The organism is Bradyrhizobium sp. 87, from assembly GCF_023073015.1.
Classification (GTDB): domain Bacteria; phylum Pseudomonadota; class Alphaproteobacteria; order Rhizobiales; family Xanthobacteraceae; genus Bradyrhizobium; species Bradyrhizobium canariense_D.
The window spans coordinates 1-57,671 of record NZ_JADPIQ010000121.1; the positions used below are offsets into that span (position 1 = coordinate 1).

51 protein-coding genes (1 of these 51 running past the window's edge) are annotated in these 57,671 nt (G+C 61.2%); 24 read left to right on the forward strand and 27 right to left on the reverse strand.

Features of this window, described 5'->3' with window-relative positions:
• Positions 1 to 99 precede the first annotated feature (99 nt).
• From IVB50_RS30040 to IVB50_RS30060, 5 genes are all read right to left on the reverse strand, one after another.
• A complete protein-coding gene (locus tag IVB50_RS30040) occupies positions 100 to 315 on the reverse strand; it encodes a hypothetical protein (RefSeq protein WP_018457601.1) in 216 nt (71 codons plus the stop codon).
• Between the two features lie 189 nt (positions 316 to 504).
• Positions 505 to 1,734: a CaiB/BaiF CoA-transferase family protein gene (locus IVB50_RS30045; protein ID WP_018457602.1), complete on the reverse strand. Its 1,230-nt coding sequence runs from the start codon at positions 1,732 to 1,734 to the stop codon at positions 505 to 507.
• A gap of 169 nt (positions 1,735 to 1,903) precedes the next feature.
• Positions 1,904 to 3,109: an MFS transporter gene (locus tag IVB50_RS30050; protein WP_018457603.1), complete on the reverse strand. Its 1,206-nt coding sequence runs from the start codon at positions 3,107 to 3,109 to the stop codon at positions 1,904 to 1,906.
• A gap of 135 nt (positions 3,110 to 3,244) precedes the next feature.
• Positions 3,245 to 4,072 (reverse strand): 3-keto-5-aminohexanoate cleavage protein, encoded by an 828-nt coding sequence (locus IVB50_RS30055; RefSeq protein WP_018457604.1) that lies wholly within the window; start codon positions 4,070 to 4,072, stop codon positions 3,245 to 3,247.
• Between the two features lie 123 nt (positions 4,073 to 4,195).
• Complete coding sequence (locus IVB50_RS30060; RefSeq protein ID WP_018457605.1) at positions 4,196 to 5,587, reverse strand: MFS transporter; 1,392 nt, start codon at positions 5,585 to 5,587, stop codon at positions 4,196 to 4,198.
• 348 nt (positions 5,588 to 5,935) lie between these two features.
• On the opposite strand from IVB50_RS30060, the gene IVB50_RS30065 reads away from it, so the two are divergent.
• Both IVB50_RS30065 and IVB50_RS30070 read left to right on the forward strand, forming a co-directional pair.
• Complete coding sequence (locus tag IVB50_RS30065) at positions 5,936 to 6,193, forward strand: type II toxin-antitoxin system prevent-host-death family antitoxin (protein ID WP_018457607.1); 258 nt, start codon at positions 5,936 to 5,938, stop codon at positions 6,191 to 6,193.
• On the forward strand, positions 6,190 to 6,573 hold the full coding sequence (locus IVB50_RS30070; RefSeq protein WP_018457608.1) for a type II toxin-antitoxin system VapC family toxin: 384 nt from the start codon (positions 6,190 to 6,192) through the stop codon (positions 6,571 to 6,573). The genes IVB50_RS30065 and IVB50_RS30070 overlap by 4 nt, the downstream gene beginning before the upstream one ends.
• Positions 6,574 to 6,627: 54 nt before the next feature.
• Here the strand turns inward: IVB50_RS30070 and IVB50_RS30075 are convergent, their stop codons facing one another.
• Genes IVB50_RS30075 through IVB50_RS30090 form a run of 4 tightly spaced genes read right to left on the reverse strand, consistent with a single transcriptional unit; the run spans position 6,628 to position 8,846 of the window.
• Positions 6,628 to 6,798: a hypothetical protein gene (locus IVB50_RS30075; protein WP_166520788.1), complete on the reverse strand. Its 171-nt coding sequence runs from the start codon at positions 6,796 to 6,798 to the stop codon at positions 6,628 to 6,630.
• A gap of 38 nt (positions 6,799 to 6,836) precedes the next feature.
• Positions 6,837 to 7,040, reverse strand: coding sequence for a hypothetical protein (locus IVB50_RS30080; RefSeq protein ID WP_007611681.1), 204 nt, complete (start codon positions 7,038 to 7,040; stop codon positions 6,837 to 6,839).
• Positions 7,041 to 7,062: 22 nt separating this feature from the next.
• Positions 7,063 to 8,397, reverse strand: coding sequence for a sorbosone dehydrogenase family protein (locus IVB50_RS30085; RefSeq protein WP_085351260.1), 1,335 nt, complete (start codon positions 8,395 to 8,397; stop codon positions 7,063 to 7,065).
• Positions 8,394 to 8,846, reverse strand: a complete 453-nt coding sequence (locus tag IVB50_RS30090) for a DUF2231 domain-containing protein (RefSeq protein ID WP_018457611.1) — start codon at positions 8,844 to 8,846, stop codon at positions 8,394 to 8,396. The genes IVB50_RS30085 and IVB50_RS30090 overlap by 4 nt, the downstream gene beginning before the upstream one ends.
• Positions 8,847 to 9,039: 193 nt before the next feature.
• Here IVB50_RS30090 and IVB50_RS30095 point away from each other — a divergent pair, with 193 nt between their 5' ends.
• On the forward strand, positions 9,040 to 9,903 hold the full coding sequence (locus IVB50_RS30095) for a formate/nitrite transporter family protein (RefSeq protein WP_018457612.1): 864 nt from the start codon (positions 9,040 to 9,042) through the stop codon (positions 9,901 to 9,903).
• Positions 9,904 to 9,998: 95 nt separating this feature from the next.
• Positions 9,999 to 10,205, forward strand: coding sequence for a hypothetical protein (locus IVB50_RS30100; protein WP_018457613.1), 207 nt, complete (start codon positions 9,999 to 10,001; stop codon positions 10,203 to 10,205).
• Positions 10,206 to 10,506: 301 nt separating this feature from the next.
• Here IVB50_RS30100 and IVB50_RS30105 read toward each other — a convergent pair whose 3' ends face one another.
• A complete protein-coding gene (locus tag IVB50_RS30105; protein WP_018457614.1) occupies positions 10,507 to 11,466 on the reverse strand; it encodes an OmpA family protein in 960 nt (319 codons plus the stop codon).
• Between the two features lie 644 nt (positions 11,467 to 12,110).
• The gene (locus IVB50_RS30110) at positions 12,111 to 12,671 is read right to left on the reverse strand and encodes a hypothetical protein (protein ID WP_026233406.1); all 561 of its coding nucleotides are present in this window, start codon (positions 12,669 to 12,671) and stop codon (positions 12,111 to 12,113) included.
• 706 nt (positions 12,672 to 13,377) lie between these two features.
• On the opposite strand from IVB50_RS30110, the gene IVB50_RS30115 reads away from it, so the two are divergent.
• Entirely contained in the window at positions 13,378 to 15,222 is a 1,845-nt protein-coding gene (locus IVB50_RS30115; protein WP_026233407.1) for a caspase family protein, read from the forward strand.
• 157 nt (positions 15,223 to 15,379) lie between these two features.
• Positions 15,380 to 16,366, forward strand: coding sequence for a hypothetical protein (locus tag IVB50_RS30120; protein WP_026233408.1), 987 nt, complete (start codon positions 15,380 to 15,382; stop codon positions 16,364 to 16,366).
• Positions 16,367 to 16,384: 18 nt separating this feature from the next.
• Here IVB50_RS30120 and IVB50_RS30125 read toward each other — a convergent pair whose 3' ends face one another.
• From IVB50_RS30125 to IVB50_RS30135, 3 genes are read right to left on the reverse strand one after another with little or no spacing between them, the layout of a single operon-like run.
• On the reverse strand, positions 16,385 to 17,032 hold the full coding sequence (locus IVB50_RS30125) for a DUF4384 domain-containing protein (RefSeq protein WP_026233409.1): 648 nt from the start codon (positions 17,030 to 17,032) through the stop codon (positions 16,385 to 16,387).
• Between the two features lie 18 nt (positions 17,033 to 17,050).
• Positions 17,051 to 18,829 carry a caspase family protein gene (locus IVB50_RS30130; protein WP_039800154.1) on the reverse strand — a complete coding sequence of 593 codons (1,779 nt, stop codon included), beginning with the start codon at positions 18,827 to 18,829 and terminating at the stop codon, positions 17,051 to 17,053.
• Between the two features lie 57 nt (positions 18,830 to 18,886).
• Complete coding sequence (locus IVB50_RS30135; protein ID WP_240543156.1) at positions 18,887 to 20,497, reverse strand: hypothetical protein; 1,611 nt, start codon at positions 20,495 to 20,497, stop codon at positions 18,887 to 18,889.
• Between IVB50_RS30135 and IVB50_RS30140 the strand changes: the two genes are divergently transcribed.
• Positions 20,496 to 21,056 (forward strand): hypothetical protein, encoded by a 561-nt coding sequence (locus IVB50_RS30140; RefSeq protein WP_231191009.1) that lies wholly within the window; start codon positions 20,496 to 20,498, stop codon positions 21,054 to 21,056. The genes IVB50_RS30135 and IVB50_RS30140 overlap by 2 nt on opposite strands.
• Positions 21,057 to 21,154: 98 nt before the next feature.
• Entirely contained in the window at positions 21,155 to 22,138 is a 984-nt protein-coding gene (locus IVB50_RS30145) for a DUF4424 domain-containing protein (RefSeq protein WP_018457622.1), read from the forward strand.
• Positions 22,139 to 22,147: 9 nt separating this feature from the next.
• Here the strand turns inward: IVB50_RS30145 and IVB50_RS30150 are convergent, their stop codons facing one another.
• The 9 genes from IVB50_RS30150 to tssI all read right to left on the reverse strand — a co-directional run bounded on the left by IVB50_RS30150 (position 22,148) and on the right by tssI (position 35,738).
• Positions 22,148 to 23,956 (reverse strand): serine/threonine-protein kinase, encoded by a 1,809-nt coding sequence (locus IVB50_RS30150; protein WP_018457623.1) that lies wholly within the window; start codon positions 23,954 to 23,956, stop codon positions 22,148 to 22,150.
• Positions 23,953 to 24,729, reverse strand: a complete 777-nt coding sequence (locus tag IVB50_RS30155; RefSeq protein WP_018457624.1) for a protein phosphatase 2C domain-containing protein — start codon at positions 24,727 to 24,729, stop codon at positions 23,953 to 23,955. Before IVB50_RS30155 ends, IVB50_RS30150 begins: the two co-directional genes overlap by 4 nt.
• 6 nt (positions 24,730 to 24,735) lie before the next feature.
• The gene (tagF, locus tag IVB50_RS30160; RefSeq protein ID WP_018457625.1) at positions 24,736 to 25,437 is read right to left on the reverse strand and encodes a type VI secretion system-associated protein TagF; all 702 of its coding nucleotides are present in this window, start codon (positions 25,435 to 25,437) and stop codon (positions 24,736 to 24,738) included.
• On the reverse strand, positions 25,434 to 28,964 hold the full coding sequence (tssM, locus tag IVB50_RS30165) for a type VI secretion system membrane subunit TssM (protein ID WP_018457626.1): 3,531 nt from the start codon (positions 28,962 to 28,964) through the stop codon (positions 25,434 to 25,436). Before tssM ends, tagF begins: the two co-directional genes overlap by 4 nt.
• A 44-nt stretch (positions 28,965 to 29,008) precedes the next feature.
• Complete coding sequence (tssL, locus tag IVB50_RS30170) at positions 29,009 to 30,241, reverse strand: type VI secretion system protein TssL, long form (protein WP_256374429.1); 1,233 nt, start codon at positions 30,239 to 30,241, stop codon at positions 29,009 to 29,011.
• Between the two features lie 290 nt (positions 30,242 to 30,531).
• Entirely contained in the window at positions 30,532 to 31,869 is a 1,338-nt protein-coding gene (tssK, locus tag IVB50_RS30175) for a type VI secretion system baseplate subunit TssK (RefSeq protein WP_018457628.1), read from the reverse strand.
• Positions 31,870 to 31,917: 48 nt separating this feature from the next.
• Positions 31,918 to 33,288 carry a type VI secretion system-associated FHA domain protein TagH gene (tagH, locus tag IVB50_RS30180; protein ID WP_018457629.1) on the reverse strand — a complete coding sequence of 457 codons (1,371 nt, stop codon included), beginning with the start codon at positions 33,286 to 33,288 and terminating at the stop codon, positions 31,918 to 31,920.
• A 12-nt stretch (positions 33,289 to 33,300) separates the two neighbouring features.
• Positions 33,301 to 33,864, reverse strand: coding sequence for a hypothetical protein (locus tag IVB50_RS30185; RefSeq protein ID WP_026233412.1), 564 nt, complete (start codon positions 33,862 to 33,864; stop codon positions 33,301 to 33,303).
• Between the two features lie 5 nt (positions 33,865 to 33,869).
• Positions 33,870 to 35,738: a type VI secretion system tip protein TssI/VgrG gene (tssI, locus tag IVB50_RS30190; protein WP_018457631.1), complete on the reverse strand. Its 1,869-nt coding sequence runs from the start codon at positions 35,736 to 35,738 to the stop codon at positions 33,870 to 33,872.
• A gap of 321 nt (positions 35,739 to 36,059) precedes the next feature.
• On the opposite strand from tssI, the gene IVB50_RS30195 reads away from it, so the two are divergent.
• The 9 genes from IVB50_RS30195 (at position 36,060) to IVB50_RS30235 (ending at position 48,162) form a co-directional block, all read left to right on the forward strand.
• A complete protein-coding gene (locus tag IVB50_RS30195) occupies positions 36,060 to 37,400 on the forward strand; it encodes a type VI secretion system ImpA family N-terminal domain-containing protein (RefSeq protein WP_247298971.1) in 1,341 nt (446 codons plus the stop codon).
• Positions 37,401 to 37,524: 124 nt separating this feature from the next.
• Positions 37,525 to 38,052, forward strand: coding sequence for a type VI secretion system contractile sheath small subunit (gene tssB / locus IVB50_RS30200; protein ID WP_026233414.1), 528 nt, complete (start codon positions 37,525 to 37,527; stop codon positions 38,050 to 38,052).
• 16 nt (positions 38,053 to 38,068) lie between these two features.
• On the forward strand, positions 38,069 to 39,571 hold the full coding sequence (tssC, locus tag IVB50_RS30205) for a type VI secretion system contractile sheath large subunit (protein WP_018457634.1): 1,503 nt from the start codon (positions 38,069 to 38,071) through the stop codon (positions 39,569 to 39,571).
• Between the two features lie 49 nt (positions 39,572 to 39,620).
• On the forward strand, positions 39,621 to 40,106 hold the full coding sequence (locus IVB50_RS30210; protein WP_018457635.1) for a type VI secretion system tube protein Hcp: 486 nt from the start codon (positions 39,621 to 39,623) through the stop codon (positions 40,104 to 40,106).
• 181 nt (positions 40,107 to 40,287) lie between these two features.
• On the forward strand, positions 40,288 to 40,836 hold the full coding sequence (gene tssE / locus IVB50_RS30215) for a type VI secretion system baseplate subunit TssE (RefSeq protein WP_026233415.1): 549 nt from the start codon (positions 40,288 to 40,290) through the stop codon (positions 40,834 to 40,836).
• A 1-nt stretch (position 40,837) separates the two neighbouring features.
• A complete protein-coding gene (gene tssF, locus IVB50_RS30220) occupies positions 40,838 to 42,805 on the forward strand; it encodes a type VI secretion system baseplate subunit TssF (RefSeq protein WP_018457637.1) in 1,968 nt (655 codons plus the stop codon).
• Positions 42,769 to 43,833 (forward strand): type VI secretion system baseplate subunit TssG, encoded by a 1,065-nt coding sequence (gene tssG, locus IVB50_RS30225; protein ID WP_018457638.1) that lies wholly within the window; start codon positions 42,769 to 42,771, stop codon positions 43,831 to 43,833. The genes tssF and tssG overlap by 37 nt, the downstream gene beginning before the upstream one ends.
• A gap of 97 nt (positions 43,834 to 43,930) precedes the next feature.
• On the forward strand, positions 43,931 to 46,570 hold the full coding sequence (gene tssH, locus IVB50_RS30230; protein WP_247298973.1) for a type VI secretion system ATPase TssH: 2,640 nt from the start codon (positions 43,931 to 43,933) through the stop codon (positions 46,568 to 46,570).
• A 5-nt stretch (positions 46,571 to 46,575) separates the two neighbouring features.
• Positions 46,576 to 48,162 carry a class I SAM-dependent methyltransferase gene (locus tag IVB50_RS30235; RefSeq protein ID WP_039800156.1) on the forward strand — a complete coding sequence of 529 codons (1,587 nt, stop codon included), beginning with the start codon at positions 46,576 to 46,578 and terminating at the stop codon, positions 48,160 to 48,162.
• Between the two features lie 89 nt (positions 48,163 to 48,251).
• On the opposite strand, the gene IVB50_RS30240 is transcribed toward IVB50_RS30235, so the two are convergent.
• The gene (locus tag IVB50_RS30240; protein WP_231190730.1) at positions 48,252 to 48,860 is read right to left on the reverse strand and encodes a hypothetical protein; all 609 of its coding nucleotides are present in this window, start codon (positions 48,858 to 48,860) and stop codon (positions 48,252 to 48,254) included.
• A 234-nt stretch (positions 48,861 to 49,094) separates the two neighbouring features.
• Here IVB50_RS30240 and IVB50_RS30245 point away from each other — a divergent pair, with 234 nt between their 5' ends.
• The 7 genes from IVB50_RS30245 (at position 49,095) to IVB50_RS30275 (ending at position 54,936) form a co-directional block, all read left to right on the forward strand.
• Positions 49,095 to 49,973 (forward strand): hypothetical protein, encoded by an 879-nt coding sequence (locus IVB50_RS30245; RefSeq protein ID WP_018457642.1) that lies wholly within the window; start codon positions 49,095 to 49,097, stop codon positions 49,971 to 49,973.
• Positions 49,974 to 50,170: 197 nt separating this feature from the next.
• The gene (locus IVB50_RS30250; protein WP_198293380.1) at positions 50,171 to 51,169 is read left to right on the forward strand and encodes a hypothetical protein; all 999 of its coding nucleotides are present in this window, start codon (positions 50,171 to 50,173) and stop codon (positions 51,167 to 51,169) included.
• 278 nt (positions 51,170 to 51,447) lie between these two features.
• A complete protein-coding gene (locus tag IVB50_RS30255) occupies positions 51,448 to 51,645 on the forward strand; it encodes a hypothetical protein (RefSeq protein ID WP_157643029.1) in 198 nt (65 codons plus the stop codon).
• A gap of 170 nt (positions 51,646 to 51,815) precedes the next feature.
• The gene (locus tag IVB50_RS30260; RefSeq protein WP_018457644.1) at positions 51,816 to 52,607 is read left to right on the forward strand and encodes an MASE4 domain-containing protein; all 792 of its coding nucleotides are present in this window, start codon (positions 51,816 to 51,818) and stop codon (positions 52,605 to 52,607) included.
• On the forward strand, positions 52,607 to 53,026 hold the full coding sequence (locus tag IVB50_RS30265) for a histidine kinase dimerization/phospho-acceptor domain-containing protein (protein ID WP_018457645.1): 420 nt from the start codon (positions 52,607 to 52,609) through the stop codon (positions 53,024 to 53,026). The genes IVB50_RS30260 and IVB50_RS30265 overlap by 1 nt, the downstream gene beginning before the upstream one ends.
• A 75-nt stretch (positions 53,027 to 53,101) precedes the next feature.
• Positions 53,102 to 54,385 carry an IS256 family transposase gene (locus IVB50_RS30270; RefSeq protein ID WP_247298975.1) on the forward strand — a complete coding sequence of 428 codons (1,284 nt, stop codon included), beginning with the start codon at positions 53,102 to 53,104 and terminating at the stop codon, positions 54,383 to 54,385.
• Between the two features lie 53 nt (positions 54,386 to 54,438).
• Positions 54,439 to 54,936 (forward strand): ATP-binding protein, encoded by a 498-nt coding sequence (locus tag IVB50_RS30275; RefSeq protein WP_247298977.1) that lies wholly within the window; start codon positions 54,439 to 54,441, stop codon positions 54,934 to 54,936.
• A 41-nt stretch (positions 54,937 to 54,977) separates the two neighbouring features.
• Here the strand turns inward: IVB50_RS30275 and IVB50_RS30280 are convergent, their stop codons facing one another.
• The 3 genes in view from IVB50_RS30280 to IVB50_RS30290 are tightly spaced (each overlapping or abutting the next) and all read right to left on the reverse strand, a layout consistent with a single transcriptional unit that may run on beyond the window.
• Positions 54,978 to 55,445 carry a hypothetical protein gene (locus tag IVB50_RS30280; protein ID WP_026233513.1) on the reverse strand — a complete coding sequence of 156 codons (468 nt, stop codon included), beginning with the start codon at positions 55,443 to 55,445 and terminating at the stop codon, positions 54,978 to 54,980.
• Complete coding sequence (locus tag IVB50_RS30285) at positions 55,429 to 56,346, reverse strand: DUF2950 domain-containing protein (RefSeq protein ID WP_247298980.1); 918 nt, start codon at positions 56,344 to 56,346, stop codon at positions 55,429 to 55,431. The genes IVB50_RS30280 and IVB50_RS30285 overlap by 17 nt, the downstream gene beginning before the upstream one ends.
• Positions 56,343 to 57,671, reverse strand: partial view of a DUF3300 domain-containing protein gene (locus IVB50_RS30290; RefSeq protein WP_026233511.1) — the 3' portion only. Its footprint extends 321 nt past the window's final position; the window shows 1,329 of its 1,650 coding nt (coding positions 322–1,650); the start codon falls outside the window, past its right edge; the stop codon is at positions 56,343 to 56,345. Before IVB50_RS30290 ends, IVB50_RS30285 begins: the two co-directional genes overlap by 4 nt.

Consider the following 57,671-nt stretch of genomic DNA (forward strand, 5'->3'; position numbering starts at 1 on the left):
GATTCAACCCGCACACATCATCGCATGGTCCTTCTGGCGCAGAGCTCACCAGGCTGCCGCTCAACGCGCCCACTTCAAATCAAAAAAGCAACTGTAATGCTAGGCGTGCTGCGGCATCTCCTCGGCCTCTTCCTTGGCGAGCAGCAGCAGCATCTCGATGCCCATGTCGCCTTCCTGCGGCGAGCGGATGAACTTTATTTCGTCGGCGCTTTGCCGCAACGCGGCAATGATCGCGACGGCCTGGTTGGCCGTTGCCGCCTCGGTCGCCAGAATTGCCTTCTGGTTCTTGGCCTGAAACCCGATCGTGTAGGACATGCGTTCCCTCCCGGACTGAGTGGACCGATCGAATCTGAGTCGCGCGCGGAGCGGAAGCCTGTGTGAGTACGGACCGGAATTATCTGGGGATTGCCCGCAAGGTTCGCGCAAGGCCGCAGGAGCGTCATGTTGACGTCCCTTTTTATCCAATGGCGATCAGGCCAAACCGCGCGCGCCGCTTCGCCGAAGCTAGATAATCCCCTGCTGCTTCAGCGTCTCGATCTTGCCGGCATCGTAGCCGAGCTTGCCGGCGAGCACCTCCTGGGTGTGCTCACCGAGCAGCGGCGGGGCGCGGTAATCCTTGATCGGGGTTTCCGAGAGCGTCAGCGCGTTGCGGATCAGCGAGAGATCGGGCTGGAAGGGATGATCGACCTTCACCCGCATGCCGCGCGACTGGACGTGCGGATCGGAAAACACCTGCTCGAAATTGTTGATCGGGCCGGAGGGCACGCCGGCCTCCTCCAGTCTGTCCAGCCAATAGGCCACCGGCTGCTTCAGGAACAGGCCGGCGAAGATCGCCATGATCTCCTTGCCATGCACGACGCGGTCGTTGTTCCTGACGAAACGCTTGTCGCTCGCGAGTTCGGGCGCGCCGAGCACGGCGCAGGTGCGCTGGAACTGGCCGTCATTGCCGACCACCAGCATCAGCTCGCCGTCGGTGCAGCGGAACACGCCGGCCGGCATGCCGCCATTGCCCCAGGTGCCGCGGCGCGGCGGCGTCTTGCCGTTGACGAGGTAGATCTGCAGCCAGTGCGACAACGACGCGATGACGGTGTCGAACAGGCAGACGTCGATATGCTGCCCCACGCCATCATTGGCGTCGCGATGATAGAGCGCCGAGAGAATCCCGATCGAGGTGTTCATGCCGGTCATGTAGTCGACGATCGACGGGCCGACCTTCATCGGGCCCTCGCCGGGCTCGCCGTCGATATGGCCGGTGACGCTCATCAGGCCGCCCATCGCCTGCAGGATGGCGTCGTAGCCGGCGCGCGGCGCATAGGGGCCGGTCTGGCCGAAGCCGGTCACCGAGCAGTAGATAATGCCGGGATTGATCGCCTTGATGGTCTCGTAGTCGAGGCCGTAGCGCTTGAGATCGCCGACCTTGTAGTTCTCCATGAAGACGTCGACATCCTTGGCGAGCTCGCGGATAATCGCCTGCCCCTCGGGCTTGGCGATGTTGACCGTGACCGACTTCTTGTTGCGGTTGGCGCAGAGGTAGAATGAATTGTTGTTGTTGGCTTTGCCGTCGGGGTCGGTCAGATAAGGCGGGCCGAAGGCGCGCGCGTCGTCACCGGTGCCCGGCCGCTCGATCTTGATCACCTCCGCGCCCAAATCGCCCAGCATCTGGGCCGACAGGGGCCCGGCAAGCACGCGGGTGAGGTCAAGGATCTTGATGCCTGAGAGCGGCAGGGCCGACATGTCGAATTCCTCCGGGAACTGGATCTTGGCGCGGCGGCGAGATCGCGGGACGCGCTCCCTGCGGATACACTATTTTGGCGGTCCGAGCACTGCACTGTGGGCATACGGCCATCCCCCAGCCCGCCCGGCGCAGGTCACCGCGCGGTGAATTTCCGCATGGCGAATATTCTCAGGTTGCAGCCGCTGCAGCCACCTGCGGCCGGCGGCGGCCGAGCAGGACCAGGATCAGCACCGTGGCGCAGGAGCAGACGAAGGTGAGACCGAGCGCGCCGCGGCTGCCGAACTGGGTGAGCAGGCCGACAAGGAGCGGCGGCGAGACCGCGGAGGCGAGATTGAGCGGCAACGCGATCATCGACATCGCCTTGGCGAACTCGGTCTGATCGTAGAACACGAGCGGGATCGTTGCCCGCGCCACCGCCATCGCGCCGCTGCCGGCGCCGTAGAGCAGGATGAAGGCCGCAACCGCCCAGGTCGCGCCCTCGCTCGTCATCAGCAGCAGCATGGCGATCGGCAGCGCCGTGCCGGCGACGAGCCCGGTCGTGATTCCATCCCACCGCCCTCCGCCGAGAAAATCGAGTCCGCGGGCGCTGACCTGGATCACGCCCAGCATCGAGCCAAACGCAAGCGCCTGCGCCGGGGGAAGCCCCTCCGCCCGGAGCAACTCGATCATGATGGCGCCGATGCCAAAATTGACGAAGGCATTCAGCGTGATCGCGGCAACGACGAGGCTGAAGGTGCTCCTGGGAATCGCAGGCGGCGGCGAAGATTTCACCGGCTCGCCGCCACGATCACCGACGATTTTCCGGCGCGGTGCAAAGAATGCATAGAGCGGAAGGTTGATGACGACCATCATGGCTGCATAGACGAGGCACGTCCCGCGCCAGCCGAGCAAACCGCTGAGGAACGACGTCGTCGGCCAGAAGATGCTGCTCGACAGGCCCGTCACCAGCATCAGCGCGCCGATGGCATTCTTGGCCTGCCGCCCGGCGACCTCGTTCAGCATGATATAGGCGCCGGTCGAAAGCGTGGCGCTGCCGGCGATGCCAAGGACGATCCAGGCCGCGAAATACAGCATCGGCTCGCGCGCGAGGGACAGCAGGATGAAGCCCGGCACGGTGAGGACCGTGCCTGAGATCATGACCTTTCGTGCGCCGTGCCGCGCAAACGATTTGGCGAGCCAGGGCGCGCATAGCCCCATCGACACATAGAGGATGGACGTCCCGGCGAACACCGCCGGCAGGCTCATGCCGAGATCGGCCGCGAGATCGCGTCCGACGATGGCGGGAAGACCTATCGTACCCCACCCGACAAGCTGGGAGACCGCAAGCACCAGCAGGACCCCGATGAGCCTGCTGTCAGATTTCAAGAACCGCATTCCAATCGTCGCCTGCCCGGCAGGCGCCGATCACGCCTGTGACACCTGTCTTACCCCCGGACTTAGCGCAGGGAAACGCCGGCCGTCGAATGGCAGCAGGCGGCCGGGAGCATGTCAGGTGGCGGCAGGAGCGCCCTACCCCGCGAGCCCGAGCAGGGATCGCGCCTCGGCCGCAGTCGCCACGCGCCGGCCGTGACGCGCGACAGCCTCACCGGCGATGGCCACGAGTTCGGCGTTGCTGGCCGCGAGGCGCGCCTTGTCGATCCTGATATTGTCCTCGAGGCCGGTGCGGACCGCATCGGCGCCCCGCGCGAGCGCCCAGCCCATGACCTCGGCCTGGTGGCGTCCGATCCCCGCTGCCGTCCATGTCGCCTTCGGGATCAGCCGCCTGAGCTCTCCCAGCAAGATGTCGAGGACATGCTCGTCCGCGGGCATGGCGTTCTTGACGCCCATGACGAACTGCACGTGCGGACGCTGGTCGATCAGCCCCGCCTCGATCAGGCGGCGGGCGCCATGCAGATGCGACAAATCGAAGATCTCGATTTCCGGCTGGATGCCATTCGCCTTCATCCCGGTGGCGAGGGTCTCGACCAGCGCGGCGCTGTTCTCGTAGACGATGGTCGGAAAGTTCACAGAACCGGTGGAGAGCGAGGCCATGTCCGGCTTCAGGTAGAGCGACGATCCGCGCGCCGAGGGATCGCGGCCCCGCCCTCCGGTCGAGAACTGAACGATCATGTCAGGACAGTGCTTCTTGATCCCCGCCTGCACCAGGGCGAAACGCTCGGGATCGGAGGACGGCGTCTCGTCATCGTTGCGAACATGGATATGGGCGAGCGTGGCACCGGCTTCAAAGGCCTGGTGCGTCGACTCGATCTGCTCGGACGGCAGAATCGGGACCGCGGGATTGTCCTTCTTGCGCGGAACGGAGCCGGTGATTGCGACGGCAATGACGACGGGGTTCATCTTGCAACCTCATATTGATTGCGCTCGCGCGCACCAAATTCGAATCGGCGGCCTGACTATGCAGTGAGGCCCTGCCGCCGCGAACATCATCGATCGCGGCGGCAGTTGCCTCTACCATACCCGTCAGGTCCGAACCGTGGCAGCCCCGCTCACCGCATCGCCGGCGCGCTGACGGTCATAATCTGCCCGCAGCATTGGAACGGCATTGGGATTGCCGAGATCGTCGATCCTGATCCGATAGGTTTCCCGCGCGGTCAGGGCGGCCAGCGCGGCGATGACCGTGATAGCGAAGGCAATCGCCCCCACCGTCAACGGAATGTTGGTCGAGCCGGGAGGCGCGACGGTCGCAAACAGGGCGGGCAGCAATGCGGTGATGGTGGTTCCGATGTTCTGCGATATCGCCATCGCCGAGACGCGGGTGCGGGTCGGAAACAGCTCCGGGTAAAAGCTCGGGAAGATCGCGTTGTAGCCCTGATAGACTACGCCCCACATCAAGAGCGACACCAATATTGCCAGCGGCACATTCCTGATGCTGATGGCATAGAGATAGCAAAAGGCGAGCAAGCCGGAGAGAAGCGCGCCGACGATGATCGGGGGCTTGCGGCCGACCTTGTCGGAGAGATTGCCGACGAAGGGAATGACGAACACGGCCAGCATGTTTCCGAGCACGGGGATCCAGAGATAGACGTCCTTGGCAAAACCGATCCCGTAGGCCGGCTGCACCGCATAGGCCGCGCCGAAGATGGTCGCAACGACAGGAATGACATTCATCAGCGCCATGCAGATGACCCTGAGCATGTCGCGCCAACTCAGCTTGATGGCCTGGACGATGGGCGCGCGCGGCGTTTCTCCCCGCTCGCCCTCGCGGGCAAAAGCAGGGGTCTCGTCGACTTCGCGACGAATGATGTAGCCCGCGACGATGACGAAGAAGCTGAGCAGGAAGGGAATCCGCCAGCCCCAGCTGTTGAAGGCCTCGGTCGGCATATAGGCCGCCAACGGCAGGAAGATTGCTGCGGCGAGGATCTGTCCGGCCTGCACCCCCTGAAGGGCGAAGCTGGCATAGAAGCCCCGCCGGCCGAACGGCGCGTGCTCCAGGATCATCGAGCTTGCGCCTGAGATTTCGCCGGCAACGGCAAATCCCTGCACGAGGCGCAGAATGACGAGCAGAATTGGCGCCAGGATGCCAACCTGCTGGTAGGTCGGCAGGATACCCACGGCCATCGTCGAGATGCCCATCAGGAACATGCAGATGATGAGAACCGTCTTGCGGCCATGGGTGTCGCCCCAGTGCCCGAGGACGAACGCGCCAATCGGCCGGGCCACATATCCGACGCCATAGGTCGCCAACGAGGCGACGATCGCGACGGTGGGATTCTCCGACGGGAAGAAGATTTGCGGGAAAATCAGTGACGCGGCGGTCGCGTAGATGAAGAAGTCATAATATTCGAGAGCCGACCCGATCCAGCCGCTGGCAGCGGCTTTCCTGGACTGACTCATCTGATGGATCGCGGTCATCTCAAGATTCCTCCCTTGGGTTTTGCTGACGTCCCGTTGACGGGCTTCGCTCAAAATTGGGCAGCACTCTCCGGCCGCTCTGCGGAGTTTCGCGAGCGCTTGTCATTGCCGATGGGTGTCTGCTTGGTGGCGACGATAAGCTTTCGCCGGGCTAACACAATTACCCAGTTATTCGACAAACCTAACATGATGTTATTTTGTACGGAGAGCCCACGTTCCGGCGAACACCGCCGGCAGGCTCATGCCGAGATCAACCGCGAGATCGCGTCCGGCGATGGTGGGGTGGGAGGTGGTTGACATTGGACCATTGCATGGTCCATTTTATGGAAACTGAGGAAGGACAATGAGATGCGGGTCTCCGTTACCGACGCAAAAGGACAATTGACCGATCTTGTCCGCCGCGCAGAGGCCGGCGACGAGGTGATCCTGACGCGACATGGGCATCCCGCGGTACGGCTCGTCCCGGTCAAGCTTTCGCCGGACCGCGCCACCCGCCGGACCGCGCTTGAGGCGGCGCGAAGGACCGGCGGGGCCAAAGCTATTCCCGGACCGAGCGCCGCGCGCAGTCAGGACTTTCTTTTCGGCGATGACGGACTGCCGGAATGATCGCAGTCGATACCTCCGCACTGATGGCGATCGTGCTCGACGAACCGCAAGCCGATGCTTGCATCACCGCGCTGGACACCGCCGACGACATCCTGATCTCGGCGGCCTCCGTTGCAGAAAGCCTGATCGTCGCGGCACGGCGGGGCGTCGACGAAGAGATGAACAAGCTGATTAACGATCTCGGTTTGAACGTGATCTCGGTGACCCAAGCTTCGGCCGAACGCGTGGCGCAAATCTACTCGCGTTGGGGCAAAGGCATTCGTCCTGCCGGTCTCAACTTTGGTGACTGCTTCGCCTACGATGTCGCCAAGGAGCATGGCTGCGCACTTCTTTATGTCGGCGACGACTTTGCCAAGACGGATATCGTTGCGGCGGCGTAAGTCGACGGCCGGGCGCCGACTTACCGGCCGAACAGAAAAGCCGCGGGGCAGCCGTCAGGCCGTGTGACCGGGATCGACGTGCTTCGGCGTTTTCTTGTCGCGTTGGGGTGTCATCTTGGCCGGATCCGGCGCACCCGGCACGCCGCGCGGCCCGAGCTGGTCTCGCTGAATGTCGTCTTCAGAGCGGGAGGGTTCAATGCCGTTCGGTTCACGGGGCTTGGTCATCGCAGCCTCCTGAAGTGTGTTCTGCTCGGAGTGTCCCATCAAATTCCCAGCGCGTTCTCGCCGGCTTCGCGGCCGGGCACGCTGACATGGACTTCGTGTCCCTCGCGAAGCGCCAGCGAGGCGGCAGCCACCGCCGATTCGAAGGCCGCTTCCTTGGTGGAGTATCTGTTCTTGACGTCGCCGTCATGCAGCACGCCCCATTCGTCCTGCACCGGCACGATCGTGTATTGAGCAAGGCCCATGGTGTAACTCCTCGAGATCTATCTATCGCTGCGTGAGCTGCGGGTGCGCCGCCGTCACCCGCCACACCGTGTTGCCGCTGTCATCGGCGACCAGCAGCGCGCCGGTCTTGTCGATGGCGACGCCGACGGGCCGCCCGCGCGCCTGGTTGTCGCTGTTGAGGAAGCCGGTGACGACGTCCTGCGGCGGGCCGCTCGGCCTGCCATCCGTGAACGGCACGAACACCACCCTGTAGCCGTTCAAGACCTGCCTGTTCCAACTGCCGTGCTCGCCGACGAAGGCGCCGCCGCGATAGGCCGCCGGCAAACTCGCGCTCGTGTTGAAGGCCATGCCGAGCGGCGCGACATGCGAGCTCAGCGCATAGTCAGGCACGATCGCCTTGGCGACGAGATCAGGACGCTCCGGCTTGACGCGAGGATCGACGTGCTGGCCGTAATAGCTGTAGGGCCAGCCATAGAAGCCGCCGTCCCTCACCGACGTCATGTAGTCCGGCACGAGATCGGGACCGAGTTCGTCGCGCTCGTTCACCACCGTCCACAGCGTCCCGGTCTGCGGCTCGAAGCTGAGGCCGTTCGGATTGCGCAAGCCGCTCGCGAAGATGCGCCAGCGGCCGCTGGCACGGTCGATCTCGAGGATCGCGGCGCGATTGTGCTCGGCCTCCATGCCGTTCTCGGTGATGTTGCTGTTGGAGCCGACGCCGGCATAAAGCTTTGAACCGTCGGGGCTCGCGACCAGGCTCTTGGTCCAGTGATGATCGATCGGTCCGCCCGGCAGCGGCGTCAGCACCGTGCCCGGCGCGGTGATCTTCGTATCACCCTCCGTGTAGGGATATCTGACGATCGCATCGGTGTTGGCGACATAGAGATCGTTGCCGACCAGCGCGACGCCGAACGGCGAGTTGAGATGGTCGAGGAAGACGCTCTGCACGTCCGGCACGCCGTCGCCGTTGCTGTCGCGCAGCAGCGTGATGCGGTTGCTCGCGCCGGTGTCGCCGCCTGATGTCGCCCAGGACTCGATGTATCCCATCACGATTTCCTTGGGCCGCTTGATCGGAGCGCCCTTCGGCGCCTTGGATTCCACCACCAGCACGTCGCCGTTGGGCAGCACGTAGAGGAATCGGGGGTGCTGCAAGCCGGTCGCGAAGGCCTTGGCCTGCAAGCCCTGCGCGACGGCCGGGGTCTCGTCCTTTTTCCAGCCGACGATACGGGCGATGTGCATCGGCGGCAGCAGGTATTGCTGGATGTCGGGCAGCGTCGGGTTGGCGCCGGTTTGCGCCTTCGGATCGCCACTGCCGTCATTGCAGCCGGCGAGACACAGCAGCGAGGCACACAACAGCACCCGAACGATTGCGGAGTTCATCGCGCAACTCCTACACCGTGGCGATACACCATGGCCCAGCCGAGCCAGCCGGTGACCGGCAGGATCAATACGGTGATGGCTGAAAGAATGAGCCCGGTCGGCCACACCGAGGTCCAGGCATCGCGCGTATGGATCAACGCATTGACGATCGCCAGGACCAACGCCACCGCGTTGCCGATCAGATGCGGCCAGGCCGGCGGTTGCGCCCGCACCAGACGGTTGCCGAGAAAATCGGTCAGGCCCGCGATCGCCGCCAGTACGCCGAAGATGACGCCGACGACCAGAAGCCAGGCGGAAAAATCCGCCCACATGATCTCGGCACTGACGACATAGGTAATATCGGTCAACAGCGCTCCGATGAAACAAGCGATCGGTATCGGCACCAGCATCGGATGAATCGGATGGCCCGCGATCTGCGCGGTCGAGCGCACACGCAAATTGTCTTGCACGGTTGGCCTCTCGTCAGATCGCCACCCCGCCCCGGTAGAAAACACCCGCTTTCCACGAAGGTTCCTGATGGTCGACCACGGCGCCGCTGTGCCTCAACAATGCTGCGGCGTGCGAGCACTTACCAGGAACCCCTTGCCGCTCCGAGCCTTGATCCCGGCATTGAGATGAACCTGCCCTTCAGGAGACCGCGGAGTGGACCAGCCTGGCGACGGCGCCTCCTTCAATCCAGCCTCAAAGCTCGACGGCGTCTCGCGGCGCCAGACGAAACAGATCGAATCCCAGAGCCGGCCTAGCGCAGCGCTGATCCATGAGACAATCCGCGCCGAGGGTGAGCAGGAACTGGAACGGCGATGGTGGGCCATCGTGCTGTCCGGCCTCGCCGCCGGCCTTTCGATGGGATTGTCCCTGATTGTCCAGGGCGAGTTTCACGCGCTGATTTCCGATGAGGCCACCCGACGGCTGGTGGCTCCGCTCGGCTACACGGTCGGTTTCCTGGTCGTGGTGCTGGGACGGCAGCAGCTCTTCACCGAGAACACCCTGACGCCGATGCTGCCGCTGTTGCACAACAGGGATCTCGGCACGCTTGGGAGCGTGATCAAGCTTTGGGGCCTGGTCCTCGCCTCCAACATCGCAGGAACCTGGGCCGTTGGATCCGTGCTCGCGCACACCAGCATCTTCGAACCCCGCATCGTGGGCGCCTTCGTCGATCTCAGCCGCCACACCATCGAGGGTACGTTCGCGACGACCCTTGTCCGGGCGATCTTTGCCGGCTGGCTGATCGCCTTGATGGCGTGGCTACTGCCTGCCGTGAAGGGATCGCGCCCGCACCTCGTCGTCGTGATGACCTATGTGGTCGCGCTCGGCCAGTTCGCGCACATCATCGCGGGCTCGGTCGAGTGCGCCTTCCTGGTGCAGAGCGGCCTGGCGTCGCTCTCGCAATATGCCTCGGACTTCTTCGTACCGACACTCCTCGGCAATATTCTGGGCGGAACGACCCTCGTGGCCCTGCTGAACTACGGACAGGTCGCCCCCGAAATCGACGACCACAGGGAGTAAAGAGCCTGCACAAAAGCTGCCGCCTCGACAGGAACGATGGGCCCGAGCCGAGCTTGCCTCGGCAAATCAACGCGCGCCGACGAGCAGGATCAATCATGAGCACCGATACCAAGAGCCCATTCGACAAGGACCCGGCCGAAGGATCACGCGACATCATCGATCGTGAATTGCAGCGTGCCGAAGATACCGCCAACAACAAGGTCGATCATCTCCCCGGCGTGAAGGTCAGCGGGCAGCCCCAGGGCGGCGCAGTCGATCGTGCCCGGAAGCAGCGGGAGGAGAAGGACAGCAAACAGGAATAGAGCCGCTCTGCCGACCCGAAACGCACCCGGTTATCGCAAGGCCGCCCGCTCCAAGCTCCAGCCGTCACCGGGACCGACTTGACGGTCAAAGTCGGTCAATCAAGATGCATCAATTGTTGGGATGGAGCGGGTGAAGGGAATCGAACCCTCGTATTCAGCTTGGAAGTCTCGAAATACTGTAGTGTCTTCAAAGGCTATTCTGACATTTTCGGCGTTTTTTGACCCATTGAGATCACTACGGCGGGTCAACCCGGAGCTCCCCTCGCCGACGCCGGCTAAAGGTTATGATGAGCCGATTCACTCAAGGCCCGCCAAACGGCTTCGGTCGCTCTAGCGGGACGAAAGCGCTCAAATGGGCTGGGTAGGTCGACGCGCCGCCGCCGATGGTCGTGCCCGTGCTGATGCTCAAGTAGACGTCCTTCACTCCTCTGGGCGTTTCGAGCAAGATCCAGTTCTTGCTTAAGTCCCCTATCCCGATAGTCGTAAAGCGCATTGACTTGCCGAACTGCGAACAGGAGATGGGCTTTTCGGTCGTAAACGAATTCCAGGGGCCATGCAGAGTACCCGATCTGCCGCCGGTCTTCGGAAGGGTCAAGCCGAAGCCTAGGCCGACCGCCGCATAGACGTAGGTGCACTTCAAATTGTTTTCCGTGTCCCATATGGAGAACAACGCGCTGGCAAACGCAATCCCGGCTCCGGCCCTGCCCTTGACGATGCGCTTGATGGCCGCTCTCGCTGCAAACGAGATCGAACCGTCGACCTCAAGCAGCATGGCTATCTTGAAATTTCGACTGACCTTTGGCTTCGGCGGAACGGGTCGCGGCAAGTCTGGCTTTATGATCGGTTCGAAATAGACCTTAGGCAGAACCCAAAGGACCACTGATCTATCGTTGTCTTCGTCCAGCCTGTGATTTGCCGTCTGCGTATTGCCGATGGCGTGCGTCTGCATTTGCTCCGGGCGGATGCCCATCTCTGACAGAGACCGCGCGACCGTAATGACGCGGTTGGCTGATGTCGTCATATTCCAATCAGCCGTACCGATCCGGCTCGCGGATCCCGTCATCCAGATCTGACCAGCGTCGTGCTCCACCAGGGGAACCACCTTGTTCTTCAGAAATTCGAAGTGCTCTGTCTTCAAGCCCCGAAACTGGTAGCCGGCAAAGTCATCGAAATCGAAATTCCAAAGCCGCGCGTGCAAAACCCCCACTCCCGAAAAATCCAGATCGACGTCAACCTTGCCCGGACCGGTTTTGTGGAACATTCTCTTCGACCTGCAATCGACAAATAGGAACTCGTCGGTGATCGTCCGGACGGCCGCAGGACCACCTTGTTTTAGTGCAGGCAGGAAAAGAGAAGTTCAAATCGACAGCTGCAACGAAGGTTGTGACCTTGCTCCCATTTCGATCTGGCACCGAAGGAGTATGCGCTTGTGCAATACGCGACATCACTGTCGCGATCGGAGCAGCTACGATATAAGAGAGTCGCGATAGGACGGGCCCTGGAATTCGTACAGCACGACGACTTTGCGCGATCGCCCTAGACTTGGAGGGCCGCTACCCAACCACGTTAAATCGGCAGTGCATCTGGATAGTACGTTTGCCGGCTTGTTCTGCGTCTGCCTGATCGCCCATCAAAAATAGAGCGAAACGGTAAGCGTCGTCTAGCGCAGCTGCAATATCCCGGAAGCACTTGACATGGTCGTTGGTGATCTCATCGTTGGGGTCATTTGCATATTAATTGCGGATGGCTTTTCCCAAAGCGGGAGAAGTGGTTACCAGCGTGATCGCAATCATGGACTCTTGCGCCGAACGCCTGGATTGGAGCGACGAGGATCTCGCGAATAGGAACGAAGGCGCGCAACGTGCAGAACGACGGAGCTGACAAATTCTGCGGCCGGCCACGGACTTATCCACCAAATCGCTTGACCAGCTTTGAACCCTTGGCTGCATCAATCTGCTGGCCCGTCAGGTCAGAACCGACGCTCAATCCTATCGTCATGAGGTTCTTGACACGCCGCGCCGCCTGCTTCTCATTGGAATAGTCGATCTCGACGTGATCGAGGCTCATTAGATGGCCGAGCTCGTGAGCCCAGGCGCGTCCATTGGCGTGGTCATTGCCATACCATTGGACGAAGCTTGCCGGCTCCGGTTGGCTATTGGGGTATGAGCTTCCACCGGCGGCTAGATTTTCAATCGAATTGACGAGGTAGATGTGGACGGCATTGTCCGGATCGTGCCGAGAGGCAAGAACACCCAGCAATCGCTGGTCATTGCTGCGCGCGCTCTTTGCCATGTCGAGCGGCTTCTCCATCAAGCAATCGCTGATCACGAACGCGATCTTGGCCTTTGACCAGATCGTATTGACCACGTCGAGCGCCTTCTTGGCTGTCTCGCTGCTCCATTGCCCGGGCTCAACGCTCCCCCTATCGGCAAATGGCGTGATGTAAATCCTCAACGGAATGGGCATCAACTTCTCCAAAGTTCGGAATTGCGATTGTATCTCCGTACGCTATCGTTCGAAATAGAGCGGCTTATATTCAGGGCTTTCTGATTACGTCGGCTGGCGACTTGCGCACTGACGACTTCCGGCAGCGGCCACCGACGCGACCGACTGGTAGACCAAGGCCCGCCTTCGCGACTCGGAGACTGGTTCCCTCATTGCGAAGGAGCAGTTTCCGGGGCGAGCGTCCGGCAGGAACCTGAAGATCGAGCACCGGGGAACATGGAAAGCCGAACTGACGGGCTCCTGACCTCCGCGCAAGCTGTAATCGAGAGATTGACCCGCAAGCCGGCGTCCTGGACTTCACGTCCCCTCGATCTGCCGACCGCGGAATCTTCGTTTGAACTAAGCCAGAGGCTCTGCTGCACTGCCGCGAACACGCCTTAAGTGCAATAATCCTATAATTTCAAAAGCTTAATTCGCCAGCGCGAGACATCGATACTGGCGGGTGCCCATCATCCACATGAAACGGCACACAGCGCCGGCCCGCGATTTCTTCCGTGCCGTTTGAACGCGAGCGCAGTGCCAGACAACACATAGGAATGGATCGGGCTCGAAACTGGTACTGTACGGAGATAGGCCAGCGGCCAGTGGCGTGTGAATTCAGTAATCATGCCTTACGCGGCCATCTTCGCGACGTTATCATTCGATGAGCATAGGTTGGGTGTTCGCCATGAGGTTATACAGGCACCTTCGAGTTTTGCTTCTACTTGCCGCTTCGCTGTTACTGGCAGCCCAGCCAGCCTGGGCGACAAAGCGCGTGGCTTTGGTGGTTGGCAATGCCAACTATCAGAATGCCCCTCTGCTCCCAAACCCGGCCAACGACGCTGCCGCCATCACTGAAACCTTGAAGGGCGCAGGTTTCGATGTGGTTGACTCAAGGCTCAACCTCGCCGCGACCGATATGCGGCGGGCCCTGAGAGAATTCGCCGATCAGGCGCGCAATGCGGACATAGCCCTGGTGTACTATGCTGGCCACGGCATCGAGATCGACGGGACAAACTATCTGATCCCGACCGACGCCAGACTCGAACGTGACACTGATATTTATGACGAAGCATTCTCACTCGACCGCGTCCTGCTGGCAATCGAGCCTGCGAGACAGTTGCGCGTGGTGATCGTCGACGCGTGCCGCAACAATCCGTTTGCCGATTCGATGAAGCGTACAGTTGCCTCTCGATCAATCAGCCGCGGGCTGGCCAGGGTCGAACCCGCCGTCTCCAACACGCTGATCGCGTTTGCCGCGAAAGCCGGACTAACCGCCCTCGATGGCAACAGCAAGAATAGTCCGTATGCGACGGCTCTCGTAAAGTACATCGCAAAGCCGGGGCTCGACTTGCGTAGGGCCTTCGGCTTCGTCCGCGATGATGTCTTGCAAGCCACCGGCAACCGACAGGAGCCCTATGTCTACGGCTCGCTGGGCGGCGAAGACGTTGCACTTGTTCCCGCTGCCAAGGCTGATGAGCCGGTGCAAGCAGCCAACCCTCAGGCAGAAATTCGTCGTGATTACGAATTGGCCTTGCAACTACGCAACAAGCCCGCTCTGGACGCGTTCCTGAACCAGCATCCGGACGGATACTACGCGAATCTTGCCAAGCTGCAGCTTAATCAGCTCGATGCTGAGGACGCACGCGTCGCGGCAACAGCGAAGGCGCAGCAGGCGGAACAGCAGAAAACTCGGCTGATGTCGCAGGGCGCCCAGCGTGCCGACCAAGAGAAGGCGGCCGCGGATCTGAAGGCTGCGGAAGACGCCCGAATTGCCGCCGAGAAGGCGAAGCAGGCCGCGCAGGAGCAGGCCACCGAGGCAGAACGGAAACGAATTGCGTCCGAATCTACAATCGTTGCGGCTCTCTCCGGGAATAAGCCGGCTGTTGGGAGTGCCTTCGCGGACAATCCTACAGTCGCTGCGCTGGCTGACGACAATACGCCGCCAAAGCTTGCCGCACTCAGCGCCGAGCCGCGCCAGACCGATATCGCAAAAGCCGATATCACCAAATCCGTACAAAGCGAATTGAACCGCGTCGGCTGCTTCACCGGTAGCGTAGATGGCCGATGGAATGCGGCCTCCCAGCGCTCCTTGGCTCTCTTCAACCAGCACGCCGGAACCAAATTTGACGCCAAGCTCGCAAGTCTCGACGCACTTGACGCAATCAAGCTCAAGCCGTCCCGGGTCTGTCCCCTGATCTGTGATCATGGCTACAAGGCTGACGGCGACCACTGCAGCAGAATCTCCTGTGCAAGGGGCTCGTTCCTCAACGACGACAATGAATGCGAGAAACAGCGCGCCAGGCCCGTCAATGCCGCCAAGAGCAATGACAGTCAGCGGCAGGATCGGCCATTGCGTCAGCGGGCGCAGGCGAGCGCAGGCGGCTATGGCGCTGCGGTGGGCCATGCGACGGCCAGTCCTCAGATCATATGCAACGCCAGCAGCTGCCGTCCGGTCCAGCGCGGCTGCCATCTCGAATATCGCGGCGGTGGCGGGCCAGGCAACGAGGCCAATGTCGAGGTATGCCATTAGCCTCACCGCTCCTACACAACTGCGCGCTGGCACGGCGCCGAGTTGTCACGGCGCGTCGGAGCCATCAGGCCCGGTGGATTTAGGATCGCAAGCATGGCAAGTGGCCGAGCTAACGTCAGAGTCCCAAGCCTGATGTGGCCGAATCGGAGCGACCTGCGTGGTTGCGTGTGAGCTTGAGCAAAAGGACGCCAACGCCTTTCCTGGGGTGACGCTCTTCACGAAGCGGCAGGCGCCCGGCATGAAACCAACGGCGGTTTATCTTCCGCCAAAGCACCCAACAGCCGCCACCAAGTTCGATGTCGTGATCTGGCTTCACGGCTTCTACGTCAAAAACCATGAATTCCTTTTCCACAACGATCCAGCGCGGCTGCGCGAACAGGTCCGGGATTCCGGCAAGGACGTGGTGCTCATCGCGCCCTTCCTGGGCTACGAATATGCTGTGGGCAACACCTTTGCCGGAAACTACAGCGTGTCCGACCTGGCCACCGCGAACTGGGGTGAACGCTATCTCGAGGAGATCCTTGGAGCTCTGGCCAGGTTCCTGGGTATCTCCTCGACGTCCATTCCTCAGCTCCAGATCGGCAAGCTCATCATCGCATGCCACTCCGGCGGTGGTAACGGCATGCGCAATCTCGTCGGGAGCCTCGGAAAGTATCAGGGGAAGCTGACGGCTTGTTGGGGATTTGATTGCCTTTACGGTGCCAATGCGCGGCCCGACGATGCGACCTTTTGGTACCAGTGGCTATCTGGGCAGAGCGGCCACGCCCTCGAGATCGTGTATGGTCCGTCAACTCTCCCGCAATCGGTGAAGCTGGACCTGATCGGGCGCGGGCTGGCGACGGCCGATGGCAATCAAACCCAGCCTCAGCGCCCTGCCCTCAAGAATCTCAACGTAAGCTTGGGTCATTACGACCTGTTCCCGGCATTTGGACAGATGGTCAGGGTCAACGATCTTGACGCGGCTTTCGTGGATCGCTTCATGATACCGCAGGTCGCGGACCAACCGCGGCATAAGCCTGCGCCGCTGGACGGGGAATTCCTCCAGCACGCGATTTCCAACATTCGCAGTGCTTTTCCCTTTCCAAAGGACATTCATTACATGATCGCCCGCGGTGGCTTCTTCAGCCGACTGAGCAAGCTATAGCCCCAAGCCTCACAGGACTCACTTGATGGAATAGGATTTGACGTCGAACGACCAATTGTTCGTCACAAGCTTTCCGCTGCTGTTGTCCGGCACGCGCAGCTCACTGGTCCAGGCCGATAGATAGCTCAACGCGTCCGCCTGACCTTCCAGCTTGCGAGGCATGTCCGGCAAATCGAGCAATTGCACGCGCAGCTCGCTCAGGATGGCGATCATCACTGCGGACCCCGTCGGCGGTGCGACGACATATTCAAAACCACGCTGCCGCGCCGCCGGAGCAGGGACGACAAATTCGACACCCGGCTTGACGAGATTAATGTCGCGTTCGTTCGACTGCGCCAATAGCTCGGGGGTCGGAAAGATCTGGGACATCCGCCCTTCCGAGTCGACGTCAACCAGAATGAGATATCCAGGCCTCCTGGCGGTGACGCCGAACGAGACCTTGGCGCCGACGTTGACGGTCTGACTCGGCAGGATCTGAAGGGACACACTCGCGGTATTGGTCTGCCTGCGCACCGCTTGTGCGGGCCAAAGCCAAGGTACGTACGTCGTGCCGATATGCAACGCCCCCGTCGGCAACGGTGCTGCGGACGCAGGTCCGCTGCCCGCCTGTAGCAGCAGGAATGCGAACCATGCTCGCTTGCGGCGGATCGACTGCGATGACGGCATGGCGTGCTCCCCTAAGAGTCAGGGAGCACTGAAGAAGCCGATCGAGGCGATTCGCGCGTCCGCGGGCAAGTAACGCTCGAGACTCTTGATCACCTGCCCCGAGGCGCGACGCCGGTTGAACTGTACTAGGGCTGTCTCAAGCTCGACCATGCGTTGCTGCGAAGTCACCGCAACGATCTGTTCCGCACCGAACGGCTCGCCGACCCTGAGCGGTAGGCGCAAACTCGCCGATCTGGCCAACGCCGCATCAGCACCCACCGGATACAACAATTGGATGGTGCCGTCGCCGGACACATTGAACAGCAGCACCGCCCTTGATGCCACATCAGATAGGTCAACTTCGATGGTCTGGCCAGCACGTTGTTGGCGATCGTCTGGCCAAATACGCATCACCTGCGGCGACCGTGTCGCAATGCGCTTGAGTTCACGAATTGCCGCAGTCCTATCAATCACCGTCGGCAGGCTGGCAACGTCCATCCCGTAGGCGACCACATCACCCCAAGCGATCACGTCGTGCGACACAGGATCCCATATCAGGTCGGGATTGTCCGTCGGTTGAACAGCCTGCACGGAAACATCTTTTGGCTTCACGCTTACAAAATAGCTAGTCTTGCCGTCCAGCGCCGCCAGCCGGATTGGTGCAACGAGGCGTAGAGGCCCCGGCGCGCCGGCGATCGGAAGTTCCTTGGCCGCCCCCGCAAGGGTCGGAATGGTTGGAGCCTTGGCCGTGACAGCCGACGGTGCGGGCGCCTGTCCATCGACGGGCACCCCGGCTCCGGCCTGACCCGAGGCCGCTCTCGCGGCCGGCCCCTGAATCAGCACGACACCGCGCGTCAATCCGAAGGCGACGTCGGTATCCGGCGTCTGAGCTGGCGATGATACAGTCACGATATTCTGGCGCTGGTCCGAGAGCTGATAGACCACCTGCCGAACGTTGCTGAAAAGCTCCTTAAGCGTCACCTTCCCATCGTGATTGATGTCCGCGCTACCTTCCACCGCACGCGCGACCGCATAGCTGAGAGCCCCGCGTAGGCCATCGATGCCAGGGATGCGGACTTCCGGCGCTTTGGTGTAGCGGTCCACCGCGGCCAGAAACGCCGTGTGGTCAAGGTCAAGTTCAGACTTCGGATCGTTGCTGTCCGAGACCGGCTTCAGTTCGTCGACCAGCAACGTGTAGCGCGGGACCTGCCGGAAGCTCATCTCAGCGGCACGCGGATCGATGTCGCGCACCATACCGCCACCGTGGCAGGTGTCAGCCACGAAGATCACCCTCGCTCCGCGCAGCTCGAACTGCCGTATGAAATGGTTGAACTCGCTGCCCAGAACCCGCTCAACGGACCCGGTTGGCGTGGTTTCAAAGCCTGGCAGCAGGAACACGTTCTCCATCCCGTCCGGCTCCGCGCCCTTGACGCGCTCCGGCTCCTGGGTGCCATGGCCGGCGATCGACAGAAAGATGAGGTCGTTGTTCTTGGTCCGCTCCACCAGTGCACTGATCTCGCGCAGGACGCCTGCCCTGTCGGCCTGCGCGTTAGTCAGTTCGACGACGTCGCCAACCCCCATGGATTTAAGGCTGGTCACGATGTCCGTAGCGTCAGCGACCGCACCCTTCAATTTGCGCACGTGCTGGTAGTCGTCGATCCCGATCACGAGCGCACGCACCGCCGCCCCATCTGGATTGCTGAGCGACAAATCTCCTGCCGCATGCGCCCGCGGGATTGTCAGTCCGATCAACGCGGCGAGCCCGATGGTGGCGCACAGCCGCCCGATCCCGCAGTCAAGTCCTCTGGGCATCCGCATCGTGATCCACCTCGACATCATGCCTACCCATTTTGTAGCTCTGGCGACACACTGGGTTCAGCGCCTTTTGCCTGCCGTTTTGCGGCCCGCCGGCGGTTGTTCAGTCTGCTCCTGATAGGCGCCCGCTGAAACCGTCGTCTGATCATCCGCGAACGCTCGAAAGCGGACCGGAACATAGCCGCGCGCGAGCAAGCTCGCCAATGGATAGACGTTGCGACAGACGCGGCCGTTGCAGCCACCGGTCGAGGATTCCATCACCTCGGCCTTGCGATCAGGCGTGAACCGCAGGAACAGCATCACATGCGAGCCTGGCTTGTTCAGCGCATCGCCGGGCCTCAGGTCCCAAGGATTTGCCACGGGCGCAGCGATCGCGGGGATAGCTGCAGTCGTATAGTGGACGGAGAGCCCCCACGCGGCGCTGACGAATGCCGAACAGTCGACGCCCGCCACATCGGGCCGTGGCGCATTGCGGGTGCACACATTGCCAGCCAGCGTTCCGCTCTCGATCCGCTGCCGGAAGTTCGCGAGCGAACCGTGGCAGCCCCAGCAATACGGTACGCCGCGCACCTCCTGGTTCACTTTTCCCTGCAGATACCACGGCCGACGAACACGGCTGAAGCCGCTGCATTGGCTGTCGGGATCGTTGCCGTAGTTCGCCTGCGTCAGCTTCCACTGGATACCCTCGAACGCAAACGCGGTCTCGATCGCCTGCTGGCGATTGGACGGCCTCACGGCGGCCGAAGCGTCAAATTTGACGCCGGATTGTGGTGCCGGCGCCGTCGTCGTTCGCGACGGCCGCACGTCGATAATCGAGGCATTGGTCAGAGGTCGGAACCCGACGCCAATCACTTCGATACCGTCCGGCTTGGTTCGCAGGAAATAGACATCGCCACTGCCCGACACCGTGACGAACCGTCTGGTCAGCGGCGTATTTTCCAGAGGAAGCTCATAGATTCCCTCGAGACGCCCGTTCGCGGCATAGCGTGCGACGAACGTGGAGGCGTTCTTTCCTGATGGCGGAACGTCCTCGGCCAGCACGTAGAAGCGGTCGCTGTTGTCGATCTCGAGAAACTCCACCGTGCCGAGCTGGTTGCGCACGCGCAGGCCGAGTTGGCCGATGGTTTCGTTGGTGACCATGGTCTGGATCTCGACCCGGACGCTGGCATTGCCCTTGTCCGGAATGATGTCGGCGATCACCGAGCCCTTGCTTCGAGAAGCCACGTATTGCCGGTCAGGCTGCCGGGTCGTCCTGATGATGGCCGCGCGGGTGTTCTGATCGAGCAGGTCCGCCGCGCTGCCGGGTGCCTGCGATCCCATCTGGGCGAAAGCGGAGACGGCAACCTGGTCGTCTGCTCCACGGCTCGAGACCTCCTCAAGCTGGATCACGTCACCGCCGAGTCCGCGCGTGGATTGCCCCGGCGCCGCCTTCAGCGTCCGTACGCCACCGTCCCAAACCATTATGTCGTCGTCATGGACGACGAGATCGGTCGGCTGGACGTCTTTCGGCATCTTGAGGACGTCGGGATCGGAGTTTGGCTGTTTCGGGTCAAACTGGATGATGCGACCGTTGATCTGATCGAGCAAAAACAGGTTGCCCTGCCCGTCGGCGCTGAGTGCTTGCGGTCCCGCGAGTTCCACGTCCTCGCTGGCCGGGACTATGCCGACCATGGAAGCAGCCGAACCGCCGGTAAAGCTGCGTACGACAGTATCGTCGGCGTGCGCCTTGGTTCCGAAAATGCCCGCGCTAACGATGAAGACCCAGATCCAATGTTTTGGACGAAGCATATTCGCCTCAATGTACCCCGAACCGATCGCCGCGTCGGACCGACTAATCCGAGATGCCGTTGATGCCGCGCGTCAATTAGTGGTGAGCAATCTCAATCGCGTTCAATTCTATCACTGGACGGTGATAGTCCGAAATTTCTTCAGCTTGCCGAGGAAAACCATGGCCCGGAATAGATTTGAGCAAGTGAACGAAGTCCAGCCCGACGCGGTCACGCTGCTCCTGAAACGCGACAGTGACGGTGCCTCCGGAGCGATCGTGCTGCCTGCCGCCGCGAGCCAAGGGCGGCTGACCACCGACCAGGTCAGCGCGCAATTGCCGGCTCAGGATGCTTTTCGCGGCGCGATCCGGCTGGCTAACGACGTCAAGCTCGCGCTCGTGGTGTGCGATCCAGACGGGGTCTGGAAGCCCGAATGGGGCGATCTTTATCAACCGATCGATTGACCCGCATCGGATGGAGCCGGCAAATGCTGCGACGCCGCATACAGACTAGCTTGCCGAACGGACCCTCCGCCCGACTGTCGTTCCTTATACCGGCCCTGATGGTCGCGCTGCTCGTTGCGACAGGCTGGCCGGCACGCGCCAACGACTCGGCTGCGGAATTGTCGATCGGTGGGCTCCAGTTCGTACGCACCAATGACGTGGCCATGGAGAGCGAGAACCTTCGTATCACGCTCGACAGAATCAGCGTTCGCTACCAATTCGCGAACCTCACCGCCAAGCCGGTCACGCTTAATGTTGCCTTTCCGCTGCCCGACATCGACCTGTCGGAGGCTGAGAATGTTGCATTGCCGTCAAGTGATCCGATCAACTTCGTCGAATTCGAGACCAAGGTCGATGGCAACCCGGCGCCGCTGACCGTCGATCAGCGCGCCATGGTTGGCAACAGGGATGTCAGTGCCCTGCTCCGCGAACTCAAGTTGCCGCTGCTGCCGATTGGTGGCCGCGAGATCCGGGTGACCGACCTGCCCGCGGCGACCCGGACCCGGCTTGTGGACGACGGACTTCTGATGCCTGCCGGAATGAGCGACAACGGTCGCCAGCAATATGCGCCGGGGTGGACCGTCAAGACCTCGGCTGTGCGCCAGCAGTTGTTTCCGCCCGTGCGCAGCGTCACGGTCGAACACCAGTACCGGCCGAGCGTCGGCTCCAGTCCTGACACCATTCTGCGCTCGAGCCTGCGCCGCAGCAGCGCACTCGGTCAGGAAGTTGCGCGTTACCGGAAAGAATACTGCATCCAGGATACGTTCCTTGCCGAGCTCGACAAGCGCACGGGCAATAACCAGACCAACGGCGCAAATCTCCAGGAGCGGCGCATATCGTACGTGCTCAAGACCGGCGCGAATTGGGCTGGGCCGATCCGGTCATTCAAGCTGACTATCGACCCAGGCGGCAGCGACCGCTTGGTGAGCTTCTGTCCTGGGCGGCTAAAGGCATCGTCCGCTACTGGAAACACGCTTGAATATACGGCAAGCGACTTCAAGCCGGATGCCGACCTGAAAATCCTGGTGATCGGAACATTCTGAGCGTGCCGGTCAATTGGTGAGCAGCACGTAGCGCACGGCCGCGATGACAGTCATCTTATTGCGCTGAGCCTCGCTTAGCGCCTGCAGGAAGAACGTGTCGGCGGCGATCGGTCGCGGCTGGCGCAACGAGTCGAGAACCTGCGGGACCGCCACGACCAATAGCAGTTGCGGACCGCTCGCGCGCGCTGTCGGGAGCGTAAACGAAAGTGAGTCGATGCCCGGCTTCAGAAGATAAGACAGGCTCTGAACATCGCCGCGATCAGATACCATCAGGAGCTCCACCACGCGGTTGGCAAAGTTCTCGATGGTCCCATTGAGGGTTTCACCGCCCTTCAGCTCTGTCGCTGACAAGGTGATGCGTGGCATTCGCGCCTGATCGCTCCCGACCTGACTCAAGAACTTGACGGCTGGGCATTGCGCCTGGGTCACTTGCCTGACGCCGATCGAAGCCTCGAAACCCTGCTCACGCCGAAACGCTTTGTCGAACGTGTCGAATGGGACGGTCGAGGCACCGAACCCTTCGATGACAGCGGCATTTGGGCTCACGGCAATCGGCAACACGAAGAAGCAGTCACCGCCGGAATATTGGGCCACGTATTTGCGGATGCGCTCGGCGCGCCCTGGCCCATCGAGTGCCGGAGACTGCGTCGCCGTCGGCTGCGCGGGCAACTTCTCCGGCTCTTGGCGTCCGGGCTGTGGTCCAGCGGGCTCGACCTTCGGCGGCGCCATTGCTCCGGCGAGTTTCGGGGGTGGCGACAAGACCGCGGTGCCTGGCGCTGACCAAACCAGCTTGTAGAAGGCATATCCACCACCGCCGACCAGCAGCAACAATGCCGCGGCGCCCGCCCCCAGCCAGAGGCGGCGCGGACTCCGCGCGATCTCCGGCATCCTGTCCTGCGGCGCCGGCGACGCGCTTTCCGGCCGCCGCAGCGGATCGAAGCCATATAACGGCGCGGCCGGCGTCTGGGCGGAACCGGTTGGCGTCCAGCTGGCGACCTCCCCCATAGTGGGGCGCAATGCCGGATCAGGCTGCAGCATCCGCTCCAGCAAAGGTCGGATGCGCATATCCACACCACCGAGATCGGGCACACGCCGGCGCTTCTCCACCAGTTGAAATTGGCTGCCGCCCATGTCGAGTTTCTGTCCGGTCAGCGCATGGAACAGCACAAGACCGAGGCTGTAGACATCGGATTTCGCAGTCACGTCATTGCCGTACAACCCTACTTGCTCCGGCGATGCGTAGTTGTCCTTGCCGGCGAAGCCCGAGCCGATGATGGTTTTGTCGCCCATTTGGGTCGACCGAGCGATGCCGAAGTCGATGATCTTGGCCCGACTGACGTCGTCGAGCGGAATGATGATGTTGTCCGGAGACACGTCGCGATGGATGATGCCGTGCTCATGTGCGGCCTCCAGTCCCAATGCGACACGCTGCCTCAGCCTGATCAGCGCCTCGAAGGTCAACGGCCCATCATCGAGCATGTTCGAGAGCGAGCGGCCATTCACGAACTCCATCGCGAGATAAGGTCGCTGCAGCACCGGCTCGACGGTAAACAGGAAGTAGCGAACGATCGCGTCGTGCGGAAGATTGTGGAGTGCCGCCGCCTCTCGACGGAACAGCGCGAGCGCGGCCTCGTTATCAACCACGTCGGGCAGTAGCATTTTCACCGCAATAGGCGATCCAGTCTGGATCTCACGGCATTTGTAGACCTCACCCATGCCGCCCGCGCCGATCACCGCTTCGACCTCGTAAATGCCATTGAGACGGGTGCCGGGCGGCACGCCGTGATAGGACGATCGGAACGGATCGCTCGGACTCATGGTTGCGGCTCCCGATTGAGCGGAGATCTTGTCGTCCCCTGAGATCGTGCCGTCAGTAGTCGCACGATCACAATCGTCAAATTGTCAAGCCCGCCACGATCAAGAGCCAGCGCGAGCATGTCATCGCAAGCCGCCTGGGCGCGTCGCGTAGCCGCGTGCTGCAGGATCTCGTCGTCCTGCACGTGCCTGGTCAGGCCATCGCTGCAGATCACGAAGATATCTTCTGGCTCGGCCGGGCCTGTCACCACCTCGAATTCCGGATCATCGGCGACACCGACGGCACGCGTAATGGCATTGCTCGGCCAATCATTCACGTCTTCGCGCGACAGCGCACCTTTTGCGATCAGCTCCTCCAGTTCGCTGTGATCATGCGAGACCTGGCGAATTGCGCCGCGACTAATAAGGTAGACCCGGCTGTCACCCGCCCATATGCAGGCATAGTAGTTATCGCGAACGAGCAGAACCGCCGCTGTGGTCCCGACGGTGGCACCCTGTCGTTCATGACTAAGCGCCAGTATCTGCTGGTTTGCGCTGAAAAGCCGCTCCTCGCATTCCGCCAGCAGGTCTGCGGCTGATTCTGGTGTGGCGATAGCGTCGAGCGACTGCACTACGATGCGACTGGCGAGATCACCGGCCTCGTGCCCCCCCATGCCGTCGGCGACCGCCCACAGACCAACGTCGGTTCGTACCAAACATGAATCCTCGTTCCGCTCCCGCACGCGTCCGGCATGGGTGACGCTGCCAACATCGAACAAGGACGGAATATGCACCATCGCGCGTCATCCATTCCCGGATGCCGCGGGTCCGAGATCACCGGTCAGCAGCGTGACGTAGTGAAACGGATCTGGCAATCCGCGACAACTCAGCGCCATTGGCGGGAAGCCTTCTCCTCCGGCGGTCCACCAGAAGCTAGCCGCGGCGTAGACCTGTGGGTTGGCAGCGCAAAGTGCTGCAAACGACGCCGCGAAGGCTTCGACCGCCGAAGCCCTCCCCATTGCCGCAGTACCAAGCGACGTGACCGGCGGATCGCCGGTGATGGTCTCCTGCAGTCGTGGCACCGAAAGCCGATCCAATGCATCGGAGATCTGCTCGAAGGTTGCGGCCCGATCCAGGGTCGAAAGCAGGAACGCCTCCACTTGCCCGAACCATTCGTCCTGCGGATCAATGCTCGGCGGCGGCAGCGAGACGGCCTCGCCGGTCACCGCATGCAGGGTCAAGGGATAGTATCGCCCCACCCCATCGAGCGAGGGCATGATCGCACCCGCCACTGTCGTGCCGCAGATCGCGGCGCCGAGCCAAAACCGCCAGACCGGCGCGGTCAGAAAGGCCTGTTGCCATCCTGGGCCAAGCTGGTGGCGACTTGCTGACAGCGCAGCCTGTACCCACGGCTCCCAGGCTTCCAGGAAGCTGCGCGGGGTCGCGATCGCGATGAAATCGCGCTTCGCACCGATTTTGCCGAATATCCCGCAACGCATGGTCATATCCCGGTCGGGCAACGAAACTCGCGCAGCACTGACAGGTTCAGCGGGTTGCGCAACGATCCGGTCGAAATTTGATAGTTGAGCTCGCGCCCGGCGACGATGAAACTCGCGCTGGCGGTTTCCGCTTTCACCACTAACGAGCCCGCCTCCAACATCCGAAACAACGACCAGGGACCAATGCGCTCAAGCACGGATGGCGGGCCGGTATCGTTACTGACTGAAATTGCCGTTCGCGGCGCTGGGCCCGGCCATAGGATAGTAGTCGGCGAGTTGGTCTGCGGCGGTGGCGGTGGCGTAGGTTGCGGCCCGCCGAACAAGGACGGAGGGGCCGATCCGGGAATGGTTGGGCTCGCAATTGTGGTGCCACCGATCTCGGTCTTAACTGTCACGCCTGGTCCCGGTGCCCCAGGGGGTCGGATCGCGAATGAAACGGCGGGCACACCGCCGCCCGTCTGGAAGAACGCATCCCGGATATAAGCCGCGTTCTGGAATTGTTTGAGCGTCTCGGGCGAGAACGACCGACCAACGGGGCTCTCCTTTCGCCAAGCCCAGTCCGACCGCGACGTGTCGGCATAAGGTGCCAGGTACTGGGTGAAGAACCTGTCCATAACGCCATTCGGACTGAACAATTTGGCAAAATCCGCGAGCGGAACTTCCTGGCCGCTGCCGCGGATAAACGGGTAGCGGTTAGTCACGGTCTGTTGGCAGACCGGCGTGACCTGATCGCGCAACGTTTGCAGGATTTGTCCGGCGGTTGAAGCCGCGATGCTACCTTCGAACTCCGCGGCTGCTGCTCGCAACATATCGGAGAATGGCGGCGGCATGCGCGAGGCGTTGTTGCGGAGCGCTGCGACCTGGTTCTGGAGCGCAGCTGTGGCCTGTGCGGTCAGTTGGGGATTCTCGATGATCAGTGTCAGGTTCTGCGCGATGTCGTTCAGGTTCGCGACGGTCGAGTCGATTGGCCGGCGGGTGCTCTCGCCTTCGAGCGCTGCGTGGTAAGGCTTGAACTGTGCTTCGATCATCGTGCCAGGCGGTCCATCCTGAGCATTCGTGAAGAGTGCTGGCGCCGATGCGGCAGCTGGCGCCGAAGCGCTCTTCGCCCGTTCCTTGGTCAGCACCGTCTCGTCGCGCACCGACTCCAGAATTTGCCGCATCGGCGAGGTCGGCGCCGAAAGCGCCCGAAGCACCTCATATTTCGGTTTGTCGGCGAGCAGCTTCTTCAGGCGCAGGCTCCCGAGCGCCGTTCGCCAGGTCGTCACGAAATCGTTTGAATAGATGCTGAGCAGATCGCCGGCCAGATTGTCGTACTGCTGGTTGATGGCCGACTGCTGGCCGGCATCCCCCAAAACCCATCGCTCCCGCTTCATCCGCTCAGACAATCCGGACAGCCGGGCGACGAACTTCTGATGGAAGCCGTTATACGTGAAGAACTCAGGTACCCGCACGGCGTCCAAAGGCTGCCCGGTCGTGGTTTCGAACACGACACCCATGTCGGGTCCGCCATGGCGGCTGGCGATCCAGTCGCCGGCGATCGACGCGCGAGCCTCCGATTTCAGAAACTCGTACGCTCGTTGCGACACGCTCAGGCGCGCCAAGGAGTTCTGGGCCTGCTTGATCAACCGGCCGTCGAGTTCGACCAAGGGCGGCTGTTCGGTCTCGAGGTCGAACATTGCCACGAGGTTCTCGTCGAGCAGACGCCGCCCTTCTGCGTTGGTGGCGCCAGGATAGAGATTATCCGCCCAGTCACGTTGCATCCAGGAGCGGATCAACTCGCGATCCGGCGACTGCAGGCCACCGATCATCAGATAGACCTTGAGCGCCTCATAGACGAAGGCAGGCTCGTTTATGCGCGCATTGAGCTGCTCTTCCAGGCGATACAGCAGGCGCGGTCGGAACATGCGTTCAAGCGCGGTGTGATAGGCCGCTTTCGAGGGCGACAGCAGCCGGGCGCGCTGACTGAGCCCGTAGCGAGCCGACAGAGGCACCGGTTCGCCGCGCGATCCGTAGCCCGCCGGGGCGTTGCGAAGCCGGTAGAGTAGCGGCAGCACCTTGTCGAGATCATGATCGGCAATCAATGCCTGCTTGATAAGTGCCGCGCCGGCGGTTGCATACTCGCTATCCGCCTGCAGGCTTTGCTCGATCAAATCGGCGTTCCGCTTGTAGCTCACCAGCCAAGCTGCGATCAGCCCGATCGAGACCAGACCGATCAATGACAGGGCTGCGGTCTTCAGGACCAGCGCGCGGCGCACCGCGGCACGGTCAGTCGAGACCCAGTCGGCCTCGCCGATGATGACCTTGGAAATCAGATCGGCAAGGAAGAAGCTCTTGCCCGTGCCCGAATAGGATCCGGAACCGACTTCCTCAGCGCCGAACGTGCGCGCCAGCGACCCGATCAATTGATCGATCGGCGTGCCCTGCTGCGTACCCGAAGTAAAGTAGAATCCGCGCAGGTTCGCGTTCACGTGATAGCGCGTCGGCTCGAAGATCAGGTTGAGGAAATCGTGGATCTGAGGCTTGAGCCGCGCCATCTGTGCCGGAAAACCGAACAATTGCACGCGGTGCTGGGGCGTCGGCTCGTCCTGCAGACGGTCGAGCGTCTCTTCGCTCAGGCGCTCCAGCAGACGGTCGAACTCGAACGGGATCTGCCCAACCAGATTCTGGGTCTTGTCGGCGGTCTGGAACGTGGCACCCCAGACTTGACGGCGGCCGGCCTCCCCGAGATAGGCGAAATACTCGGTGAAGCCGGCAACGAGATCCGCTTTGGTAAATAGCGCGTAGACTGGGAAGCTGACCTTGAGTCTCTGATGCAGCTCGAGCAGGCGCATCCTGATGGCATCGGCATGAAGTGCGAGCTCCTGCTTCGGCAGCGTCAGGATGTCTTCGATACTGATGGCGACAATAACGCCGTTGATCGGTTGGCGCGACCGGCTTTTCTTCAGGATGTCCAGGAACGCCAGCCAGCTGTCCTTGTCGGCCTTGCTGTTGGAGTCCTGGGTGGTGTAGCGGCCGGCGGTATCGATCAGCACCGCCTCCTCTGTAAACCACCAATCGCAGTAGCGGGTACCGCCGACCCCTGCGATCGCCGCGGGCGTTGCCCCGCGCGCGAGCGGAAATTTGAGCCCGGAATTGACAAGCGCCGTCGTCTTGCCGGCGCCGGGCGGACCGATGATGACGTACCAGGGGAGATCGTAGAGATAGCCCGACTTGTTGCCGCTGGCGGTCTTCAGCGTCGCGAGCGCATCCTTCATGCGCTCCTTGAGCACTGGTTCATCGCTGACGGGCTGGTCTGCACCAGCGATACCATCGGCAATCTCCTTGGCACCCTTGCGCCGCTTGAACAGATTGAGGCCAACGATGCCTGCCACGGCCGTGGTGAGCAGCAGAATAGCGATCTGCCGGACGATATGGTTCTCCAGCGGCCGCCAATCGCCGAATGCGATGAAGGGACCGGCGAAATAGATCACCGCTCCCAGCGAGCTGAGCCCGACCCCGTAGAGAACGATGCGAAGAATGTCCTTGGCAAGCATCTAACCGTACCCGTCGCAAAACCACCTGATCCGGCGGTGTGTGCCTATTCGCTGCGTTCGATAAAGATCTCGACGCGCCGGTTCTTGGCACGTCCCTCGGGCGTTGTGTTGCTGGCAATCGGCGCATCTGCTCCTTTGCCCTCGACGTCGACGCGCGAACCATCGTTCAAGCCAGGTTTCAGTGCCGCGGCAACCGCCTTGGCGCGCTCGACCGACAACTCGAAATTGGTCGGGAAGCGGACTGTGCGGATCGGCGAACTGTCAGTATGGCCGACGACCCGGATCCGTCCCGGCTCCTTGTCGAGGGTTGCTGCGACGCGGAGAGCGATCGGCTTAAAGCCGTCGAGGATGGTCGCTTGGCCCGACGCAAACAAGGCCAGGTCGCAGACCCTGATCACGATGAAGCTGGGGGTCTGGTCCGCCGTCATGGCGCAGGCGGTGTTCTCCTTCGCGAGCGCATTGCGGATGCGTTGCAACTGGGTAATGCGATCCGGCGGCGGCGGAGGCGGCGGCGGTGGGGGTGGTGCAACGACCTGACGCTTGAGTTCGATCGGACCGGCCGGATGGAGCGCGAGCGCCACCTCAGCAGCATTCTCTGCCCGTCCAGCGAGGAGCGTCCGCAGAACGAAATAGGACCCGGTCAGCAGCGCGGCGACCACGGCTGCCACGAGCCAGACCGGAACACGCAGACGCTGCCGGCGCCCCGCCAGCGCCTGCCCGCGCCAGTTGGGCGACAGGTCGCTCATCGTTTTCGGTCTGACCCGGCGCAGCAATTCATAGAGGTTGCGCTGGATCAGTTGCAGGTTCGCAAGTCCGCCCCCTGACGTCCGGTGGATGCCCTGAAAACCAAGCGCAAGGCAGGCGTGCTGAAGTTCGAGGACCGGATAGTTGACCAGTGGATCAACCTTCAAATGGTCGAGGATCTCAAAGAATCGGACGCCGCCGACACGCTCGCCGAAGAACCGGCTCAGCATCGAATATTGCGTCCAGACGTGACGCTCTTCGGTTGGGATGTGCTGCACGATATCGTCAGCAGTGGCACACAGGATGTATTTTGCTGTGTTGGCCTGGTGCTCGGAAATGCCCGCTGAACGGATGTCCTTCTCAAAGAATTTGATCGCGTCTGCGACCTGCTCCATCAGGCTGGCGAATGACGCTCGCATGAGCGCCACACGCAACCGACCGAGCAGTTGCAGCAACGGGCCCGCAGCGCGCATCACCGGATTGGCATTTGGCGCGACCAGATCGTCAACGCGCAACGGCGGCCCTGGCGGCATCAAGGGTTGCGGCACCTGGCCTTGCGCGGGTGTCGAGATCCATTCCTCGGCTGGATGGCTGGCCGGCGCGGAGGCGTAGTTCGAGCCCTGTGGAACGGGCGAAAAGGATGGTGGTGGGGCCGGCGTGCCGGGAGAGGGTACGGGTGATGGCGAATAGGCTGGGCGTGCTGCGGGCCCGCCGCCCGGCGGAGGTTGAGAGATCGGCGCCGGCGGCAACTTTCCGCCGGGGTTGGGACGGATGATCGTCCGTTCGCCCCGCCCGAAAGGATTGACCGGCTTGTCCTTGTCGCTCATGGCCTGTCTTCCAGGATAGCCCAAAGATACAGCTCAAGCTCGGGCCAGTCGCCGGAAAAATGCATTCCGATCGACGCAGCCGTACTGAACTCGGGCCACAGCGGTGACTTGCGGTCGAGATAGAAATAGACGTGATCCGTGATGGCCCGGATATGCGGCGGCGGCGTCGGCAAATGCGCCAACGTGAGGCCCGGCAGGTTTGCGTGCACGATCTCGTTCATCTTTGTGTTCGGCCCGACCTTGAACAGGTGCGGGAAATCGTTCTGGATCTCCACAAGCGGCCGCCGTGCGGCAACTTCCAGCACCAGGGTCGCATTTCGGAATAGCGCTCGATCGCGGATCGGCGATACGAACGCATTCTGTGCGCGCTCGATGATCTCCAGGCGGATCGCCCGCCGACCCAGCCGCGCGCTCAAGAAGTCCTGGATGTCGCTCACCAAGGGTGTGAAGACGTTCTCGAGATCGTCGTGATTGTACGCCGGATAGTTGCGCGCCCGCCGTTCCGCCGTGGAAAACGTCGCAAGTTCACCCGCGAACCTCAGCAATTCCTCGTACAGGCGCTCCGGGTGAACGCTGCCGGAGCGCTGGAAATGAGTCAGCACGGGAATGGTACGGTTCAGCACTTGCAGGACCAGATAGTCGACGCTCTGCAACCCACCACCGGATGATGGATCGACGGCGTAACGCGCCAACTCGTCGAGTTTAGTCTCAACCCAGCCGATGATGCGGTTGAGCCAGCCATCGATGATCGGATGCGCGGCGCAGACCAGCATCGGCGGCACGAACTTGTCGTCGAACAGGATGTTCTTGTCGCGCACCTCCAGAATGCGCGCGATGCCCAGGCCCATGTATCCGGGCTTGCTCGTCTTGCGCAGTTCGAAAGACAGGCGCGGATAAGCGATGTCGATCTCTTCCTCGATGCGGAGCGCCGAGGTCGAGTCGATGAAGGTTTCCGAAGTGCGAACATAACGACTGGCGCTGTCAGTGCGGTCCTCGTCGACCTCGCGGGTGTTTGGCGCCGCGACCGGCATCATCAGCCAGACGATCTGGCCTGCAGCCGTCTCCGGCACTTCGATCGATTCGGGTATTGGGCTGTCCGCAGGGATATCGAACGGCGTACCGTCCGGCATGAGGCCGGACGCACTGCGCACCGCGAATTTGCTCTGTTCGGTAAGATCCCTATCGATCTCTAGCTCGGCAAAGCCCCAAGGGTATGGTGTCGTGTAGCGAACGCGCTTTTCCAGCAAGTGTTCGATGTAGCGGTCGTTCTGCTGCAGATGATGCGGCCGCAGAAACAAACCTTCCGACCAGAAGACCTTGCTGTACCAAGACATTCCTATATCCACTTAGAAATTGTAGGCAACCTCGTGGTCGCCGAGAGTTTACTTTGAGCCGGGCTTATCACCGCGGTCGTAATAGTTCGAGAAAAGCAACATAAAGGTTTCGATCGGGGCGTTGTTGTCGCGGCCAAGATGCGCTTTCCAGCGCGTCAAGAACTCGTCCCAGAGTTTGCCCTTGTTCGTGCCGAGCCAGGAGCTTGCGCCACGCTGAAGCTCGAGCTCGCGCGCCATCAGCGTCGGATCTATGCCCGCAATCAGCTCATGGACAGCGTGCTGCATCGCCATATAGGTTCTCAACTGATGTGACTTGAGATCACTGAAGCCCTGTGCAAAGGCGCGCTGTGCATCGAGATAGCTGCGTGTCGGCGGCCCAAAGAGAATGCGCATCGCTTCCTCCGAGGTCGGCGAGAATTTCAGCGGATTATTTTCGAGGGCTTGGACGGTGGTCTGGCTGGTGCTACGGGTCAGCTGCTTGGCTTGGGTTCGCGCTTGCAGCAGCGCCATCAGATTGTCCACGGTCATACGCAAGATGATGCCAAGCTGTTCGGCGAGTTCGGCATCGGACTTGCTGGCGAAGAAATTCTCCGGCAATCCCGCAGCGCGCGCCACCAGTCGCGCGAACTCGGTACCACCGACTGGCTTGGCCGCGACAGGTCGCTCGTCTGCTGCTTGCGCCGTCTCGACCTGCGGGTGCGATGGCGATGTTGGCGGCTGGGCAGCGACTGGTTCATCATCGATCCAAACCGACGGCCGGCGTGGAGTCGGGATGGCTTGCGGGCGCTCGACTTGCGGTTTCGGCGCGGTGACCGGACCGGCTGCCCAGTTCATGTCATCGTCCTGCACGGACGGTTGGGACGTAGACGTCGGCGATGACCATCGAAATGGGTCTACACCCGGCGCCGGCACGCTCGCTGCCCAATCAAGGAACCCCGGATTGACGGGCCGCGCCGCCTCGCGTGGCTTCTTCAACAGTTGCGGATCGATCGGCGGCGGAACGTCACGATCGGCCGTCCAAAGCTCTCCGTAATCCGCATGCTGCTGGACCGAGGGTTCGTGCAGTTGCGCCGCTTGATTTGGGATACGCCCGCCAGCCTCATCCTCCAGCGAAACTCCGATGATGTAGTGGCCGATCGTGAGCCGATCGCCGTCGCGCAAGCGGTGCGGCCCCCGCATGCGCTGGTCGGCACCATTGAGAAAGGTGCCGTTGGTCGAGACGTCGTGCAGCCAATAGCCACCGTCGCGAAAGTGCACCTCGCAATGCTTTCCGGAAATAGTCCGCGCCGGATCCGGCAGCGTCCAGTCGAGGTGTCGGTCCCGGCCAATATCGACCGAACGCCTGCCGGTGACCGTAAACGTCACAGGTCCGCCGTCCGGAAGATTCGGTTCGTTCTCGATATTAAAGCGAAGCACCATCACATCGTCTCGTTAGCGCGGAGGGCGCGGTTCGCCGCGTGCCAATTGAATACCATCCTCCAGGCACGACGTCATTATCTGGTCCCGGAAGTCACGGGGGAGCCGGCAGAGGCCAATCAGCAGTGCTGTACGCACCGCCCGTGCGGCCTGATCTGGCTTGGCTTCCACGGGCGCAAATTCCGGGGGAACCACGCTTCCGCCGGACCAGCCGGCCGCCAGCGCCAGCCACGTTGCCGGCTGCTCAGGATCGTTGGCATTGCCGACAGCCAGCGCCTTGTTCCGGGACTGCTCGTCCGGTTGCCGGACCCAGGTCTCCACAATATTGAGCGACCTGCTATCGCTGGCATCGAAATGATCGAACATCCGCCGCAGAGAGCGACATCCCCAGCCAATTGCCACACGCCTTGGAAGTAGGTATGCACAATAAGACACGGCCGGGTGCCAATTGCACGCGTCGGCGGCCTCCTGAAGGAAATCCAGCGAAGGCTTGTCAGCGTCGGCTCTGCCGACATCATAGCGCGCCAACGGATAGGCCTGAAACAGATCCTGTACCGTTCCGAATCGAACCTGCCCCATGATCGTCAGCCGACAAGAGTTGGAGTGCCGTGAGCGACCAGCGGACCGCCGGCAGCAAGCGCCATGCCGGCCTGCGCTGTCATGGCGATCGTCGGCGCGTTGATGACGATGCCCGCCGGGGTCAGGATAATCTGGCTGGGACCAACCTGCAGGGTGATATTGGCGCTGGCCGTGAGCGTGATGCTGATGCCCGCATTGACAGACTGGTCCATGGCCAGCGTGATGTGTTGACCGCCCAATTCGATATCGAGTTTGTCATTGCCTTTCTTGAGCGTGGTCTTGCGGGTATCGCCGCCGAATGCAGCTTCGCCGATGGTCCGTGTCTCGGTGTCCCGGACCGTCACGTCATGGTCCTTCTCGGCATGCACCGTGATCTTCTCGGACCCCTTCTTGTCCTCGAAGCTCCACTCGTTGAAGCCGCCGCCACCTTTGGTGGAGTCCGACTTCAAGCCGCCAATCGTCTTTTTCGACGGCAGATCGTAAGGCAGCTTGTATTCGTCGTTGTACACGGTGCCAATCACCAGGGGCCGGTCCGGATCCCCTTCCAGGAACTCGACAACGACTTCCTGTCCGACACGCGGAATGATCTGACCGCCCCAGCGCTTGCCGGACCAAACCTGGGCGACGCGCAGCCGGCACGACCGCTTCTTCTTGCGATCCCAGAAAAAGCGGACATAGATTTCGCCGAGCGACTCGACGTCGATTTCCTCGCTCGAATTGTCGTCTTTGGTCACTACCTTGGCAGTCTGGATGCCATTGATCCTTGGCTTCGGCGTCGTCATTGGCGCTCGAAACGGCCGATCGCTCGGCAGAAACTCGTAGCTGCCGAAATAGACGTGTTGCCCGGCGTCGCTCGGACCTCCGGTGCGATAAGATTCGATCGAGAACGAGTGCGTGGCTCGCACCACGAGATATTCCACGTTCTGCGAATCCTTGGAGTGCTTTTCAAGCTTCGTTAACCCACCGGGAAACAGGTTGACGGCGTCGCCGTTGCCGCGGCGCCTTCGGTCCATTGCCTGCTCGGCCTGGAGCTGGATCTTCGCGTAGCGCTCGCCGTCGGATTTTTCCTTGAACTTCCCTGGATAGTCGTAAAACTCCATCTCCGACCGGGTGTAGTGCTCGGAGCCCTTGGCGTCGCTGATCATCTGCGCGTTGGGCTTTTGATAGTTGTAGTCGTTAAGCTCGATCTTGCCGGTTCGAAACCGGCGCTCCGAGACCCATTCGTAGATATGCTGCTCGCCTCGACGATCGGCCCCCGTTAACGGGATATAGGGAATCGTAGCAAGACCGTTGATCGGGCTATGCGACGATTTGGAATCCGCCAACACCAGCGTATGTTTGCCGCCCTCGTGTTTGAAGAAGTAGTAGATGCCGTGCTGTTCCATCAGCCGGCACACGAAATTCATGTCAGTCTCGCGGTACTGAACGCAATATTCGAGCTTCGGACAGGACCCCTCTTCGGTCAGTTTGGATTCATAATCGGTGAAGCCGCGTTCGTTGAACACCTCCTTGATGATGTCGGGCGCTTTCTTGTCCTGAAAGATCCGGCAATCGGTGGTCCGCGACAACAGCCAAAACCAGGGCCTCAGCACGATCCGGTAGCTGAAATAGTCGTTCCTTACCCCGAGCCACTGGGCCTCCGTCAGAATGCCACTGAACTCGCGCTCCTTTTCATGCAGCTTTATGGTCAGCGTGCATTGCTGACCGATGGCTCGGTCGAAGTCGAGGTCGGCATCCTCACTGAGACACTCTATGCGATACTCGAACAGTTCGCTGAGACCTTCCGAGCCCTCGAATCCGGCAAAAACCAGAACGTCCTTGCCAAGAGGCGTCTTGAGTTCGCAGAGGCGGGTATCCTGAGTAAGCTGGCCCATGTGGGCTTAAACTCCCTCCTTCGATCGAATGACCCGCTGCAAAGAGCTGATCAGACGTATGCAAGATCCGCGGAAATCCTGCCCCGCCAATTGGCAGTGCCGGCAAGTCCGCCCCGGGGCTGGCCTCCTGACGTTTCACGACAGCCGTCCAAAGAACCACCCCGGCCATCAAGTAGTCGGCTCCAAGAGCTTGCCGGTTCACGGGAAAATGGCATGATCTTCGGGAATGAACCAAGATCAGCAGGCATCTGACCCATAGGTATAGAATCGGATCATGCGCCCCGCGCGATCCCTTAGTCGTCACGGCTCGGCAGCGGGGCCGTGACCGAGCAGATGGACGATCCTCGCATGCTTGATGTCGCCTCCCTGACGCTGCCCATTACCGCTGACGATCCCTGCGGACCGGATCTCGACGCCATCGGAGACGTCCAATATCTGAACTTCTTCGCAGGTGCGGAATCCCTGCTGCCAATGTCGTTCTTCGAGGTCGTCAATGCCAATGGGGAGCGTGGACGCTTCGATCCAAAGGCAGTCGATTTTGCCGGCCAATTTGCCGCTGCACAGCCCCTCCTGGCGCGTACCCGCGATCTGCGCCTAAACCTGCTGCTCGCGAAGTTTTCAATCCTCAACCGCGATCTCGACGGCTTTCTTAACTGCCTGAGGGCGACCAACTTGCTGCTGCGCGAGCAGTGGGAAGCAGTACATCCGAGGGGCGAGAACGGCGACTACGCGCTTCGGGCCGTCACGGTCGAAGCAATCGACGTGTTTCCGACCGTGATCAACCCGCTCCAGTTCCTCCCCCTGATCGAGAACCGCAGACACGGCAACCTCAACTACCGTGCCTATCAAATCGCGCAAGGCGAAATTCCCGCCGGCGATGCCGACGCCGACGGGCTCGATCTCGCGACCATCGAGCGCATCGTCAGCGAGACGGATCTCGATACTCTCAAGGCAATCAGCGCGCGGTGCTCCGCGGTCGCTGCTGAAATCGCAGGTATCAAGGCGACCTGGCGTGAGAAGATGAATTCGGGGCAACCTATCAGCCTCGACAGGCTCTCCGGCTTGGTTGACGGCATGGCTGCCTGGCTTGCGGGTCTTGTCGCGTTGCGTGATCCGGTGGCGATTGCCGCAACTGCGGAAGATGCCGGTCCCGTCGATACGCAGGTGCAGTTGGACGCAACCACGATGTTTGCTTCATCTGCACAGGCGTCCGCAGCGCTCGGCGCAGCGGCCGCCTATTTTGCCCGAATGGAACCATCCAACCCGGCGCTGTTGCTGGTACGTCAAGCGCAGGAGATGGTCGGCAAATCATTTATTGAAGTGATGCGGATGCTGGTGCCGTCCCACGTGGAGAGCGCTGCCATCAACATCGGACGGGACAAAGTCTTCGACCTGCCGATCGAACGGATGGCGGAGCTCGCGACCCCGCTCTCATCAACGACGGATGAGAGCGCCCAAGATATTGTTATTTCGGTGGAAAATAGAGCGCAGGCCTTGGGTCTGCTGACGAAGGTGGCGTCGTTTTTCCGAACCGCGGAGCCGTCCAGCCCGATCCCCTTTTTGGTCGATCGCGCGCGCGACCTCGCACAGCGGGATTTCCTCAGCCTTCTGAATGATGTCCTTCCTGAGGGCGCTCTCAAGACAATCGACAAATCGTATTGAACCACCTTTCTCTCGAAGGCACTAACTGGACATAAGAATGTTTTGCCGACCGCAAGTTGAGACGCCTTAGTCAATCTGCGTCGTGCAATTTGGCTTCTGATGCGATTTCGCAGGGAGGGGAACCATGGCTACTGACAGCGGTCAAAAATTCATTCGACGAAACCGCGCACCACGCGTGCACATAACATACGAGGATCCTTACGACGCCGAGCGGCTGATCGAGCTGCCGTTCGTCATGGGCGTCCTCTCCGACCTCTCCGGCAATAACCCCGGCATCGAGAAGTCGAAGGTCGAGGAGCGTAAGTTCCTCGAGTTCGATATGGACAATTTCGACAACCGCATGGCCGCAATCCAGCCCGGCGTGACGGCGCGCGTCGCCAATCGCCTCAGCGATGGTTCCGACGAAAAGATCTCGGTCAACTTGCGCTTCAACAAGATGGCAGACTTCACTCCGGTGGCAGTCGCCCGCCAGGTGCCGGCCACCGCCAAGCTGCTCGAGGCACGCGAACAACTCGCCAACCTGCTGCGCTACATGGACGGCAAGGTGGCCGCCGAGGACCAGCTGAAAAAACTTCTCGCCGATCCTCAACTGATGGCAGCGCTGCGGGAACGCGCGACAAGCCAGTCGAGCGAACCTGGCACCGAGAGCTAAGGAAGGAATGGGGACCATGGCAAAAGAAGCTGTTCACACAGAGAGCCCTACCCAAGTCAAAACCGTCGAAGCTGATGAGTTTGCCAGCCTGCTAAAGCAAAGCTTCAAACCGCGCACTGAACGTGCAGCGACCGAAGTCGAAAACGCCGTATCCACGCTCGTTCAAGAGGCGTTGAAGGACACAAGCGTCATAAAGTCGGACGTCCTCGACACCATCGAGGAGATGATCGCGCGGATCGACCAGAAGCTGACCGCGCAAATGAACGAGATTCTTCATACACCTGAGTTCCAGGCAATCGAAAGTGCGTGGCGCGGTCTCCACTACCTCGTCTTCAATTCCGAGACCGACGCCAACCTGAAAATCCGGGTGATGAACGTCTCAAAGAACGAGCTGTATCGAAATCTGCGGCTTTATCCCGATGCACGCTGGGACCAGAGCCCCCTTTTCAAGCAGATCTATGAGTATGAATTCGGCCAGCTGGGTGGCGAGCCTTTCGGCTGCCTGATCGGCGACTATTATTTCAGTCACCTCCCCACCGATGTGCAACTGCTCCGCGATCTCAGCAAGATCGCAGGCGCCGCACACGCCCCCTTCTTCAGCGGCGCCGAGCCGACGCTGATGGGAATGGACTCTTGGACCGAGCTGTCCAACCCTCGGGACATCGGCAAGGTGTTCGACACGCCGGAATATGCCGCATGGAAGGGACTGCGCGATCAGGACGACTCGCGCTATCTCGGCCTGTGCATGCCGCGCGCGCTCGGCCGCCTCCCCTACGGCGCGAAATCGGAGCCCGTGGAAGAGTTCGCCTTCGAAGAGGAGACGGACGGACACACCGGCGACAAATACGGCTGGATCAACGCCGCCTACGCAATGGCCGTCAACATCAACCGCGCCTTCAAGGAGTTTGGCTGGTGCACGCGCATCCGCGGTGTGCAGTCCGGCGGTGAAGTTATCAACCTGCCGACGCACACGTTCCCGACCGATGACGGCGGCGTCGACCTGAAATGCCCGACCGAGATCGCCATCAGCGATCGCCGTGAGCACGAACTTGCGAAGGCGGGCCTCATCCCGCTGATCCATCGCAAGAACACCGACAAGGCGGCGTTCATCGGCGCTCAGTCGCTCTACAAGCCGAAGAAGTATTTCGGCGAGAAAGGCGTGGATGCCACCGCCTCTGATAACCTGTCGTCACGACTGCCCTACATGTTCGCTGTGTCTCGCTTTGCGCACTATCTGAAGTGCATGGTTCGCGACAAGATCGGATCCATGAAGGAGAAGGATGAGCTGACGGTCTGGCTGCAGACCTGGATCAACGAGTACGTTGATGCCAATCCAGCCCTGTCGTCAGAAGCTCAGAAGGCGCGCAAGCCGCTGGCCGCTGCGAAGGTAGAGGTCATAGCAAACGAGGAGAACCCGGGATATTACAACGCGCGCTTCTTTCTTCGTCCACACTTTCAGTTGGAGGCGATGGACGTCGGCCTCAGTCTGGTTTCGCGCCTTCCCGGCCCCGGCTCCTGACGCCGCAGCATCGCAACCGTAACATGCAGAAATTTGAAAGGACTATGCTATGGCTGTCGACATTTTCCTGAAACTCGATCCGATTAAGGGCGAGTCGCTGGACGACAAGCACAAGGACGAAATCGATATTTTGAGCTGGTCTTTCGGCGAGAGCCAGTCAGGCACTTTCCACAGCGGTTCGGGCGGCGGTGCCGGTAAGGTCAGCATCCAGGACCTGCACTTCACGCACTTCGTCGACAAGGCCACGCCGGAGCTTTTCAAAGTCTGTGCGAACGGCAAGCACATCGATACGGCGATCCTCACGGTGCGCAAGGCGGGTGAAAATCCGCTGGAGTATCTCAAGATCGAGATGAAGCACATTCTGGTCACGAGTGTATCGACGGGCGGATCGCACGGCGAAGATCGCCTCACTGAAAACGTGAGTCTGAATTTCGCCAAGGTCAAGATGACGTACAAGACCCAGACGGAAAAAGGCGGCGCTGGAGCGGCGCCGGTGTTTGGCTGGGACGTTCCCGCCAACAAGGAATGGGCCTGATCGTCGGCTTCTGCTTGGCGTTGGTTGCGATTAGCTGAGCCGGCGCCGCACGGTGCGATTGCGTTGACGTCTCGGCGGGAGCGGTTACGAGCACGACCGCCTGCCGAGGCGACAACCATCCTGGAGACCAGCTGATGCTCCGCGAAAGGGCATAGCGGGCCCGGCATCTTGGGGAAGGTAAATGACCATTACTCCAAAGAGGGATCGTCTCTCTCCCCCGCTAATGCTGGCCTTTCGCTTGGCTCATGAAGCTCGCGATGCGCGCAAGAAGCTCAATTTGCGCGATGAATTCGGTGAACGGGTCATTGCCGGACGGCGTAGCGCCGGCCGCTTTCCCATCTCGGAAACGCTGTTGCGGCGGGAAATCTCTCATGACCTTGAAGCCCTTCTCAATACCATTGCTCTGGAATCGACTTTGGATCTGAGCGACCGGGATTGCGTCCGGAGATCGATCTTGAACTACGGCTTCCCCGATATCGCCCACCGCTCGATCGACGAGGTTACGGACGACGAACTCACCGACGCGTTGCGCGAGACGCTAGCGACCTACGAACCCAGACTCGACCGCAAGACGATTCGGGTTCGTCGCGACGGCTCGGTCGGCCCTGAGCAGCTGAAGCTGCGCTTCATCGTTCACGCCGACCTCAAAGCTGAGCCGCTCAACGTCCCCGTGGAATTTGTCGCCGACGTCGATCTCGACAGCGGCGACATCCAGATCAATCGACTTTAGCATGAATCGCGAATTCCTCGATTTCTACAATCGTGAACTGTCATTGCTGTACGAGCAGGCGGGAGATTTCGCCGAAGAATATCCAGGTATCGCAGAGCGCCTCGGCGGCCTGATCCGAGACCGCTCGGACCCGATGATCACGGGACTGCTGGAAGGCGCTGCCTTTCTTGCCGCCCGCGTTCAACTCAAGCTCAAGCACGAGTTCCCGGAATTCACTGCAAACCTGCTCGAGCAACTGGTACCGAACTATCTTGCGCCGACACCTTCGGCCATGCTGGTGACCGCACGGCCACCCTATGCCGACCCGGCGCTGCGTGACGGCAGGAAGATCGCGCGCGGCGCCTATTTCGACGCGACCTATCGTGAGAGAGAGCGAAGTCTTTCCTGCCGGTTTCGACTTTGCCGCGACATCGTGCTCTGGCCATTTGACGTCACAAGCGCCGAGTATTTCTCGACGGCGGGCGCTCTGCAGGCGCTTGGTATCCCGATCGACAGTGACGTCATCGCGGGGCTGAGGCTATCGTTGACCCATCGTAGTGCGGCCCGGCTCGAGGACGAGCCGCCGGACGCGGAGGCTCGGACCAAGCCGGAAACGTGGTTCGCAGGCTGCCGCGTGAGCGAGCTTCCGATCTACCTGTCCGGTGCGGAATCCGACGCCATCGCGCTTTACGAGCAGTTGATCTCGAATTGCAGGGGGGTCTACTTCCGGCATCTCGACGACTTTGGCGATCCGGTGGTGACTCGTGCCCCCCATGACAGCGTGCAGCAAATTGGTTTCGACGAGAATGAGTCTCTATTTCCTAACGATAACCGGATCTTTCGTGGCTCGGAATTGCTGCGTGAATATTTCATGTTTCCACGCAAGTTCCTCGGCATTACCCTCACCGGACTTCGCGGCGTGATGTCACGGCTGCGCAGCAAATCGATCGATATTGTCTTCGCATTCGATGAACACAGTTCACGATTGGCCGCCTCGGTGCGCCCCGAGACGTTCAGGCTCTATACCGCGCCGGCGATCAATCTGTTCGAGAAGACGAGTGATCGTATTCCGGTCAAGTCGAATACGCACGAGTACCATGTGGTGCCAGATCGCAGCCGCTATCTGGAATACGAACCGCACCAGGTGCTCGAAGTCTACGCACACCTGCCGGCAGAGAAGGATAAGCGCCCCGTGCGCCCGCTATATTCGGCCGCCGTCGACCGGAGCGGCGGGTCGGCCGACAGGCTTTATTTCACTGTGCGCCGCTTGCCGCGGCGCCGCACAGTGGAAGAAAAGACATACGGCGCCTCCTCAGACTACACCGGGACGGACATGTTCCTGTCACTGCTCGAGCCCGGTGAATTGAGCGGCAAAGGCTCTGTCGCCGAACTGAGCGTTCGGGCTCTCTGCTCCAATCGCCATCTCACGGAGCACTTGCCGGTCGGCCAGGGCGGCGCCGATTTTCGTTTGCTGGACGACACATCTCTTGATCTGATGTGCGTCGCTGGTCCGACGCCGCCGCGCGAGCCGGTGGTGGCCCAATTGCGCAGCCGCAGCGAAATCGTCAACAGCGGCGTTGTCAGCTGGCGGCTCATCAACATGCTCAGCCTCAACTATCTTGGGCTCGTCGAGCGCGGTGGCGGCAAGAACGCCGGAGCGCTGCGCGAGATGCTGTCCTTGTTCGCCGACCAATTCGACGACGCCACGGAACGCAAGATCCGCGGCGTGCGCAGCATAGAAAGCCGCCCCATCGTGCGACGCGTGCGTGAGCGCACCGGCAGCGGCGCAGCACGTGGCTTGGAGATTATCGTCACACTCGACGAGAAGGCATTTGAGGGCAGCGGCGTGTTCTTGCTCGGGGCGATCCTGGAACGCTTCTTTGCCGACTATTCCGGCTTCAACACCTTCACCCAGACGGTCATCTCGACGCCGGAGCGCGGCGAGATCATGCGATGGCCGCCGCGCATGGGCACGCGGAGACCGCTATGACCCTGATCGACCAGATGAAGGCCGAGCCCTGGCGTTTCGATTTCTTCCATACGTTACGCCAGTTCGAGCGCGCCAACCCGGATCGACCGCGGATCGGTGACAGTGCCGCGCGCCGCGACGAATATGTCGACCTCGGCCAAGTGCCTTATCTGGAGTTTCCCGCCTCGAATCTCGCGGCCGTGGACGACCAGAGTGGCCGGCTCAGGATACTCGTCAAATTTCTCGGCCTCCTGGGCCCGCAGGGCGCCCTGCCCATTGCCACCACCGACGAAAGCCTCAGCTGGTGGCTGATGCGGGATGACGCTTTCCCGCGCTTTCTCGATCTGTTTAACGGGCGCTTCCTGCAACTCTTCTTTCGTGCCTGGGCCGACGCGCGCCCGATCGCGCAGCACGACCGCCCGGCAGACGATCGCTTCATTGCCTATGTCGGCTCCTTCGCCGGCTTGGGCACCGATGTTTTCGCCGATCGCGATACCGTTCCGGACATGGCGAAGCTCAGCTTCGCTGGACTGGTCGCGCCAAGGGCGAAGTGTGCATCACGGTTGACGCGATTCCTGCAAGGACTGTTCGAGGTCAAAGTCGAGATCGACGAATTCGTCGGCACTTGGCTCTCGTTCGACCCAAGTCACTGCAGCCGGCTCGGCGGAACGCATGCGAGGCTCGGTCAGGACGCCCTTCTGGGCTCGCGCGTGTTCAGCGTCGAGGACAAGATCAGAGTTCGGGTCTTTGTCAGAACATTTGCTCAGTACGAACAATTCCTGCCGACCGAAACACCCAACCTGTCGGAGCCACTGGCCGACGCCGTTTTCTTCTATGTCGGCGACGAATTGGAATGGGAGGTAGAGCTCGCCATTCCTGCCGGAGAGGTTGTACCGGTCAGGCTCGGACAAAGTGGTCGACTTGGATGGACTTCTTGGGTCTCGCCGAACTGGGCCTCCACAGAAGAATATCGCCGCGATGCACGCTTTCAGCTCGGGGAGCGATTGAGATCCCGCCGGAGCGCCGCAGCCAATGCCACGGCGATTTGAACCTATCCATAGTGCTGATCGCCTAATGCTATGGAATTTGAAGCCAATTCCGCATGATGACAAGCATCCGCGGAGGAGTTGAGCAGGAGGAGCCGCCGTGACCGACATCAGCATTGAAGCTGTAACGGGCAAGCTGAACCGGGCCGGCTATGATGCCTTCATACAGGCCCTCCGCCACGCAAAGAGCGCCGGCAATCGCAACGTCGAGCTTGCGCACTGGCTGTTTCATATTCTGCAGCAGGAGGGCAACGATCTCAGCCTCTCGGTCGATCACTACAAGCTCGACCGCGCGCGCTTATTGTCGGACCTGGCCGGCGTGATCAGCGGCTTTGCTAAGAACGAGACCGACATGCCGGGCGTCGCGAATTCGGTCATCGATCTGCTCGATCGCGGCTGGCACTATGCCACGCTTTTCTTTGGCGAGACCCAGATCCGCACCGGTCATCTGCTCGTTGCCGGCCTGAAATCGAACGATATTCGTCGCGCGCTGAACAACCTCTCGCGGGAATTTGCCAAGGTCAACGTCGACGCACTGGCGGCGGAACGCCGCGCTGTCTGGACCGGCTCCGACGAGGAGGACATGCGGCCGATGGACGGATCGGGCCTGGTTGGCGCCGGCACGGAAGGCGCGGCCCAAGCTGGTCCGAAGGGCACGACGCCGCTCGACCGGTTCTCCCAGGACCTCACTGCCAAGGCTAAATCGGGCGAAATGGATCCGATCCTTGGCCGGGACGAAGAAATCCGCCAACTGATCGACGTGTTGATGCGTCGGCGGCAGAACAATCCAATTCTCACCGGCGAGGCTGGCGTCGGCAAGACCGCAGTTGTCGAAGGCTTTGCGCAGCGCATTGCCGCCGGCGACGTGCCGCCACCGCTGCGCAATGTAAGGCTCTGCGCACTCGACATCGGCCTGATGCAAGCCGGCGCCTCCATGAAGGGCGAGTTCGAGCAGCGCTTGCGGTCGGTGATCGACGAGGTCCAGAGCTCACCTACTCCCATCATCTTGTTCATCGATGAGGCCCACACACTCATCGGCGCCGGCGGCGCCGCCGGTACCGGCGATGCGGCCAATCTCCTGAAACCTCCCCTCGCCCGTGGCACGCTTCGTACGATCGCCGCCACCACATGGGCGGAATATCGCCAGTACATCGAGAAGGATCCCGCACTCACCCGGCGCTTCCAGCCAATCCAGATCGATGAACCTGATGTGGAGACCTGCTGCATCATGCTTCGCGGACTTCTCGGTCCGATGGAAAAGCACCATGGCGTTCGCATTTCGGATGCTGCGATCGTCGCAGCAGTCAACCTGTCCCACCGATACATTCCTTCACGGCAGTTGCCGGACAAGGCGGTCAGCCTGCTTGATACAGCCTCGGCACGCGTAGCCATCAGCCAGAGCGCGACGCCGGCCTTGATCGAGGATGCACGCGTGGCGATTGCCGCTCGTGAAGCTGAGAGATCTGCGCTCGTCAGCGACGGCGACCTTGGGATAGAGGACAACGAGCGCATTGTCGCGATCGACAACGACATCGCCGCACTGAAAGACAAGCTGACGAACCTCGATGGCGATTGGGCGGTCGAGCAGGAGCTCATCAAGGACATCCGCAGCATTCGTGAAATCCTGTCCAGGCCCAAGGAAGGCGAAGATCCGGCTGCCAAGCGCGCGGAGCTGCGCGGCAAGTTCGACACACTTGAGACCATCAATCCGGAAAAGCGAATGGTCTATGCCCATGTAGACCAGCAGTCGGTGGCGTCCGTTGTCTCTGATTGGACCGGCATCCCGGTCGGCCGGATGATGCGCGACGAGATCGAAACCGTGCTGAAGCTACCGGAGATCCTCAACCGCCGCGTCGTCGGCCAGTCCCATGGGCTGACAATGATCGCCAAGCGAATTGAGACCAGCCGCGCTAAGCTGGACAACCCGTCGAAACCGATCGGCGTATTCATGCTGGCTGGCCCGTCCGGTGTGGGCAAGACCGAAACTGCCCTGGCGCTTGCTGAGACTCTTTATGGCGGCGAGCAAAACATGATTACGATCAACATGTCAGAGTTCCAGGAAGCGCACACCGTCTCGACCTTGAAAGGCGCACCTCCCGGGTATGTCGGCTATGGCGAAGGTGGGCGCCTCACCGAGGCCGTCCGGCGCAAGCCCTATAGCGTCATTCTGCTCGACGAGGTGGAGAAAGCTCATCCCGACGTCCATGAGATTTTCTTTCAGGTATTCGACAAAGGAACCATGGAGGACGGCAACGGGCGACGGATCGACTTCAAGAACACTTTGATCATCCTTACCACCAACGTCGGCACCGATATGATCATGGGCCTATCACGCGATCCAAAGTATCGCGACGAGCCGGAAGAGCTCGCCAGGATGCTAAGGCCGGAGTTGCTCAAGGTGTTCCCAGCGGCGCTGCTCGGACGCATCGTCTCGATACCGTACTTCCCGCTATCGGACGAGATGCTGTCCGGGATCGTGCGTTTGCAACTCGACCGCATCGGAAGGCGCCTTCGCGACAATCATAACGCGACCTTCGGTTATGACGACGCGGTCGTCGAGCACATTGTGTCGCGCTGCAACGACCCCGACTCCGGTGGGCGAATGATTGACAACATCATCACCAACACCCTGCTCCCCGAGCTGTCGCGCGAATTCCTCAGCAAGTCGCTCGCCAAGGAAGAGGTGAAGGAAGCACGTGTCTCGATCGACAACAACAAGTTCGCATATTCGTGGAATTGAGCACGATGAACATTCAAACCGAGCATCGTCACCCAAACATCGGTCCAACGCCATACGACGAGGTCTACTACCCGGGCCATGTTTATGGGCTTACTCATCCCAACCATCTTGCTACCATGGCCGCCGTTTACGGCATGCAGCCGGCGCCGGTCGAGCGTTGCCGGGTGCTGGAGCTTGGCTGCGGCGTCGGCGGCAACCTGTTGCCGATGGCCTTTCAATACCCGAACAGCGAATTCGTCGGTGTCGACCTGAGCGGCGTGACGATCGAGCGCGGTCAGAACAATGTCGCCACATTGGGCCTGGAGAACATCAAGCTTCTCCACTGCGACATCATGAATGTCGATGCAAGCTTCGGACGGTTCGACTACATCATCGCGCACGGCGTGTATTCCTGGGTGCCACCGGCGGTGCGCGAGAAGATGATGATGATCTTCAAACAGAACCTCGCGCCGCAGGGGGTCTGCTACGTCAGTTACAATGCGCACCCGTTCTCACATATGCGCGACATGGTCCGCGACATGATGCGGTATCACACCCGCCGCCTCACCGGCATGAAAGAAAAAGTAGGACAGGCCCGCGCAATCTTGAAGTTCTTGAGCGAGGGATCGAAAGCCAACTCGGTTCACGGCGCGACCATGCGCGATCAGTACAACCGCGTCCTCAAGGCGCCCGACGAGCTGTTGTTTCATGACGATCTCGACGAAGGCGCCGAGGCCTTCCTGCTGCACGAGGTTGTCGAGCTTGCAGGCTCTCATGGCTTGCAATATCTAAGCGACGCCGATTTCTCGCGACGCAATCTGGCGGGCTATTCCGAGGAGGTACGCGCGACGTTGCAACGCTTCCCGGAAACCGAGTTCATGGCACGCGATCAGTATCAGGACTTCATCGACGGTAACGGCTTTCGCCGTACCTTGCTCTGCCACGACAACGTCTCGCTCTCCCGCCAGACCGGCCTCGATTTCGTCACCCGGTTCTATTTGCTGAGCACGACGAGCCCGGTTGATCCGGACGCCTGCGTAACGGACGATTCAGCGATGGAATTCGAAAATGAGGACGGTAGCAGGATCACGGTGACCAATTCGCTCTTGAAGGCGGCGCACCTATGCCTCGGCCGCGCTTGGCCTCGCGCGCTGTCATTTGACGAATTGCTCGATGGGGCGCGAGTGCTGCTTGGCGGCGGGCAGGCAGATGATGACCAAAAGGCGTTGACCGAGGCGATGTTTATCCTAGCTTGCAGCGGCGAGGTCTCGTTCCTGCTGTCGCGTCCCTTCTTATTGACGGAAGCGACCGAGCATCCGCAGGCGAGCCTGCTCGCGCGAAAACAAGCGCAAACAGGTCCGCTCGTCACCAATCTCCTCCACCAAACCGTGCAGTTGGAGGACGACCGAACCAGGGATTTCCTGCAATTGCTCGATGGTACGCGGACTATCGACCAGATCACGGCCGAAATGACCGAGAAATTCGGCCCGACCATCCAGGTAGGTCAGAAGGATCGTGCCAGGAAGCCCGCCGAGCCGCTGCTGCTATCAACGCGAGAAAGCGTTCAACGCTCGCTTGCGATGGTCGGCAAGCTGGGCTTGCTAATCGCCTGACGCGCTCATGTGCGCCGGGCACCGTGGAAGGAGTGGCGGAAGGAACCAGAAGATCTGCTACCTCCCGAAACAGGCGAGGTGCCCATCACTCAGCCATCGTGGGTGTACTGCTGGCCGAGCAGCCATCCGGTGAGAATACCACCGGGTCCGCTGGTATAGACCGGATGAAGGCCCACGCCGGCGCGCAGCATCCGCCATTCACTCTCGCCGACCCAGGGAATGCCAGGATCGCCCTTTTGGTATTGCGACAGTAACGTTTTGGCGACCTCAGCGGCATTGGCGTAAATCGGGCCGTTGGCCCAGCGCGGCCGCGGGAGGCCGGTCATGCGGCAATAGAGCGCCGTGCAGACGTACGCGGACGCCTCTTCGGCATTGGCGTCGAGGCCGGTACGCAACAGATCGTAGGCTGCATGCAGGCTCTCATGGACGATATAGGCTCCGTCCATCCGCCCCGCCGCCGACACGACCTCCAGCGTGTTCGCAGCGACCGCTGTGCCGTCCGCCCTGGTTCTCGCCACATCGTTATATTGTGCGGCAACGCCTGCCGCGAGATCCGTCGGAGCCCTGACGGTGACCCGCCCCAACCGGATCGCGCGGGCGACGTGATGGAACGTTTGCGGCGCAATCGTCACGTGGCTGCCGCGGATCGGAAATCGGAAACGAATGCGTGCTACCGCCGGCCCATTGAGTATATCCAATACCCTGCCTCGCAGTGACATCTGATCGTCCTCGCCGCTTAAAGTACCCCCTGCATAGTGGTCGCCGATTCCAGTTGGCGGGTTCAAACTGCATCGGTGCTGGGGCAATAGGGGTTTGACTCTTGCCGTAATTGGCATGGGGCGTTCGGTAACTTCATAGAACGAGCAGACATTGAACCCGAACCCGTTCGGGCGAGACCAATCTGAGGTGAGGATTGCCACGGAGGGCGCGCCATGACGACGACCGATCCGACGACGACCGACACTTACCGGAAGATCGCGGCGCGATTGACCATGCTGCGACCGCAGATCGATTTGAAGAATTACTTTGCCGGCGCCAACCCGAATGTGCGCCTTTATGACGAGAAGCCCTACATCCGACACCAACTCGAGAAGTATGGTGTCGCTGCCGCGACGACCACGCTCGACGGCGTCACCTTCCTGCCCAAGGACTGGGAAGAGCTGATCAAGAAGCTGCGCATTGCCAAGACGACGGACGGATTCGACGCATTCGCCGAAGGGCAAAGCCCGGAAAAGGCGTCGCATTGGGCTCTCGATCTGTCGATGGCGGCAACGATCGGCAAGGGGTTTCGGGAGATCTGGCGCCCAAAGCTGTCCGACAAGCCACTCTCAACGCGGGATCTCCCGGGCCGGCACGGCTTCGGGCTCGGACGCGACCGCGGACAATGGAGTGATGCCTACAGCTCGCAATTCGGCAAAGACCCGCAGCCCCAGGACATCACCTCGCTGCATTTCGCAGTAGCACCCGACCGGGTGAACGTGCACATCGACGAAACAGGCTTCGTGTTCGAGGGCGTGGACGGTGCCCTTACGGTCGGGCCGAACTTCATGCACCACGCCGGCAATGAGCTGTTCTGGAAGAGCAACTCACATGTGCCGCGTTGGGCGGCCGAACACATCGACTTGATATTGCCGAACAGCGCGAACGACTTTTCGCGCGTGGGCGTTTCGGTCGACATGTACCAGCGCAAAGATCTGCGCGTCACGGTCACCGGCTCCTGCGGAATTTTCGGCGGTTTCGAGTGCTCCGGAACCGTGAGCGTCAGCGGCACGCATGACCTGCTAGGCTCGACGTCAAAAGGCCGACGCTAAAGCGGGGATTGCTGGTTCGATTGTCCACGCCTCCAAGCTACGAATGAGGCTCCTCCCTAGCCTACCTGTTCGCGGTCCGAATGAATGGAACCATCGAACCGCCTCAAGGTAACGGCGACCAATGAATATTGGTGGCAAGAGTAGTTCTGCAGGACTCAGCAAGGGAGGTCCTTACATTGCCGAACCAGGAAAGACCCTTGAAGCCTGTCGTCGCAAGCTACGTACCGCCAGCGGGAACGCGACATGCGGTGGCGGCAGGCGAGACCTGGATATCCCTCGCCAAGCGGATCGGCATCGATCCATGGGACCTCATCGAGTTCAATTTTCCGGGCATCAAGCTCGTCAAACAGCGCGATTTCCAACAAGCCACAAGGCAGGTGAACTGGTACCTAGCCGAGTATGTAGGCTGCCGCGCGATATCGCCCGACCGCCAGAATTTTGCGTTTTCTTCCGGTACGACCGGCGGGAAAGGTGGATGGAAAGGCGGCTTCATCTATCTACCGCCAGGTACGCCGCCTCCCCCGCCGATTGCGCCCATTCCACCGGTTGCGCCCACACCAGTGGCCCCGATCCCACCGGCATGTGAAGGAAGCCGACCCGACTTCGCCCGCGTGCTGGACGTCAGCGAACGGGATTTCGCGCGCAACGTCTTTGGCCCGACCCTGCCGCCGTGGGAGACGATCGCGATTACCAACGGCCTGGGAGCAGGCGGAAGACCGTGGACGAACGACGGACCGTTCTTTAGAGGAAGCAATCCCATGGTGCCGAGCATGCGGTATGCCATCAATCTTGGCAATGTCGCGTTCAGTAACCTGGCATCTCCTAGCCCCACCTTCGGCCTCCTGTGCGACAACTTCGGTCGAATTTGCGACCTCTTCGTGCACGAAATGACCCATGTGTGGCAGGCGTTCAACGATTCGAACTGGACGATGGCGCGCTCCTTCTGGGCGCAGACAATCGGTGCCGGCTACGAGTACACGCCCGGCGACTCCTGGGACTCATACAACGTCGAGCAACAGGCACACATCGTTGAAGATTGGCACAAATACAAAATCAGTTTGCCGATGCTTGCCGAGGAACGCTATCCGTACGTCCGGCTCGTGATCCGATCTGGACGCCTCACTTTTCCTCGCGGGCTGGATCTGGCGGCATTGAAAAAGGACCTTCAAGATCTGCGCGCAAGGCACCTGGAGTAGGTCCGCCGCAAGGGAGTGGTCGGGAGCTTACTCAAGTGATGCACCAACACGCCGATAATTCGACGCGGTGCGGTAGCGCATTCTTCCTCTCTCCGAGAGTAGTTTTACGACTTGTCCAGCGTGCTGGTCAGCTTCATAGCGCAAGCACACGGAGAAGAATTGCGCGGCCGCCATGCGACAGGCAATCGACGTCTTGGCAGACTGTTTTCTGCGTCGCTAGCGCGCGGCGCATAGCTCGCGACAACCGCGGTCAGAATAGCCTGGGCTCGACGTACAATTTGCTCGCCCTCGCAGCCGCCGACGAAATCCAGACCGCAAAATCATCGATCGAGGTTCAAATCTACACTAAGCAAACTCGACACCAGCACATTGCCCCGCATGGCGAATTTCCGGTGTGTTGCCGGGCTCAACCGGCGAGCAACGATCCGGATGATTATCCCGGCGCGGTGAACCGGCGCGACACTATTGTGGATTAAGGTTGGGGAAAGCTTTAGCAAGCTTCGCACAGTCCTTGCAGGATTTCCGGTGTATACGCGGCGCAAAGCTTCATGATCGTTCCTCGGAGGGGCTTCAACCTGGTCTGCCCTTACGGGCTTTCAACGGGCGTGGGGACGAGTAAGATGCTGTCTCGTGGCCCGGAGGCGGCATGAGCCAGCGCAAGTTCATGGGACTTGTCGGCGGTGCGACAGCATCAGGGCCGGGCATTGCGCTAGCGAGCCAGCGATCAGCCAACGCAGCCGCCGAGCCCGGTTACGATGATGAGCAAGAATTCCCACTGATCATCGCGAACATCCCCGCAACCCCTCGTCAAAAGGCCTGGGCGGTGGGTGTCGCCGTCTTGCTCATCGTCCTTGCAGCGGTCATCGCGCCGTTCGCCCGGATCCAATTGGGCCAGATTAATGGTTTCGTTCCAGTGTTGCAGACCGCGTTGGCCTTGGCCGAGTTCATCACGGCAGCCCTGCTATTTGCTCAATTTTCGATCCAGCCTCAACGGGCACTTCTCGCACTGGCAAGCGGATACGTTTTCAGCGGATCATTCGCATTCTTGCAAACGCTCGCCTTTCCGAACGGATACGCTTCCGCGGGTGTCATTGGGGATGGACTGAACAGCCCAGCTTGGCTTTACGTGCTATGGCACGCAACGTTCCCCGCGGCGATTTTCGGCTACGGGTTCACGAAGGATCATTCCGCCGGCGGCAGACCAGGCAAACCTGCAACAGCCGCGATCATAATAGTTGTCGGGTGCATCGGCGCCGCCGTGGCAGGACTGACGTGGATCGTGAACGCGAAAGCCGAATGGCTTCCTAATTTCTACGTGAACGACGTCAGGCACCAGACCCCTCTCGGCAATCAGGTCAACCTGATGCTTTTGCTATGGAATCTGACTGCTCTCACCGTTTTGTTTGCACGCATGCGCACCATTCTGACCTCTGGCTGATGGTGACTTTGCTCGCCTACTTGCCGAACTTTCTGGTAGCAATCATCGGCAGCTCGGTTCGGTTCACCATCGGTTGGTACGCAGCACGCGGTTTCGTTCTCGTCGGCAGTTGCATGTTGCTGACCGTATTGCTCATCGAAACGATGTTTATCTATTCGCGCCTTGCCAGCGTCATTGCCCTGCAACGACGCGAACGAGCGAACCGGCTTCTCAGCATCGACGCGGTCACTGGCGCGATCGCCCACGAGCTAAGATCGCCATTGGGGGCCATCTCGCTCAATGCTGCGACAGGCCTAAGTCACCTGCGAGCTGCCCCCCTTGAACTGGAGGACCTCGAGAACATCCTGTCTGACATCGAAGCGGACAGCAGCCGCGCCGCTGACATCATATCGAACAGAGCTATCGCCCAAAGTTGGTGACGGCGGGAATCGGAAAGGCGGCATATCGTGGGGGTGCTTGACGCCTCCACTTCTCCACCGAAGGAGCGATATGCCGTGTCCAACGATAACGTCATCCATCTGATTCAGCCAGGAATCTTCGACGATCAACTCACAGAAGTCTTGCGCAACGGAGCGCGTGCCCTGCTGGCCCAGGCGGTCGAGGCCGAGGTTGCAGACTTTCTAGGCCAGCATGCCGATTTGAAGACCCGGGACGGCCACCAGCGCGTCGTCCGCCACGGTCACCTGCCGGAGCGCGAGGTGATGACCGGCATCGGTCCGGTCGCCGTCCGCCAGCCGCGTGTACGCGATCGCGAAGCGGACGCCGCCGATCCTGGCCGCATCCGGTTCTCGCCGTCGATCCTGCCGCCCTACATGCGCCGGTCGAAGTCGATCGAGACGCTGCTGCCGATCCTTTACCTGAAGGGTATCTCGACCGGCGACTTCTCTGAGGCGCTGGCTGCGCTGCTCGGCAAGGATGCTGCCGGGTTGTCGGCATCCGCCATCGGTCGCCTGAAGGATGGCTGGCTCGACGAGCACGCCGCGTGGCAGAGGCGCGATCTGTCGGCGAAGCGCTACGTCTACATCTGGGCCGATGGCATCCATCTTCAAGCGCGCCTCGAAGACGAAAAGCAGTGCATCCTGGTGCTGATCGGCGCGACCCCGGAAGGCCGCAAGGAACTGGTCGGCTTCACCGATGGCGCCCGCGAGAGCGCGCAGGACTGGCGCGATCTGCTGCTCGATCTGAAGCGGCGCGGGCTCGACGTGGCGCCGCAGCTTACCATCGCCGATGGCGCACTCGGGTTCTGGAAGGCGGCCGGCGAGGTCTGGCCGAAAACGCGCGAGCAGCGCTGCTGGGTGCACAAGACCGCCAACGTGCTCGCCAAGTTGCCGAAGAGCCAGCAGCCGAAGGCCAAACGCGCGTTGCAGGAGATCTGGATGGCTGAAACGAAGCTCGCCGCCGAGCTGGCGTTCGACACCTTCATCGAGAGCTACGCGCTGAAGTACGAGAAGGCCGCCGATTGCCTGAGCAAGGATCGAGACACGCTACTGGCGTTCTACGACTTCCCGGCCGAGCACTGGAAACACTTGCGGACGACCAACCCCATCGAAAGCACCTTCGCCACCGTTCGCCACCGCACCATCCGATCGAAGGGCTGCCTGTCCAACAAGACGGCACTCGCGATGGTCTTCAAACTGCTCGAGGCCGCGCAGAGAAGCTGGCGTCGTCTCGATGGCCACAACCAGTTGCCAAAACTCGTTGTCGGTGTGACATTCAATGATGGGATCGAGGTCATCGCCAAGCCGACCGACCGCCAGCCCATAACCGCCGCCGCCTGACCGGCTCCGGCCGTCACCAAAATTTGGCGATAGCTCTATCGAACATTCGCGAGATGACAATCAAAACGGCGCAGGGCGGCGCTTCAGCAAACGTCGAGGATGTCGCCGAGCTTGCGCTGAGACTGTTGAGGCACGATCTTGTTGCCAATGGCGTATCAGTAATTACGGAGTTTCAGGGCAACATTCCCTCAGTCGCTCTGGGCGGCACTGAGCTTCAGCAGATTGTCCTGAACCTCTGCAAAAACGCGCTTGACGCAATGAGTTCTGTCCCCGCCGATCAACGACAGCTCCGTATGAAAACCAGCCTTGATGGTGGCGCAACGGTCCATTTGTCCGTAGAAGACTCCGGCACCGGCATCACACCCCGTCACCAAGAGCGCATCTTCGATCCGTTCTTCACGACGAAACAAGGCGGTATGGGATTGGGGCTGGCCATCTCCTCCAACCTGGTCGGAAGGTGCGGTGGAAAGCTGAGGCTGGTCAAATCGGACGTCAGGGGCTCCGTTTTCGAGCTGGAAATGCCCGTCTCCGCCCCCGCTTCGGTGCAATGACGGTACGGGACCGTCACGACCATTCCGCCTTTCGCGCGCGCTCACTTCAGAGAGATCATGATTGTGCTGAGACTAGCGGCGAATTCCACCCCGGCTTTTGGTCCCTGCAGCACCATCGTGACCCCTTTGTCGTTGCGCAGCTGAGCGCCATTGATGCCGCCGATCAGGGCGGCCCCGCCACCGACCGAGCTGTATGCGCCGGCAAAATCGCTGACCTCTCGAATGCCTGAAGCCCAGCCCTCGAGCCACCCAACGGTAGCGCCGACGGTAAAACCCAAGCTTACCCCGCTGATGCGGAACGGATGATGGCAGCCGCGATAGGTCAGCACGCCGCTCCCAGCGCCACCGCCCACGAGCAGTCCCGCCTTTACGATCTTGATCCGGACCTGCGCGGATGCCTGTGCAAACGACGGGGTCGTCGGGATAAGGAGTGCGAGCAGCACGAGGCGTGCCAAACGCCAAAGAAGCCCACGCAAGATCTGCGTGCGTCGCTCAGGGTTTTGCACCATCCAGCTTCTTCCAGGTCTGGTCCGGATCGAACGCGCTGATGCGGGAAACGAGGACCTTGGTCCGAGGCCCGAGATCCTTCTGGTAGACAGCGCCCGCATGGTTGACCAGGAAGGTCATGACGCCGGAATTGCCGTACTCGGCCGGCCAGGCGACCAGTGCGAAACCTCCGATCATCTTGCCGTTGACGACATAGTTCAGCGCGCCGCCTGGCGTGTTCGATCCCTGCCCCTTCAGGATGCGGAAATAGTAGCCATGATAGGGCGCCGGCCCCTCCTCGGCCTTGTAGCCTTCGGCGGAAGCCTGCGCCGCCAATGCACCGAGCGGGCTCGGGTCGCTGTCGTCGCGCCAGAACAACCCGTCCTTCTTGCCGGCACTGCTGACGATGCGCTGCGCGTACACGCCAGTACCCTCACCGCGATCCTTGTCGGCGTATTCGTTCTCGGCATCGACAAAGGCGAGACTGGTCTGGATCGCGTCGAGTTCATTGCGGCCGATGCGGCGATACAGCACCTCAATGCGGCCTTCGGCGGTATCGAATTCCCAGCCGGTCCTGGTGTTGACGAGCGGAATCGGGAACGGAAAGTCGTCCGGACCCAACATCAGCACTGCCTTCCTGTTACCTTCCGCCTTGATCGCATGCTTCGCATCATACATCGAGGTGAAGCGTTTCCGGATGTCGACGTCGGCGACCTCGTCGCCGGAGGAAACGATGTCCTCGGCAGCGCTGCCGAGGACTTTCAGGATGGCCCGGTCCGGCCCGCTTTTCACGGCGGCAGCGAGCGCCGTTGCCGCATCCTCCGGTGTCGGATAGGACTGCTGCGCAAGGGATGGCGAGCTCAGGAGCCCCACCGCAATGATGGCCGGCAAGATGGCGAGACGAAGCGACTTCAAACCCATCATGGCGTCACCTCGCCAGGAATCCGCGCGCCGCTCTCGAGCCAGTCGCGATAGGTACGGAATTTCAGACCGAGCTTTTCGTAATAGACCCGGAGATAGCCGTCGGCTCCGCGGGTGACGGCTACCGGCTTCACGTCCTCGACTTCTTGCGCAATGACGCCGACATAGGCCTTGTCGCTGCCGATATAGCTGAAGCGGTAATAACCAAGACCGCTTGCGAGATGGCCGAGCAGAACGACGTCATGCTTCAGCGCGATATCGGAACGCCGTCCGCCGCCACCACCACCACGGCCTCCGCCACCCTGGAAGCCTCCGCCTCCGCCGCCGCCGCGGCCGGCGAAGCTCGCACCTCCGCCACCGCCACCGCGCGGTCCCATGCTCGCCATGCTCGCATGACCACGCGCCGATGCTGCGGCCGCCGAGCGGCCCGACGACACGTTCAGCACGCTTCCGCTACCACCGCGGTTCACGGCTTTGGCGCCCCCACCCTTGGCGCCGCCCGCTTTAGGGCCAGCACTCTTTGCGCCGGCATTCTTGGCACCACCGCCCTTGGCCGCGCGATCGCCACCGCCTTTGGCGCGATCGCCTCCCGCCTTGGCGCGATCCCCGGCGCCTTGACGGTCGCCACCTCGCTCGCCAGCGCGATCTGCCGCACGATCCCCAGCGCGATCTGCGCCACCAGGCCGATCCTGTCCCGGCTTCAAGACTTGCTGTCCGTCGCGGCCGCGGAAATCCATGCGGTCGGCGGCGCCGGCCTTCAGATTGCTATTGCCGAAGCGCTGCTGAACGTTGGCGTTGTTGTAGCGTACCCCTTGGCGATGCGACGGATTGTGCTGCCAGCCAGTTCCGATGTTGGTGGTGCGGTGATTGATATAGACGTTGCGGTTACCCCAGTTGCAGCCGCCGCCCCAATAATTGCCCCAGCGACCGATGGCCCAGGCTGTGCCGAACGCGAGACCCGCCGCGACGACGCCTGCGCCGATGTAGGACGGGTAGCCGAAGTAATATGGTGGATACTCGGTGTAGGGCCACGCGCCGTAGACCGTCGCAGGCTCGTAGTACGGCACGTACATCGTATCGGGAACCGCCGGCTCGATCACGACCACCTGCCTGCTTTCCTCGGTCTTCACGGTCACCTTCTGCTGCGTGGTGGTCACCAGCTTCTTGTTGTCATAAGCCTTGGTCCGCAGCCGCTGGACCGCATCCATCACATCCGATTGCTGCGCGAGCACGGCGTCGCCCAGCGCCTTGGTCCAGTCGAGCTTGTCGCTCATCATGGCCAACGCTTCGGCGGTTGAGGCCAGCGCCTTGACGCTGTCATCCCAAGG

Coding starts and splice junctions, on each gene's coding strand:
- IVB50_RS30040 (WP_018457601.1), bottom strand. CDS start 315: ATGTCCTACACGATCGGGTTTCAGGCCAAGAACCAGAAGGCAATTCTG.
- IVB50_RS30045 (WP_018457602.1), bottom strand. CDS start 1,734: ATGTCGGCCCTGCCGCTCTCAGGCATCAAGATCCTTGACCTCACCCGC.
- IVB50_RS30050 (WP_018457603.1), bottom strand. CDS start 3,109: ATGCGGTTCTTGAAATCTGACAGCAGGCTCATCGGGGTCCTGCTGGTG.
- IVB50_RS30055 (WP_018457604.1), bottom strand. CDS start 4,072: ATGAACCCCGTCGTCATTGCCGTCGCAATCACCGGCTCCGTTCCGCGC.
- IVB50_RS30060 (WP_018457605.1), bottom strand. CDS start 5,587: ATGACCGCGATCCATCAGATGAGTCAGTCCAGGAAAGCCGCTGCCAGC.
- IVB50_RS30065 (WP_018457607.1), top strand. CDS start 5,936: ATGCGGGTCTCCGTTACCGACGCAAAAGGACAATTGACCGATCTTGTC.
- IVB50_RS30070 (WP_018457608.1), top strand. CDS start 6,190: ATGATCGCAGTCGATACCTCCGCACTGATGGCGATCGTGCTCGACGAA.
- IVB50_RS30075 (WP_166520788.1), bottom strand. CDS start 6,798: ATGACCAAGCCCCGTGAACCGAACGGCATTGAACCCTCCCGCTCTGAA.
- IVB50_RS30080 (WP_007611681.1), bottom strand. CDS start 7,040: ATGGGCCTTGCTCAATACACGATCGTGCCGGTGCAGGACGAATGGGGC.
- IVB50_RS30085 (WP_085351260.1), bottom strand. CDS start 8,397: ATGAACTCCGCAATCGTTCGGGTGCTGTTGTGTGCCTCGCTGCTGTGT.
- IVB50_RS30100 (WP_018457613.1), top strand. CDS start 9,999: ATGAGCACCGATACCAAGAGCCCATTCGACAAGGACCCGGCCGAAGGA.
- IVB50_RS30105 (WP_018457614.1), bottom strand. CDS start 11,466: ATGTTCCACAAAACCGGTCCGGGCAAGGTTGACGTCGATCTGGATTTT.
- IVB50_RS30110 (WP_026233406.1), bottom strand. CDS start 12,671: ATGCCCATTCCGTTGAGGATTTACATCACGCCATTTGCCGATAGGGGG.
- IVB50_RS30115 (WP_026233407.1), top strand. CDS start 13,378: ATGAGGTTATACAGGCACCTTCGAGTTTTGCTTCTACTTGCCGCTTCG.
- IVB50_RS30125 (WP_026233409.1), bottom strand. CDS start 17,032: ATGCCGTCATCGCAGTCGATCCGCCGCAAGCGAGCATGGTTCGCATTC.
- IVB50_RS30130 (WP_039800154.1), bottom strand. CDS start 18,829: ATGCGGATGCCCAGAGGACTTGACTGCGGGATCGGGCGGCTGTGCGCC.
- IVB50_RS30140 (WP_231191009.1), top strand. CDS start 20,496: ATGGAAGCAGCCGAACCGCCGGTAAAGCTGCGTACGACAGTATCGTCG.
- IVB50_RS30135 (WP_240543156.1), bottom strand. CDS start 20,497: ATGGTCGGCATAGTCCCGGCCAGCGAGGACGTGGAACTCGCGGGACCG.
- IVB50_RS30145 (WP_018457622.1), top strand. CDS start 21,155: ATGGTCGCGCTGCTCGTTGCGACAGGCTGGCCGGCACGCGCCAACGAC.
- IVB50_RS30150 (WP_018457623.1), bottom strand. CDS start 23,956: ATGAGTCCGAGCGATCCGTTCCGATCGTCCTATCACGGCGTGCCGCCC.
- IVB50_RS30155 (WP_018457624.1), bottom strand. CDS start 24,729: ATGGTGCATATTCCGTCCTTGTTCGATGTTGGCAGCGTCACCCATGCC.
- tagF (WP_018457625.1), bottom strand. CDS start 25,437: ATGACCATGCGTTGCGGGATATTCGGCAAAATCGGTGCGAAGCGCGAT.
- tssM (WP_018457626.1), bottom strand. CDS start 28,964: ATGCTTGCCAAGGACATTCTTCGCATCGTTCTCTACGGGGTCGGGCTC.
- tssL (WP_256374429.1), bottom strand. CDS start 30,241: ATGCCGCCAGGGCCGCCGTTGCGCGTTGACGATCTGGTCGCGCCAAAT.
- tssK (WP_018457628.1), bottom strand. CDS start 31,869: ATGTCTTGGTACAGCAAGGTCTTCTGGTCGGAAGGTTTGTTTCTGCGG.
- tagH (WP_018457629.1), bottom strand. CDS start 33,288: ATGGTGCTTCGCTTTAATATCGAGAACGAACCGAATCTTCCGGACGGC.
- IVB50_RS30185 (WP_026233412.1), bottom strand. CDS start 33,864: ATGGGGCAGGTTCGATTCGGAACGGTACAGGATCTGTTTCAGGCCTAT.
- tssI (WP_018457631.1), bottom strand. CDS start 35,738: ATGGGCCAGCTTACTCAGGATACCCGCCTCTGCGAACTCAAGACGCCT.
- tssB (WP_026233414.1), top strand. CDS start 37,525: ATGGCTACTGACAGCGGTCAAAAATTCATTCGACGAAACCGCGCACCA.
- tssC (WP_018457634.1), top strand. CDS start 38,069: ATGGCAAAAGAAGCTGTTCACACAGAGAGCCCTACCCAAGTCAAAACC.
- IVB50_RS30210 (WP_018457635.1), top strand. CDS start 39,621: ATGGCTGTCGACATTTTCCTGAAACTCGATCCGATTAAGGGCGAGTCG.
- tssE (WP_026233415.1), top strand. CDS start 40,288: ATGACCATTACTCCAAAGAGGGATCGTCTCTCTCCCCCGCTAATGCTG.
- tssF (WP_018457637.1), top strand. CDS start 40,838: ATGAATCGCGAATTCCTCGATTTCTACAATCGTGAACTGTCATTGCTG.
- tssG (WP_018457638.1), top strand. CDS start 42,769: ATGGCCGCCGCGCATGGGCACGCGGAGACCGCTATGACCCTGATCGAC.
- IVB50_RS30235 (WP_039800156.1), top strand. CDS start 46,576: ATGAACATTCAAACCGAGCATCGTCACCCAAACATCGGTCCAACGCCA.
- IVB50_RS30245 (WP_018457642.1), top strand. CDS start 49,095: ATGACGACGACCGATCCGACGACGACCGACACTTACCGGAAGATCGCG.
- IVB50_RS30260 (WP_018457644.1), top strand. CDS start 51,816: ATGAGCCAGCGCAAGTTCATGGGACTTGTCGGCGGTGCGACAGCATCA.
- IVB50_RS30265 (WP_018457645.1), top strand. CDS start 52,607: ATGGTGACTTTGCTCGCCTACTTGCCGAACTTTCTGGTAGCAATCATC.
- IVB50_RS30275 (WP_247298977.1), top strand. CDS start 54,439: ATGACAATCAAAACGGCGCAGGGCGGCGCTTCAGCAAACGTCGAGGAT.
- IVB50_RS30280 (WP_026233513.1), bottom strand. CDS start 55,445: ATGGTGCAAAACCCTGAGCGACGCACGCAGATCTTGCGTGGGCTTCTT.
- IVB50_RS30285 (WP_247298980.1), bottom strand. CDS start 56,346: ATGATGGGTTTGAAGTCGCTTCGTCTCGCCATCTTGCCGGCCATCATT.